The sequence below is a fragment of the Leclercia adecarboxylata genome (assembly GCF_035787115.1).
GTDB lineage: Bacteria > Pseudomonadota > Gammaproteobacteria > Enterobacterales > Enterobacteriaceae > Enterobacter > Enterobacter adecarboxylatus_E.
The window spans coordinates 56,145-113,815 of sequence record NZ_JALKTL010000008.1 but is presented as its reverse complement, the minus strand read 5'-3'; the positions used below and the strand labels follow the sequence as shown (position 1 = coordinate 113,815).

At 57.6% G+C, this 57,671-nt stretch carries 45 protein-coding genes and 1 pseudogene (1 of these 46 only partly in view); 32 read left to right on the top strand and 14 right to left on the bottom strand.

The window, feature by feature from the left end; all coding sequences use genetic code 11:
- From livK to ugpQ, 10 genes are all read left to right on the top strand, one after another.
- Window positions 1-737: the 3' portion of a high-affinity branched-chain amino acid ABC transporter substrate-binding protein LivK gene (gene livK, locus MXM41_RS20530; protein ID WP_325934044.1), read on the top strand. 373 nt of this gene lie to the left of the window's left edge; the window shows 737 of its 1,110 coding nt (coding positions 374-1,110); its start codon lies off the left edge, out of view; the stop codon is at window positions 735-737.
- Between the two features lie 50 nt (window positions 738-787).
- On the top strand, window positions 788-1,714 hold the full coding sequence (livH, locus tag MXM41_RS20525) for a high-affinity branched-chain amino acid ABC transporter permease LivH (RefSeq protein WP_325934043.1): 927 nt from the start codon (window positions 788-790) through the stop codon (window positions 1,712-1,714).
- Entirely contained in the window at window positions 1,711-2,988 is a 1,278-nt protein-coding gene (locus MXM41_RS20520; RefSeq protein WP_325934041.1) for a high-affinity branched-chain amino acid ABC transporter permease LivM, read from the top strand. The genes livH and MXM41_RS20520 overlap by 4 nt, the downstream gene beginning before the upstream one ends.
- Window positions 2,985-3,752, top strand: a complete 768-nt coding sequence (livG, locus tag MXM41_RS20515) for a high-affinity branched-chain amino acid ABC transporter ATP-binding protein LivG (RefSeq protein WP_325934040.1) — start codon at window positions 2,985-2,987, stop codon at window positions 3,750-3,752. The genes MXM41_RS20520 and livG overlap by 4 nt, the downstream gene beginning before the upstream one ends.
- 1 nt (window position 3,753) lies before the next feature.
- Window positions 3,754-4,467 (top strand): high-affinity branched-chain amino acid ABC transporter ATP-binding protein LivF, encoded by a 714-nt coding sequence (gene livF, locus MXM41_RS20510; RefSeq protein ID WP_325934039.1) that lies wholly within the window; start codon window positions 3,754-3,756, stop codon window positions 4,465-4,467.
- 253 nt (window positions 4,468-4,720) lie between these two features.
- Window positions 4,721-6,037, top strand: coding sequence for a sn-glycerol-3-phosphate ABC transporter substrate-binding protein UgpB (ugpB, locus tag MXM41_RS20505; protein WP_325934038.1), 1,317 nt, complete (start codon window positions 4,721-4,723; stop codon window positions 6,035-6,037).
- Window positions 6,038-6,390: 353 nt separating this feature from the next.
- Window positions 6,391-7,278: a sn-glycerol-3-phosphate ABC transporter permease UgpA gene (gene ugpA / locus MXM41_RS20500; protein ID WP_325934037.1), complete on the top strand. Its 888-nt coding sequence runs from the start codon at window positions 6,391-6,393 to the stop codon at window positions 7,276-7,278.
- Window positions 7,275-8,120, top strand: a complete 846-nt coding sequence (gene ugpE / locus MXM41_RS20495) for a sn-glycerol-3-phosphate ABC transporter permease UgpE (protein WP_325934036.1) — start codon at window positions 7,275-7,277, stop codon at window positions 8,118-8,120. Before ugpA ends, ugpE begins: the two co-directional genes overlap by 4 nt.
- A 268-nt stretch (window positions 8,121-8,388) precedes the next feature.
- Complete coding sequence (locus MXM41_RS20490) at window positions 8,389-9,459, top strand: sn-glycerol-3-phosphate import ATP-binding protein UgpC (protein ID WP_325934034.1); 1,071 nt, start codon at window positions 8,389-8,391, stop codon at window positions 9,457-9,459.
- Complete coding sequence (ugpQ, locus tag MXM41_RS20485) at window positions 9,456-10,196, top strand: glycerophosphodiester phosphodiesterase (protein WP_325934032.1); 741 nt, start codon at window positions 9,456-9,458, stop codon at window positions 10,194-10,196. The genes MXM41_RS20490 and ugpQ overlap by 4 nt, the downstream gene beginning before the upstream one ends.
- Here the strand turns inward: ugpQ and MXM41_RS20480 are convergent.
- Window positions 10,193-10,573 carry a DUF2756 family protein gene (locus MXM41_RS20480; RefSeq protein WP_325934031.1) on the bottom strand — a complete coding sequence of 127 codons (381 nt, stop codon included), beginning with the start codon at window positions 10,571-10,573 and terminating at the stop codon, window positions 10,193-10,195. The two genes, ugpQ and MXM41_RS20480, sit on opposite strands and share 4 nt — an antisense overlap.
- A 122-nt stretch (window positions 10,574-10,695) precedes the next feature.
- Here MXM41_RS20480 and ggt point away from each other — a divergent pair, with 122 nt between their 5' ends.
- Window positions 10,696-12,441: a gamma-glutamyltransferase gene (gene ggt, locus MXM41_RS20475; RefSeq protein WP_325934030.1), complete on the top strand. Its 1,746-nt coding sequence runs from the start codon at window positions 10,696-10,698 to the stop codon at window positions 12,439-12,441.
- 122 nt (window positions 12,442-12,563) lie between these two features.
- Here the strand turns inward: ggt and yhhY are convergent, their stop codons facing one another.
- Complete coding sequence (gene yhhY, locus MXM41_RS20470; protein ID WP_325934029.1) at window positions 12,564-13,052, bottom strand: N-acetyltransferase; 489 nt, start codon at window positions 13,050-13,052, stop codon at window positions 12,564-12,566.
- Window positions 13,053-13,350: 298 nt separating this feature from the next.
- Here yhhY and MXM41_RS20465 point away from each other — a divergent pair, with 298 nt between their 5' ends.
- From MXM41_RS20465 to MXM41_RS20440, 6 genes and pseudogenes are all read left to right on the top strand, one after another.
- Complete coding sequence (locus MXM41_RS20465; protein WP_325934028.1) at window positions 13,351-14,388, top strand: oxidoreductase; 1,038 nt, start codon at window positions 13,351-13,353, stop codon at window positions 14,386-14,388.
- Between the two features lie 123 nt (window positions 14,389-14,511).
- Window positions 14,512-15,207 (top strand): pirin family protein, encoded by a 696-nt coding sequence (locus MXM41_RS20460; RefSeq protein ID WP_325934027.1) that lies wholly within the window; start codon window positions 14,512-14,514, stop codon window positions 15,205-15,207.
- A 90-nt stretch (window positions 15,208-15,297) separates the two neighbouring features.
- A complete protein-coding gene (gntR, locus tag MXM41_RS20455; RefSeq protein WP_325934026.1) occupies window positions 15,298-16,293 on the top strand; it encodes a gluconate operon transcriptional repressor GntR in 996 nt (331 codons plus the stop codon).
- A 126-nt stretch (window positions 16,294-16,419) separates the two neighbouring features.
- Window positions 16,420-16,947: a gluconokinase gene (gene gntK, locus MXM41_RS20450; RefSeq protein WP_325934025.1), complete on the top strand. Its 528-nt coding sequence runs from the start codon at window positions 16,420-16,422 to the stop codon at window positions 16,945-16,947.
- 3 nt (window positions 16,948-16,950) lie between these two features.
- On the top strand, window positions 16,951-18,291 hold the full coding sequence (gntU, locus tag MXM41_RS20445; RefSeq protein ID WP_325934024.1) for a gluconate transporter: 1,341 nt from the start codon (window positions 16,951-16,953) through the stop codon (window positions 18,289-18,291).
- A gap of 635 nt (window positions 18,292-18,926) precedes the next feature.
- Window positions 18,927-19,374: pseudogene (locus tag MXM41_RS20440) on the top strand (hypothetical protein).
- A gap of 391 nt (window positions 19,375-19,765) precedes the next feature.
- Here the strand turns inward: MXM41_RS20440 and yhgN are convergent.
- A complete protein-coding gene (gene yhgN / locus MXM41_RS20435) occupies window positions 19,766-20,359 on the bottom strand; it encodes an NAAT family transporter YhgN (RefSeq protein WP_003861574.1) in 594 nt (197 codons plus the stop codon).
- Window positions 20,360-20,536: 177 nt separating this feature from the next.
- Between yhgN and asd the strand changes: the two genes are divergently transcribed.
- The 6 genes from asd (at window position 20,537) to glgP (ending at window position 31,261) form a co-directional block, all read left to right on the top strand.
- Window positions 20,537-21,640, top strand: a complete 1,104-nt coding sequence (gene asd / locus MXM41_RS20430) for an aspartate-semialdehyde dehydrogenase (RefSeq protein ID WP_325934022.1) — start codon at window positions 20,537-20,539, stop codon at window positions 21,638-21,640.
- Window positions 21,641-21,890: 250 nt separating this feature from the next.
- On the top strand, window positions 21,891-24,077 hold the full coding sequence (gene glgB, locus MXM41_RS20425) for a 1,4-alpha-glucan branching enzyme (protein ID WP_325934021.1): 2,187 nt from the start codon (window positions 21,891-21,893) through the stop codon (window positions 24,075-24,077).
- A complete protein-coding gene (gene glgX, locus MXM41_RS20420; protein ID WP_325934020.1) occupies window positions 24,074-26,047 on the top strand; it encodes a glycogen debranching protein GlgX in 1,974 nt (657 codons plus the stop codon). The genes glgB and glgX overlap by 4 nt, the downstream gene beginning before the upstream one ends.
- An 18-nt stretch (window positions 26,048-26,065) precedes the next feature.
- Window positions 26,066-27,361, top strand: coding sequence for a glucose-1-phosphate adenylyltransferase (glgC, locus tag MXM41_RS20415; protein WP_325934019.1), 1,296 nt, complete (start codon window positions 26,066-26,068; stop codon window positions 27,359-27,361).
- Window positions 27,361-28,794 carry a glycogen synthase GlgA gene (gene glgA, locus MXM41_RS20410; RefSeq protein WP_325934017.1) on the top strand — a complete coding sequence of 478 codons (1,434 nt, stop codon included), beginning with the start codon at window positions 27,361-27,363 and terminating at the stop codon, window positions 28,792-28,794. The genes glgC and glgA overlap by 1 nt, the downstream gene beginning before the upstream one ends.
- A gap of 19 nt (window positions 28,795-28,813) precedes the next feature.
- Complete coding sequence (gene glgP, locus MXM41_RS20405; RefSeq protein WP_325934015.1) at window positions 28,814-31,261, top strand: glycogen phosphorylase; 2,448 nt, start codon at window positions 28,814-28,816, stop codon at window positions 31,259-31,261.
- Window positions 31,262-31,412: 151 nt separating this feature from the next.
- Here glgP and glpD read toward each other — a convergent pair whose 3' ends face one another.
- A complete protein-coding gene (gene glpD, locus MXM41_RS20400) occupies window positions 31,413-32,921 on the bottom strand; it encodes a glycerol-3-phosphate dehydrogenase (protein WP_325934014.1) in 1,509 nt (502 codons plus the stop codon).
- 275 nt (window positions 32,922-33,196) lie between these two features.
- Between glpD and glpE the strand changes: the two genes are divergently transcribed.
- The 3 genes from glpE to MXM41_RS20385 are packed head-to-tail and all read left to right on the top strand — an operon-like array spanning window position 33,197 to window position 35,178.
- The gene (glpE, locus tag MXM41_RS20395; protein ID WP_325934013.1) at window positions 33,197-33,526 is read left to right on the top strand and encodes a thiosulfate sulfurtransferase GlpE; all 330 of its coding nucleotides are present in this window, start codon (window positions 33,197-33,199) and stop codon (window positions 33,524-33,526) included.
- A 44-nt stretch (window positions 33,527-33,570) separates the two neighbouring features.
- Complete coding sequence (glpG, locus tag MXM41_RS20390; RefSeq protein ID WP_325934012.1) at window positions 33,571-34,401, top strand: rhomboid family intramembrane serine protease GlpG; 831 nt, start codon at window positions 33,571-33,573, stop codon at window positions 34,399-34,401.
- An 18-nt stretch (window positions 34,402-34,419) separates the two neighbouring features.
- Window positions 34,420-35,178, top strand: coding sequence for a DeoR/GlpR family transcriptional regulator (locus tag MXM41_RS20385; RefSeq protein ID WP_325934010.1), 759 nt, complete (start codon window positions 34,420-34,422; stop codon window positions 35,176-35,178).
- A 151-nt stretch (window positions 35,179-35,329) separates the two neighbouring features.
- Here MXM41_RS20385 and malT read toward each other — a convergent pair whose 3' ends face one another.
- Complete coding sequence (gene malT / locus MXM41_RS20380) at window positions 35,330-38,035, bottom strand: HTH-type transcriptional regulator MalT (RefSeq protein ID WP_325934009.1); 2,706 nt, start codon at window positions 38,033-38,035, stop codon at window positions 35,330-35,332.
- A gap of 584 nt (window positions 38,036-38,619) precedes the next feature.
- Here malT and malP point away from each other — a divergent pair.
- Window positions 38,620-41,013, top strand: a complete 2,394-nt coding sequence (gene malP, locus MXM41_RS20375) for a maltodextrin phosphorylase (RefSeq protein ID WP_325934008.1) — start codon at window positions 38,620-38,622, stop codon at window positions 41,011-41,013.
- Between the two features lie 9 nt (window positions 41,014-41,022).
- Complete coding sequence (gene malQ, locus MXM41_RS20370) at window positions 41,023-43,107, top strand: 4-alpha-glucanotransferase (protein WP_325934007.1); 2,085 nt, start codon at window positions 41,023-41,025, stop codon at window positions 43,105-43,107.
- Between the two features lie 51 nt (window positions 43,108-43,158).
- On the opposite strand, the gene gntT is transcribed toward malQ, so the two are convergent.
- The 3 genes from gntT to gntX all read right to left on the bottom strand — a co-directional run bounded on the left by gntT (window position 43,159) and on the right by gntX (window position 46,113).
- Window positions 43,159-44,475 carry a gluconate transporter gene (gntT, locus tag MXM41_RS20365; protein WP_039031501.1) on the bottom strand — a complete coding sequence of 439 codons (1,317 nt, stop codon included), beginning with the start codon at window positions 44,473-44,475 and terminating at the stop codon, window positions 43,159-43,161.
- A 320-nt stretch (window positions 44,476-44,795) separates the two neighbouring features.
- Window positions 44,796-45,371, bottom strand: a complete 576-nt coding sequence (gene nfuA / locus MXM41_RS20360) for a Fe-S biogenesis protein NfuA (RefSeq protein WP_032614840.1) — start codon at window positions 45,369-45,371, stop codon at window positions 44,796-44,798.
- Between the two features lie 58 nt (window positions 45,372-45,429).
- On the bottom strand, window positions 45,430-46,113 hold the full coding sequence (gene gntX, locus MXM41_RS20355) for a DNA utilization protein GntX (RefSeq protein ID WP_325934003.1): 684 nt from the start codon (window positions 46,111-46,113) through the stop codon (window positions 45,430-45,432).
- A 36-nt stretch (window positions 46,114-46,149) separates the two neighbouring features.
- Here gntX and bioH point away from each other — a divergent pair, with 36 nt between their 5' ends.
- Window positions 46,150-46,923 carry a pimeloyl-ACP methyl ester esterase BioH gene (gene bioH, locus MXM41_RS20350; protein WP_325934002.1) on the top strand — a complete coding sequence of 258 codons (774 nt, stop codon included), beginning with the start codon at window positions 46,150-46,152 and terminating at the stop codon, window positions 46,921-46,923.
- Between the two features lie 111 nt (window positions 46,924-47,034).
- Window positions 47,035-47,304, top strand: coding sequence for a YdgH/BhsA/McbA-like domain containing protein (locus tag MXM41_RS20345; protein ID WP_325934001.1), 270 nt, complete (start codon window positions 47,035-47,037; stop codon window positions 47,302-47,304).
- 26 nt (window positions 47,305-47,330) lie between these two features.
- Here the strand turns inward: MXM41_RS20345 and feoC are convergent, their stop codons facing one another.
- From feoC to greB, 5 genes are all read right to left on the bottom strand, one after another.
- Entirely contained in the window at window positions 47,331-47,567 is a 237-nt protein-coding gene (gene feoC / locus MXM41_RS20340) for a [Fe-S]-dependent transcriptional repressor FeoC (protein WP_325934000.1), read from the bottom strand.
- 8 nt (window positions 47,568-47,575) lie between these two features.
- Window positions 47,576-49,894: a Fe(2+) transporter permease subunit FeoB gene (gene feoB / locus MXM41_RS20335; protein ID WP_325933999.1), complete on the bottom strand. Its 2,319-nt coding sequence runs from the start codon at window positions 49,892-49,894 to the stop codon at window positions 47,576-47,578.
- A gap of 31 nt (window positions 49,895-49,925) precedes the next feature.
- Window positions 49,926-50,153: a ferrous iron transporter A gene (gene feoA / locus MXM41_RS20330; protein WP_250586422.1), complete on the bottom strand. Its 228-nt coding sequence runs from the start codon at window positions 50,151-50,153 to the stop codon at window positions 49,926-49,928.
- Window positions 50,154-50,414: 261 nt separating this feature from the next.
- Window positions 50,415-52,736 (bottom strand): Tex family protein, encoded by a 2,322-nt coding sequence (locus MXM41_RS20325; protein ID WP_325933997.1) that lies wholly within the window; start codon window positions 52,734-52,736, stop codon window positions 50,415-50,417.
- An 87-nt stretch (window positions 52,737-52,823) separates the two neighbouring features.
- Window positions 52,824-53,297 carry a transcription elongation factor GreB gene (gene greB, locus MXM41_RS20320; RefSeq protein ID WP_325933996.1) on the bottom strand — a complete coding sequence of 158 codons (474 nt, stop codon included), beginning with the start codon at window positions 53,295-53,297 and terminating at the stop codon, window positions 52,824-52,826.
- A gap of 227 nt (window positions 53,298-53,524) precedes the next feature.
- On the opposite strand from greB, the gene ompR reads away from it, so the two are divergent.
- The gene (gene ompR, locus MXM41_RS20315) at window positions 53,525-54,244 is read left to right on the top strand and encodes a two-component system response regulator OmpR (RefSeq protein ID WP_001157751.1); all 720 of its coding nucleotides are present in this window, start codon (window positions 53,525-53,527) and stop codon (window positions 54,242-54,244) included.
- Window positions 54,241-55,587, top strand: coding sequence for a two-component system sensor histidine kinase EnvZ (envZ, locus tag MXM41_RS20310; RefSeq protein ID WP_039031511.1), 1,347 nt, complete (start codon window positions 54,241-54,243; stop codon window positions 55,585-55,587). The genes ompR and envZ overlap by 4 nt, the downstream gene beginning before the upstream one ends.
- A 377-nt stretch (window positions 55,588-55,964) precedes the next feature.
- Here the strand turns inward: envZ and pckA are convergent, their stop codons facing one another.
- The gene (gene pckA / locus MXM41_RS20305) at window positions 55,965-57,581 is read right to left on the bottom strand and encodes a phosphoenolpyruvate carboxykinase (ATP) (protein WP_325933995.1); all 1,617 of its coding nucleotides are present in this window, start codon (window positions 57,579-57,581) and stop codon (window positions 55,965-55,967) included.
- Between the last annotated feature and the right edge of the window lie 90 nt (window positions 57,582-57,671).

Sequence of the window (57,671 nt, the reverse complement as noted above, 5' to 3'; positions counted from 1 at the left end):
CTAACCCGGAGCTGACCCAGCGCGGCTATCAGTACATCATGCGTACCGCCGGGCTCGACTCGTCTCAGGGGCCGACCGCGGCGAAGTACATTCTTGAAAGCGTGAAGCCGCAGCGCATTGCCATCATTCATGATAAGCAGCAGTACGGTGAAGGCCTGGCCCGCTCCGTACAGGATGGCCTGAAAAAAGGCGGTGCGAATGTGGTCTTCTTCGACGGCATTACCGCAGGCGAAAAAGACTTCTCGGCACTGCTGGCGCGTCTGCAAAAAGAGAATATCGACTTTGTCTACTACGGTGGTTACTACCCGGAAATGGGGCAGATGCTGCGCCAGGCGCGGGCTATCGGCCTGAAAACCCAGTTTATGGGGCCGGAAGGGGTCGGTAACGCCTCGCTGTCGAACATTGCGGGCGACGCGGGCGAAGGCATGCTGGTGACGATGCCAAAACGCTATGACCAGGATCCGGCAAACGCCGCTATCGTAAATGCGCTGAAAGCGGAGAAAAAAGACGCGAGTGGTCCGTACGTCTGGATCACCTATGCCGCCGTACAGTCTCTGGCCACCGCCATGGATCGTACCGGCAGCAAAGCGCCGCAGGATCTGATTAAAGATTTAAAAGCACACGGGGCTAACACCGTGATTGGGCCGCTGAACTGGGATGAGAAAGGCGATCTGAAGGGATTTGAGTTTGGTGTCTTTAAGTGGCACGCCGACGGTTCATCCTCGGTCGCCAAATAATCATGATCCCACCGCCCGGCAGGACCGGGCGGGTATTGAAAGGTTACCTTATGTCCGAGCAGTTTCTCTATTTTCTGCAGCAGATGTTTAACGGCGTCACGCTGGGAAGCACCTATGCACTGATCGCCATCGGCTACACGATGGTCTACGGCATTATCGGCATGATCAACTTCGCCCACGGCGAGGTATACATGATCGGCAGCTATGTCTCCTTTATGATTATCGCCGCGTTAATGATGATGGGGATCGACAGCAGCTGGCTGCTGGTGGCCGCCGGATTTGTCGGGGCGATTGTCATTGCCAGCGCCTACGGCTGGAGTATCGAACGGGTGGCCTATCGCCCGGTGCGTAGCTCCAAGCGCCTGATCGCGCTGATCTCCGCGATTGGTATGTCCATCTTCCTGCAAAACTACGTCAGCCTCACCGAAGGGTCGCGCGACGTGGCGCTGCCAAGCCTGTTTAACGGCCAGTGGATTGTGGGCGCCAGCGAGAACTTCTCGGCGTCGATTACCACCATGCAGCTGGTTATCTGGATTGTGACCTTTATTGCAATGCTGGCGCTGACGCTGTTTATCCGCTATTCCCGTATGGGCCGCGCCTGCCGCGCCTGCGCGGAAGATCTGAAAATGGCGAGCCTGCTTGGCATCAACACCGACCGCGTAATTGCCCTGACCTTTGTGATTGGTGCGGCGATGGCGGCGGTGGCGGGCGTGCTGCTCGGCCAGTTCTACGGCGTTATCAACCCCTACATCGGCTTTATGGCCGGGATGAAAGCCTTCACCGCGGCGGTTCTGGGCGGTATCGGCAGTATTCCGGGCGCGATGATCGGCGGCCTGATTCTGGGCGTGGCCGAAGCGCTCTCCTCCGCCTACCTGAGCACCGAATATAAAGACGTGGTGTCGTTTGCCCTGCTGATTCTGGTTCTGCTGGTTATGCCTACCGGTATTCTGGGTCGTCCGGAGGTAGAGAAAGTATGAAACCGATGCATTTTGCAATGGCGCTACTCTCTGCGGCGATGTTCTTCATCCTGGCGGCCGTTTTTATGGGCGTTCAGCTGCAGCTGAGCGGCACAAAACTGGTGGTGGATTCCGCGTCTGATATCCGCTGGCAGTGGGTCTTTGTCGGCACCGCGGTGGTCTTCTTCTTCCAGCTGCTGCGCCCGCTGTTCCAGAAGACGCTTAAAAGCGTCTCCGGGCCAAAGTTTGTTCTGCCCGCTATCGACGGCTCGACGGTAAAGCAGAAGCTGTTCCTGGTGGCGCTGCTGGTCGCGGCGGTGGCCTGGCCGTTTATGGTTTCGCGCGGGACGGTGGATATCGCCACCCTGACCATGATTTACGTGATCCTCGGCCTCGGCCTGAACGTGGTGGTGGGGCTGTCTGGTCTGCTGGTGCTGGGTTACGGCGGCTTTTACGCCATCGGCGCTTACACCTTTGCGCTGCTGAACCACTATTACGGTCTCGGCTTCTGGACCTGTCTGCCGCTGGCGGGGCTGGTCTCTGCCGCTGCGGGCTTCCTGCTGGGCTTCCCGGTGCTGCGCCTGCGCGGCGACTACCTGGCGATTGTGACCTTAGGCTTCGGTGAAATCGTCCGTATTCTGCTGCTCAACAATACCGAAGTGACCGGCGGCCCGAACGGCATCAGCCAGATCCCGAAACCGACCTTCTTTGGTCTGGAGTTCAGCCGCTCCGCCCGCGAAGGCGGCTGGGATACCTTCAGCAACTTCTTCGGCGTGAAGTACGATCCGTCCGACCGCGTGATCTGGCTCTACCTTGTGGCATTGCTGCTGGTGGTGATCACCCTGTTCGTGATTAACCGCCTGCTGCGTATGCCGCTGGGGCGCGCTTGGGAAGCGCTGCGTGAAGATGAGATCGCCTGTCGCTCCCTGGGCCTGAACCCGACCCGTATCAAGCTGACTGCCTTCACCATCAGCGCCGCGTTTGCCGGTTTTGCCGGGACGCTGTTTGCCGCGCGCCAGGGCTTCGTCAGCCCGGAATCCTTCACCTTTGCGGAATCCGCGTTTGTGCTGGCGATTGTGGTGCTCGGCGGGATGGGCTCGCAGTTCGCCGTTATTCTGGCGGCCGTCCTGCTGGTGGTTTCCCGTGAGCTGATGCGCGACTTTAATGAATACAGCATGCTGATGCTGGGTGGTTTGATGGTGCTGATGATGATCTGGCGTCCGCAGGGCCTGCTGCCGATGACCCGTCCACAGCTGAAGCTGAAGAACGGGCAAGCGAAAGGAGAGCAGGCATGAGTCAGCCATTATTATCCGTTAACGGCCTGATGATGCGTTTTGGCGGCCTGCTGGCGGTCAACAATGTGTCTCTGGATCTGCATCAGAAAGAGATTGTTTCGCTGATCGGCCCGAACGGTGCCGGTAAAACCACGGTCTTTAACTGCCTGACCGGCTTCTACAAGCCAACGGGCGGCACCATCATGCTGCGCGACAAGCACCTGGAAGGGCTGCCGGGCCAGCAGATAGCCCGTATGGGCGTGGTGCGTACCTTCCAGCACGTGCGCTTGTTCCGAGAGATGACGGTGATTGAGAACCTGCTGGTGGCGCAACATCAGCAGCTGAAAAGCGGGCTTTTTTCCGGCCTGCTGAAAACCCCGGCATTTCGCCGTGCCCAGGAGGAGGCGCTGGACCGCGCCGCCACCTGGCTTGACCGTATCGGCCTGTTACAGCATGCCAACCGCCAGGCCAGCAACCTGGCCTACGGTGATCAGCGTCGTCTGGAGATTATCCGCTGCATGGTGACCCAGCCGGAGATCCTGATGCTCGACGAACCGGCGGCAGGGCTGAACCCGAAAGAGACCAAAGAGCTGGACGAGCTGATTGTCGAGCTGCGCAACCACCACGACACCACCATCCTGCTGATTGAGCATGATATGAAGCTGGTGATGGGCATTTCAGACCGTATTTACGTGGTGAACCAGGGCACGCCGCTGGCGAACGGGACGCCGGAAGAGATCCGTAACAACCCGGACGTGATCCGCGCTTACCTTGGTGAGGCATAAGATGGAAAAAGCGATGTTATCTTTTGACAAGGTGAATGCCCACTACGGCAAGATCCAGGCGCTGCACGACGTCAGCCTGCACATTAATCAGGGGGAGATTGTGACCCTGATTGGCGCCAACGGCGCGGGGAAAACCACCCTGCTCGGCACCCTGTGCGGCGACCCGCGCGCCTCCAGCGGGCGTATTGTCTTTGATGGTAAAGATATTACCGACTGGCAGACGGCCAAAATCATGCGCGAAGCGGTGGCGATTGTCCCGGAAGGGCGTCGCGTCTTCTCGCGCATGACGGTGGAAGAGAACCTGGCGATGGGCGGCTTCTTTGCCGAGCGCGAGCAGTTCCAGACCCGCATTAAGCGCGTCTATGACCTGTTCCCGCGTCTGTTCGAGCGCCGTATTCAGCGTGCGGGCACCATGTCCGGTGGGGAGCAGCAGATGCTGGCGATTGGTCGCGCGCTGATGAGCCAGCCGCGCCTGCTGCTGCTCGACGAGCCGTCACTCGGACTGGCACCGATTATCATCCAGCAGATCTTCGACACCATCGAACAGCTGCGCAGCGAGGGGATGACCATCTTCCTCGTGGAGCAGAACGCTAACCAGGCGCTGAAGCTCGCGGATCGCGGCTACGTGCTGGAGAACGGTCGCGTGGTGCTGGAAGATACCGGCGCGCGGCTTCTGGCGAACGAAGCGGTGCGGAGCGCGTACCTCGGAGGTTAAGCCGGTTGTATTGCCCGGTGGCGCTACGCTTGCCGGGCCTACAACAGCGTGCCATACGTAGGCCGGGTAAGGCGCAGCCGCCACCCGGCTTTTTTTGCCGCACACCCCCTTCATATTTCCATCATCCCCCTGACGTCCTGTTGTCATATCTCTGTAAACAAATGGTTATTTTTCTGTAATTCGCGCATGTCATGTTACCTCGCGAGCACAAAACGCGTGATATCGCGCATCCGGCACAATAAGAGAGATGACAATGACATCGTTACGACACACAGCTTTGGGTCTGGCAATGGGTCTGGCGTTTGCGACTAACGCAATGGCCGTCACCACTATTCCGTTCTGGCATTCCATGGAAGGGGAGTTAGGTAAAGAAGTTGACTCCCTGGCGCAACGTTTCAACGACAGCCACCCGGATTACAAAATTGTGCCGGTGTACAAAGGTAACTACGAGCAGAGCCTGAGCGCGGGCATCGCCGCTTTCCGTACCGGCAACGCCCCGGCGTTGCTGCAGGTGTATGAAGTGGGTACCGCCACCATGATGGCCTCCAAAGCCATCAAGCCGGTCTATGAAGTGTTTAAAGACGCGGGCATTAACTTCGACGAGTCGCAGTTCGTGCCGACCGTCTCTGGCTATTACACCGACGCCAAATCTGGCCATCTGCTCTCTCAGCCGTTTAACAGCTCCACGCCGGTGCTGTACTACAACAAAGACGCCTTCAAAAAAGCCGGTTTAGATCCGGAGCAGCCGCCAAAAACCTGGCAGGATCTGGCCGAGTACACCGCCAAACTGAAAGCAGCCGGCATGAAGTGCGGCTACGCCAGCGGCTGGCAGGGCTGGATCCAGATCGAGAACTTCAGCGCCTGGCACGGCCAGCCGGTAGCGACCGAAAACAACGGTTTCGACGGCACCAGCGCGGTACTGGAGTTCAACAAACCGGAGCAGGTGAAGCACATCGCCCTGCTGCAGGAGTTGAACAAGAAGGGCGATTTCAGCTACTTCGGGCGTAAAGACGAATCCACCGAGAAGTTCTACAGCGGCGACTGCGCCATCACCACCGCCTCTTCCGGCTCGCTGGCGGATATCCGTCACTACGCCAAATTTAACTACGGCGTGGGCATGATGCCGTATGACGCCGACTCGAAAGGCGCGCCGCAGAATGCCATCATCGGCGGGGCGAGCCTGTGGGTGATGCAGGGCAAAGATAAAGACACCTACAAAGGCGTGGCCGAATTCCTCGACTTCCTGGCGAAGCCGGAAAACGCCGCCGAGTGGCATCAGAAGACCGGCTACCTGCCGATCACCACAGCCGCTTACGACCTGACCCGCGAGCAGGGCTTCTACGACAAGAACCCAGGCGCGGATATCGCCACCCGTCAGATGCTGAACAAACCGCCATTGCCGTACACCAAAGGCCTGCGTCTGGGCAACATGCCGCAGATCCGTACCGTCGTGGATGAAGAGCTGGAAAGCGTATGGACTGGCAAGAAAACGCCACAGCAGGCGCTGGATGCGGCCGTAGAGCGCGGTAACCAGCTGCTGCGCCGCTTTGAGCAGTCGACCAAATCGTAATTAAAACCTGACCCCTCACCCTAACCCTCTCCCCATAGGGGAGAGGGGACTGCACGGAGCCGTCTTTTCTCCCTTGCGCATAGGGGAAAGAGGACTGCACGGAGCCGTCTTTTCTCCCTCGCGCATAGGGGAAAGAGGACAGCACGGAGCCGTCTTTTCTCCCTCGCGCATAGGGGAGAGAGGACAGCACGGAGCCGTCTTTTCTCCCTCGCGCATAGGGGAAAGAGGACTGCACGGAGCCGTCTTTTCTCCCTCGCGCATAGGGGAAAGAGGACTGCACGGAGCCGTCTTTTCTCCCTCGCCCCTTTGGGGAGAGGGCCGGGGTGAGGGGTGAAAACTTACAGAGCTAACCTATGTCCTCATCCCGTCCGGTGTTCCGCTCCCGTTGGCTGCCGTACCTGTTGGTCGCGCCGCAACTGGTCATCACCGTTATCTTCTTTATCTGGCCTGCGGGCGAAGCGCTGTGGTACTCGGTACAAAGCGTCGATCCGTTCGGGCTCTCCAGCCAGTTTGTCGGCATGGATAATTTCGCTGCCCTGTGGCACGACAGCTACTACATTGACGCCTTCTGGACGACAATCAAGTTCAGCACCCTGGTGACCGTGAGCGGCCTTCTCGTCTCGCTGTTCTTCGCCGCGCTGGTGGATTATGTGGTGCGCGGCAGCCGTCTCTATCAGACCCTGATGCTGTTGCCCTATGCCGTGGCGCCTGCCGTCGCCGCCGTCCTGTGGATCTTCCTCTTTAACCCCGGGCGCGGGCTGATCACCCATTTCCTGGCGGAAGTCGGCTATGACTGGAATCACGCCCAGCACAGCGGCCAGGCGATGTTTCTGGTGGTATTTGCCTCGGTGTGGAAACAGATCAGCTACAACTTCCTGTTCTTCTTTGCCGCGCTGCAGTCCATACCGCGTTCGCTGGTGGAAGCCGCCGCCATTGATGGCGCAGGACCGATCCGCCGCTTCTGTCGGCTTTCGCTGCCGCTGATCGCCCCGGTGAGTTTCTTCCTGCTGGTGGTCAACCTGGTGTATGCATTCTTCGACACCTTCCCGGTGATCGACGCCGCCACCGCCGGCGGCCCCGTGCAGGCCACCACCACGCTTATCTATAAAATCTACCGGGAAGGTTTTGCCGGTCTGGATCTCTCGGCCTCTGCCGCGCAGTCGGTGGTGCTGATGTTCCTCGTCATCATCCTCACGGTGGTGCAGTTCCGCTATGTTGAAAGTAAGGTGCGCTACCAATGATTGAGAACCGTCGCGGGCTGACGATTTTCAGCCACACCATGCTGATTCTGGGGATTATCGTTATCCTGTTCCCGCTGTACGTGGCCTTTGTCGCCGCCACGCTGGACAGAAACGCCATATTCGAAACCCCGATGACGCTTGTTCCGGGTTCACATCTCTTAGAAAACATGGCGACTATCTGGACCCAGGGCGTGGGGGTCAACAGCGCCCCGTTCTGGCTGATGATGCTGAACAGCTTCATCATGGCGTTCGGCATCACGGTGGGCAAAATCACGGTGTCGATGCTGTCGGCCTTCGCCATCGTCTGGTTCCGCTTTCCGCTGCGTAACCTGTTCTTCTGGATGATCTTTATCACCTTGATGCTGCCAGTGGAGGTGCGAATCTTCCCGACGGTGGAGGTGATCGCTAATCTCGGCATGCTGGACAGCTACGCGGGCTTAACCCTGCCGCTGATGGCCTCGGCCACCGCCACCTTCCTGTTCCGCCAGTTCTTTATGACCCTGCCGGACGAGCTGATTGAGGCTGCGCGTATCGACGGCGCCTCGCCAATGCGCTTTTTCCGCGACATCGTGCTGCCGCTGTCGAGAACCAACCTCGCGGCGCTGTTTGTGATCACCTTTATCTACGGCTGGAACCAGTACCTGTGGCCGCTGCTGATTATCCAGGACGTCAATCTCGGCACCGCCGTGGCAGGCATTAAAGGCATGATCGCCACCGGCGAAGGGACCACCCTCTGGAACCAGGTGATGGCGGCGATGCTGCTTACCCTTATCCCACCCGTAGTCATTGTTTTAGCCATGCAGCGTGCATTTGTCCGCGGCCTGGTCGATAGCGAGAAGTAGGTTGTATCCCTTGATTATTCGTGACGTCGACGCTGAGCCGAAATCGCGTAATCAAGGCGGAGGATGGTGGACATAGTGGGCCTATGTCCAAATCCGACAACGCAGAGTACGCGATTTCGGCACGCGTCCCAAAGGGCTGGGGCTATTTTTGCCCAGTGCCGCGTTACTCGCGTCTAATTTGGGCCCACCAAACTTCGTCGCTCGCGCCTTGCCCTGGGCAAAAATAGCCGCCAGCGACGTTCATGAATAATCAAGGGATGCAACCTCTATGGCAGGTTTAAAATTACAGGCAGTGACCAAAAGCTGGGACGGTAAAACCCAGGTTATTCAGCCCCTCACGCTCGACGTGGCGGACGGTGAGTTTATCGTGATGGTCGGCCCGTCGGGCTGCGGCAAATCGACCCTGCTGCGGATGGTGGCGGGACTGGAGCGCGTCACCTCGGGGGATATCTGGATCGACCGTCGGCGCGTTACCGAGATGGAGCCCAAAGACAGGGGCATCGCGATGGTGTTCCAGAACTACGCGCTCTATCCGCACATGAGCGTGGAAGAGAACATGGCCTGGGGGCTGAAAATCCGCGGCATGGGCAAAAGCCATATCGCCGAGCGCGTGCAGGAAGCGGCGCGCATTCTGGAGCTGGACGGCCTGCTGAAGCGCCGCCCTCGTGAGCTCTCCGGTGGCCAGCGCCAGCGCGTGGCGATGGGGCGCGCCATCGTGCGCGATCCGGCGGTCTTCTTGTTCGACGAACCGCTCTCGAATCTCGACGCCAAGCTGCGGGTGCAGATGCGCCTTGAGCTGCAGCAGCTCCATCGTCGTCTGAAAACCACCTCCCTGTACGTCACCCACGATCAGGTTGAGGCCATGACCCTCGCCCAGCGGGTCATGGTCATGAACAAGGGCATTGCCGAGCAGATCGGCACCCCCGTAGAGGTGTATGAAAAGCCTGCCAGCCGCTTCGTGGCCAGCTTTATCGGCAGCCCGGCGATGAACCTGCTGGAGGGGCGTATCAGCGCCGCAGGCACCCATTTCGAAATGGAAAGCGGCATGGCGCTGCCGATCAACTGGTTCTATCGCGGCTATGCCGGGCGTAAGATGACCCTGGGTATCCGCCCGGAACATATTGCGCTAAGCTCGCAGGCGGAAGGCGGGGTACCGCTGGTAATGGACACCCTCGAGATGCTGGGGGCCGACAACCTGGCGCACGGCCGCTGGGGCGAGCAGAAGCTGGTGGTGCGCATGTCCCATCAGGAGCGCCCAAAAGCGGGCAGCACGCTGTGGCTGCATCTGCCGGAAAATCATTTGCACTTATTTGATGGTGAAACAGGACAACGCGTATGAGTAACTGGCCTTATCCCCGCATCGTCGCTCACCGGGGCGGCGGTAAACTGGCACCGGAAAACACCCTGGCGGCCATCGACACGGGGGCGCGCTACGGTCACACGATGATTGAGTTCGACGCCAAGCTGTCGAAAGATGGGGAGATCTTCCTTCTTCATGACGATAACCTTGAGCGCACCAGCAACGGCTGGGGCGTGGCGGGTGACCTGCCGTGGCGCGAGCTGCTGAAGGTGGACGCCGGAAGCTGGTTCAGCGGTGAGTTTAAAGGCGAGCCGCTGCCGCTGCTGACGGAAGTGGCAGATCGTTGTCGTCAACACGGGATGATGGCCAATATCGAGATTAAACCGACCACCGGCACGGGGCCCTTAACCGGCAAGGTGATTGCGCTGGCGGCGCGGGAGCTGTGGGCCGGGATGACGCCGCCGCTGCTGTCGTCGTTTGAGATTGACGCGCTGGAAGCTGCCCAGGCGGCAGCGCCTGAACTGCCGCGCGGGCTATTGCTGGACGCATGGCGTGAGGACTGGCACGAGCTGACCACCCGGCTGGAATGCGTGTCAATTCATCTGAACCACCGGCTGTTGAACGCGCCCCGGGTAGAAGCACTGAAGAGTGCCGGGCTGCATATCCTGGTTTATACCGTCAATCAGCCCCAGCGTGCAGCTGAACTGCTGCGCTGGGGAGTAGATTGTATCTGTACCGATGCGATTGCGCTGATAGGTCCGGATTTTCAGCCCTAAGGGTTATTCAGCAGATCGCCATTCTGCCGCTGCGGCAGCATATGTTGCTGCTGCACGCCGCCCGAGGTATCTCCGCCGCTCAGCATGCCGCCACTGGTATTAGGCAGGATCTGCTGTCCCCCTGGCTGGCTCTGCTGGACCCGCAAGGTGTTGTTATTTAACTGTGTTTGCAGGTGCTGCTGCTGAACGCGGGTTTGCGTCTGCAGCTGCTGGTTAAGCATCCCCGTCTGCTGCTGTTGCTGCATCATCATCTGATTTTGCATCCGCTGCTGGCTGGGGTTCTGGTAGCCCGGCTGGTTGGGGTTGTTCAGGGTGTTGATAGGCTGCGCGAATACGGCAAACGGCAGTAACGCCGCAACAAGAATGAGTCGTTTCATGGTCATTCCCTCCTTCTGAGGCCTCTTTTAAGTGTACCTCGGATCCCCCATTACGATGATTTTTTAAGAGTTATGAACCAGGATTAAGCGGGAGCATGAGTCCCTGTACCTGGAGAATAACAATGATGAAACCAACGTTTTTACGCTGGGTAGCGATTGCTGCCCTGACGGCAGGCGGCACGTTTTGCGTGGCAGCGAATCCGCCTGCGGCACCACCGGTATCCTATGGTGTGGAAGAGGACGTTTTCCATCCCGTACGGGCGCAGAAGGGGATGGTCTCCTCGGTGGATGCCCTCGCCACCCGGGTAGGGGTGGATATTCTCAAACAGGGCGGTAATGCGGTGGATGCGGCGGTGGCGGTGGGCTATGCGCTGGCGGTGACCCACCCGCAGGCGGGTAATCTCGGCGGCGGCGGTTTTATGATGCTGCGCACTAAAGAGGGGGTGACCACGGCGATCGATTTCCGCGAAATGGCGCCTGACCAGGCCACGCGCGACATGTTCCTTGATGAGCAGGGTAATGCTGACAGTAAAAAATCGCTTACCTCCCATCTGGCAACCGGTACGCCGGGCACCGTGGCGGGCTTCTCGCTGGCGCTGGATAAGTACGGCACCTTGCCGCTTAACAAGGTGGTACAGCCGGCAATCAAGCTGGCGCGTGACGGCTTTGAGGTCAACGACGCGCTGGCCGACGATCTGAAAACCTATGGCAGCGAAGTGATCCCCAATCATGAGAACAGCAAAGCGATCTTCTGGAAGGATGGCGAGCCGCTGAAGAAGGGTGACAAACTGGTGCAGACTAACCTCGCCAAAAGCCTGGAGATGATTGCGGAGAACGGCCCGGATGCCTTCTATAAAGGGACGATTGCCGACCAGATTGCCGAAGAGATGCGTAAAAACGGCGGGCTGATCACCAAAGCGGATCTGGCCGCGTATAAAGCGGTGGAGCGCACGCCAATTAGCGGCGACTATCGCGGGTATCAGGTCTACTCCATGCCGCCACCGTCATCCGGCGGGATCCACATCGTGCAGATCCTCAACATTCTCGAAAACTTCGATATGCACAAGTTTGGCTTCGGCAGCGCGGATACGTTGCAGGTGATGGCCGAGGCAGAAAAATATGCTTATGCCGACCGTTCGGAATATCTGGGCGACCCGGACTTCGTCAAGGTGCCGTGGCAGGCCCTGACCAATAAAGCCTATGCCAAATCCCTTGCCGATCGGATCGATATCAACAAGGCCAAACCCTCGAGCGAGATCCGCCCGGGCAAGCTGGCGCCGTATGAGAGTAACCAGACCACCCACTTCTCGGTGGTGGATAAAGACGGTAACGCGGTGGCGGTGACCTATACGCTTAATACCACCTTTGGCACCGGGATCGTGGCGGGCAACAGCGGCATTCTGCTGAACAACGAGATGGATGACTTTTCCGCTAAACCGGGCGTGCCGAACGTCTACGGGCTGGTGGGCGGGGATGCCAACGCCGTGGGGCCGAAGAAGCGTCCGCTGTCGTCGATGTCACCGACCATTGTGGTAAAAGACGGCAAAACCTGGCTGGTGACCGGCAGTCCTGGCGGCAGCCGGATTATCACCACCGTATTGCAGATGGTGGTGAACAGCATCGATTTTGGGATGAACGTGGCAGAAGCCACCAACGCGCCGCGCTTCCATCATCAGTGGCTGCCGGATGAGCTGCGCGTGGAGAAAGGCTTTAGCCCTGACACGCTGAAACTGCTGGAGCAGCGCGGGCAAAAAGTGGCGGTGAAAGAGGCGATGGGCAGCACCCAGAGCATTATGGTCGGGCCGGATGGCGCGCTGTATGGGGCATCCGATCCTCGCTCGCCGGGGGATTTAACGGCGGGATATTGAGCAGGTCCCTCACCCTAACCCTCTCCCCACAGGGGAGAGGGAACAGTCGGGTGCGGGCTTTGAGACTGGGTTCAATCTGCTTTTCACCCTCTCCTATGGGGAGAGGGTCGGGGTGAGGGGAACTACTTCACTCGCGCCATATAGAGCGCATCGACAAATTCGCCGTTACGCAGGGCGAACTTCTTCCCGGTGCCTTCCACCACAAAGCCGTATTTGCGGTACAGGGCAATGGCAGGCGCGTTGTCGATAAATACCGTCAGCTCAATGCGTTCGATGCGCAGCCAGTTGTCGCACAGGTTGATCATCTCCCGCATCAATGCGCTACCCGCGCCGCGGCCCTGCACTTCGGCTGAAACGCTGATACCAAAGGTCGCCACGTGGCTGCGCCGGGGGTTTTCCATTACCTCCAGCGCCAGGTGTCCGATAACCTGTCCGTCCAGGCAGGCCACCAGATGACGTCTGCCTGGCTTTCTCATCACCCGTTCCTGCCACATCTCCATCGAAGGATGAGGAAGTTGTAGAGTATCGTGATACACCCCTGGATGGGCATTGAGCAGGCGTAAAGCTTCGGCATCGGCGGCTTCAACGTGGCGTATCACTATCTCACTCATTCCTTCTTCCTCAGTTAGTTAGTTTCCCTTTCAACATCCATGAGTTTGAAATGTGCGTCAACAAGCATTTTTTGCAAAAAAGTATTGGACAAGTGCGAATGAGAATGATTATTATTGTCCTGCATTCAGGAAGTCCGCGACGGAAACCTGAAAGCACGACATTGCTCACATTGCTTCCAGTATTATTTTAGCCAGCTTTTAGCTGGCTTTTTTTTGTCCGCTCTTCAGGACTGAAGCTGGGGTGAGGGGAAAACTTGCGCTATGGTAAGTCTCAGCAATCTCAAAAAAGGACTGACTGATGACACTACACTGCGCATTTATTGGATTTGGCAAAAGTACCACCCGCTATCACCTGCCGTATGTTCTCACCCGTAAAGCCAGCTGGCACGTGGCGCATATCTTCCGCCGCCACCCGAAACCGGAAGAGCAGTCCCCGCAGTATTCTCATATTCATTTCACCAGCGATCTCGACGAGGTGCTGAACGATCCCGAGGTCAAACTGGTGATTGTCTGTACCCATGCCGACAGCCATTTTGAATACGCGAAACGCGCGCTGGAAGCCGGTAAAAACGTGCTGGTGGAAAAGCCGTTTACGCCGACGATGGCCGAGGCGAAAGAACTCTTCGAGCTGGCCCGCAGCAAAGGGCTGACCGTATCGCCGTACCAGAACCGTCGCTTTGATACCTGCTTCCTCACCGCAAAACAGGCCATCGAGAGCGGCAAGCTGGGCGAGATCGTCGAAATCGAAAGCCACTTCGATTACTACCGTCCGGTGGCGGAGACCAAACCCGGCCTGCCGCAGGATGGCTCGTTCTATGGCCTTGGCGTGCACACGATGGACCAGATCATCTCCCTGTTTGGCCGTCCGGACCACGCGGCCTATGACATCCGCAGCCTGCGTAACAAGGCCAACCCGGACGATACCTTCGAAGCGCAGCTGTTCTATGGCGATCTGAAGGCGATCGTTAAAACCAGCCATCTGGTGAAAATCGACTACCCGAAATTCATCGTTCACGGCACCAGAGGCTCGTTTATCAAATACGGTATCGACCAGCAGGAGACCAGCCTGAAGGCCAACATCATGCCGGGCGAGCCGGGGTTTGCAGCGGACGATTCCGTGGGCGTGCTGGAGTACGTCAACGACGCGGGTGTGACGGTGAAAGAGGAGATCAAACCGGGCACCGGCGACTATGGCCAGGTCTACGATGCGCTGTATGCCACCCTGACGGAGGGCGCGCCAAATTACGTCAAGGAAATTGAAGTGATGACCAATCTTGAACTCCTTGAACGGGCTTTTGAACAGGCTTCGCCTGCGACAATAACCCTTGCCAGATAAGCCTGAATGACTCCTCTGTGCTTGTTCAGATATTTTGAACAGAGGAGTCAATTTTCACCCTCTATGATCCCAGGTCGATTGCGTCCACACTTACTCCATCGAAACGAACTGAGGGTAAAAACAATGATTTTCTTACGCAAAGCAAACGACCGTGGACACGCAAATCATGGCTGGCTGGACTCATGGCACAGCTTCTCGTTCGCCGATTATTATGACCCGAATTTTATGGGCTTCTCGGCACTGCGCGTGATTAACGATGACGTGATTGACGCAGGTCAGGGCTTCGGTACCCACCCGCACAAAGACATGGAAATCCTGACCTATGTGCTGGAAGGGGCGGTGGAGCACCAGGACAGCATGGGGAACAAAGAGCAGGTTCCGGCGGGTGAGTTTCAGATTATGAGCGCGGGTACCGGGGTACGTCACTCCGAATACAACCCAAGCAAAACCGACCGTCTGCGCCTGTACCAGATCTGGATCATTCCGGAAGCGAAAGGCATCACCCCACGCTACGAGCAACGCCGCTTTGACGCGCAGCAGGGTAAACAGCTGGTGCTTTCACCGGATGCGCGTGACGGCTCGCTGAAAGTGCATCAGGATATGGAGCTTTATCGCTGGGCGCTGGCGAAAGATGAGCAGTCTGTGCACCAGATTGCCGCCAATCGCAAAGTGTGGATCCAGGTGGTGAAGGGCGACGTGACCATCAACGGCACCAAAGCCACCACCAGCGATGGTCTGGCCATCTGGGATGAGCAGGCGATCTCTGTCCAGGCCGACAGCGCCGCTGAAATTCTGCTGTTCGATCTGCCGCCGGTCTAAATAATTACGCAACCTTCCCTTTAAACGGGGAAGGTTGCGCTTTGTCCGTGATAAACTGAGAAAATCTCTCACTCAAGATTTCTCAGGACGATGAAAAAGAAACGCCCCGTACTTCAGGATGTAGCCGATCGCGTCGGTGTGACTAAAATGACGGTCAGCCGTTTTTTACGTAACCCGGAGCAGGTCTCCGTCGCGTTACGTGGCAAGATTGCCGCTGCTCTCGATGAACTGGGTTATATTCCTAACCGCGCCCCGGATATTCTCTCCAACGCCACCAGCCGCGCGGTGGGTGTCCTGCTTCCCTCCTTAACCAACCAGGTTTTCGCCGAAGTGCTTCGCGGCATTGAAAGCGTCACCGATGCGTTTGGCTATCAGACCATGCTCGCCCACTACGGTTATAAACCGGAGCTGGAAGAGGAGCGTCTGGAGTCGATGCTCTCCTGGAACATTGACGGCCTGATCCTCACTGAACGCACCCACACCCCCCGCACCCTGAAGATGATCGAAGTGGCGGGTATTCCGGTGGTCGAACTGATGGATAGCCGCTCCCCCTGTCTCGATATCGCCGTCGGGTTCGATAACTTTGAAGCCGCGCGGCAGATGACGGCGGCGATCATCGCCCGCGGTCATCGTCATGTCGCCTATCTTGGCGCACGTCTGGATGAACGTACTATCATCAAACAAAAGGGATACGAGCAGGCGATGCTCGACGCGAGCTTAACGCCCTACAGCGTGATGGTTGAGCAGTCCTCTTCCTACACCTCGGGCATTGAATTAATGCGTCAGGCCCGCCGTGAGTATCCGCAGCTTGATGGCATCTTCTGTACCAACGATGACCTTGCGGTCGGCGCCGCCTTTGAATGCCAGCGTCTGGGGCTTTCAATCCCGCAGGATATGGCGATTGCCGGTTTCCACGGCCACGATATCGGTCAGGTCATGGAGCCGCGTCTGGCGAGCGTCCTGACGCCGCGAGAGCGCATGGGCCGGATCGGTGCGGAACGCCTGCTGGCGCGCATTCGTGGTGAAGTGGTGACGCCTAAAATGTTAGATTTAGGTTTCACGTTGTCACCGGGTGGTTCAATCTAGCGTGACAAATTTGAGCTAGTTCACACTTATTCACTTCGCGCACGTTTGGATATTGCTTCTCTTTAGCCCCGGCAGGACAATGTTACCGATAACTGTTACCCGTAACAATTGACTGAGGGACATACTTTGAGCACGACCAACCCCGATCACCACGTTTATGTCCTGATGGGCGTTTCCGGTAGCGGTAAATCTGCCGTTGCCAGCGAAGTGGCGCATCAAATCCATGCCGCATTTCTGGATGGCGATTTTCTGCATCCGCGCAGCAACATCAACAAGATGGCCTCCGGCGAACCGCTGAACGACGACGATCGCAAACCCTGGCTGCAGGCGCTGAACGATGCGGCGTTTGCCATGCAGCGCACCAACAAAGTGTCGCTGATCGTCTGCTCCGCGCTGAAAAAAACCTACCGCGACCAGCTGCGCGAAGGGAATGCAAACCTTTCCTTCATCTACCTGAAGGGCGATTTTGACGTGATTGAAACCCGTCTGAAGGCGCGTAAAGGGCACTTCTTCAAGACCCAGATGCTGGTGACGCAGTTTGAAACGTTGCAGGAGCCGGGCGCTGACGAAAGCGACGTGCTGGTGGTCGATATAGACCAACCGCTGGAAGGTGTGGTGGCAAGCACCATCGAGGTCATTAATAAAAGGCAGTAAGTTTTGAGTACTTTAACGCTTGTTTTGACAGCAGTAGGCTCCGTATTGCTGCTGCTGTTTTTAGTCATGAAAGCGCGTATGCATGCTTTTGTGGCGTTGATGGTGGTGTCTATTGGCGCAGGTCTCTTCTCCGGTATGCCGCTCGATAAAATTGCGGCAACCATGGAAAAAGGGATGGGAGGCACGCTGGGTTTCCTGGCGATTGTGGTCGCGCTGGGCGCGATGTTTGGCAAGATCCTGCATGAGACGGGCGCGGTCGATCAGATCGCCGTCAAAATGCTGAAATCCTTCGGCCACAGCCGGGCGCACTACGCGATTGGTCTGGCTGGTCTGATTTGCGCCCTGCCGTTGTTCTTTGAGGTGGCGGTGGTGCTGTTGATTAGCGTGGCGTTTTCCATGGCGCGCCACACCGGCACCAACCTCGTGAAGCTGGTGATCCCGCTGTTTGCAGGCGTAGCCGCCGCCGCGGCGTTCCTGCTGCCGGGACCGGCGCCGATGCTGCTGGCTTCCCAGATGCACGCCGACTTTGGCTGGATGATCTTAATTGGCCTGTGCGCGGCTATTCCGGGGATGATTATCGCCGGTCCGCTGTGGGGCAATTTCATCAGCCGCTACGTTGAGCTGCACATTCCCGACGACATCACCGAGCCGCATCTGGGCGAGGGCAAAATGCCGTCCTTCGGCTTTAGCCTGGCGCTGATCCTGCTGCCGCTGGTGCTGGTCGGGCTGAAAACCATCGCCGCGCGCTTTGTGCCGATGGGCTCGAGTGCTTACGAGTGGTTTGAGTTTATTGGCCATCCGTTCACCGCGATCCTGGTGGCCTGTCTGGTGGCGATTTACGGCCTGGCGATGCGTCAGGGAATGCCGAAAGACAGGGTGATGGAGATCTGCGGTGCAGCGCTGCAACCGGCGGGTATTATTCTGCTGGTGATTGGTGCGGGCGGCGTGTTCAAGCAGGTGCTGGTGGATTCCGGCGTGGGTCCGGCGCTGGGTAGCGCCCTGACCGGGATGGGCCTGCCGATCGCGCTGACCTGTTTCGTGCTGGCCGCGGCGGTGCGTATCATTCAGGGGTCCGCGACCGTGGCCTGCTTAACCGCCGTCGGTCTGGTGATGCCGGTTATCGAGCAGCTGAACTACTCCGGCGCGCAGATGGCGGCGCTGTCTATCTGTATCGCAGGCGGGTCTATCGTGGTGTCCCACGTCAACGATGCGGGGTTCTGGTTGTTTGGTAAGTTTACCGGGGCGACCGAAGCGCAGACGCTGAAGACCTGGACGCTGATGGAGACGATCCTCGGGACGACGGGTGCGATTGTGGGGATGATAGCGTTTACGCTACTGAGCTGAGGCTGTTTTCTTCACAAATTAATGCAATCCCCTCGCCCCTCTGGGGAGAGGGTTAGGGTGAGGGGAACATGCGGCTCTGTTGGTGGTTCCGTTCACTTTACGTTTAATGCTTCTCTGTATGCCACGTCACCCGTGAACGTGTCAGGGGGGCTCGCCGCCGCCCCCCTGACCACCCCGGCTCCCGGCAAAGAAAATCGCCGCTTCGCGGATTGTTCGCCCCCTCCCGGCGCATCCCTGCGCCTCGCCCCGGCCTCCAGTCAACGCTTCGGCGATTTTCAGCCGGACCAGGGAGCCGCTGCGGGTGTTGTGCTTACCTGGATATTTTCGCCGCTGAAGATTTAATTTTTGGTTATGCGAGCAGCCTTCCAGAGCCTCGCTTGATACACAAAAGGCAACGCGGTATCTTCTCGCCACGCCTGCAAAATCAGGCGTCAGGGTTGGTCCCCTGTTATTCTCATCCGTGATAAAGCTCGTTTTTATCGCGCAGCCCGTTACACCTCAATGGTGGGCTGGACGGTGGCGCCGCAAGGTGCGCCGGTAGCTGATGAGGCCGGTAGGACCAACTCCGTTCAGTCCATCACCAGTAAGGTTGGTCCCTTCTGTGGTGGTCAAATTAACTCATCAGAGGCTGTCTTATGACTACTACCCTTAGCTTTTCTCACTCTTTATTCACCGCACCCTTCGATCACAACACGGATTTCACCGATCTGGCAGACAACTGTGCACGCTTTGTTGATGCACTGGTTGAATGCGACGAGCCGGCCAAAAAAAATGGCGCTGTGCGGGCGACTTTCTGCCTGTCTTAATCTGCTTCAGCCAACTTTGCTTGAACCTGTTCCCGAGCATTTAAAGGCGAGCCTGACGGTGGATGACTTACCGCTGGAACAGCCCGTATTTGAACCGGAAGCGGATCAAATAGGGCGCTATTGCCAGCTATTAACACAACTGCTGTTAAGCCAATCGCTGTCAAAAAGTGATGAAAGAGTGGCAGGAGATTTACTCCAGGAACTGGTGGGATTTTATAGCGATACGCTAAAAGCACCGCGCTGGCTGCGCACCGGGGAAGGCGTTATACCACTGTAAAAACAAACGGCAACGCCACACTTAAAGCGATGGCATATTAAAGAAAAAATAAGACGTTACAGCGACACCCAGGTCCGGCTGAAAATCGCTGAGTCGTTTCCCGCAGGCCGGGGCGAGGCGCATGGACGCGCCGAGAGGGCATAGCCTGCATGGATGCAGGCTGGTGCCCGACCCGATAGCCGGAGGGAAAAAGACGAAGGCACCGCGAAGCGGCGATTTTCTTGCCGGTAGCCCGGGTAGCCAGGGTGGTGGCGATTGAGCCACCCTGGCACGTTCACCGGTTCTGTTGTGACAGAGAAGCAAGGAACGTGAGGTGAACGGAATTACCACTTCTGCCGCATGTTCCCCTCACCCTAACCCTCTCCCCAAAGGGGCGAGGGGACTGTCCGTGTTACCCCTTCATCCACGCCCGAATCCCATCCAAAAACATCTGCGTCGCCATCATCACCAGAATCAATCCCATCAGCCGCTCCAGCGCATTCACCCCTTTCTCCCCCAGCAGGCGTAAAAACAGCGACGACTGCAGCAAAATGATAAAGGTCCCGCCCCAGGCGATCAGCAGCGCAATCACCAGATGGCTCATCTGATTCGGATACTGATGCGACAGCAGCATCAGCGTCGCCAGGATTGTCGGCCCGGCGACCAGAGGAATAGCCAGCGGCACAATAAACGGCTCCTCACCCGCCGGCAGGCCGCTGCTGCTCCCCTCGGCGCTGGGAAATATCATCTTGATAGCGATTAAAAACAGAATAATGCCGCCGGAAATGGAGACCGTTTCAGCGCGTAAGTTCAGGAACGCGAGAATTTTCTCGCCCGCAAACAGAAAGATAAACATAACCAACAGGGCGATGAGCAGCTCGCGAATCATGATGGCCCGACGGCGCTTCGGCTCGGTGTGTTTCAGCACCGACATGAAAATAGGCAGGTTTCCGAGTGGATCCATAATCAGGATCAATAAAACAGCTGCGGAAATGATTTCGCTCATCGTAGGTTATCCCTGATACTTGTATGGTTTCTCCGATGATAAGCTCTTTTTCTGATAGCCGGGCAATCATCGATTAATTTCGCTTGCGACTTTGGCAGCATTTTGTAATGTGAAGCATATCCCAGTTCAATACTGGCTTGCATAAACAGCACACACCCTCTGCAGGAAAAAAATGCTATGAAAAACGTTGGTTTTATCGGCTGGCGCGGTATGGTCGGCTCTGTACTCATGCAACGCATGGTTGAAGAGCGCGATTTCGACGCTATCCGTCCGGTCTTCTTCTCCACTTCCCAGCTCGGCCAGGCTGCACCGTCCTTTGGGAATACCACAGGCACGTTGCAGGATGCTTACGATCTGGAAGCGTTGAAGGCACTGGACATTATCGTTACCTGTCAGGGCGGCGATTATACCAACGAAATTTATCCTAAGCTTCGTGAAAGCGGCTGGCAGGGCTACTGGATTGACGCGGCCTCTTCACTGCGCATGAAAGACGATGCCATCATTATTCTTGACCCGGTTAACCAGGATGTCATCACCGACGGCCTGAATAACGGCGTGAAAACCTTCGTCGGCGGCAACTGCACCGTCAGCCTGATGCTGATGTCGCTGGGCGGCCTGTTTGCTCAGGATCTGGTGGAGTGGGTCTCTGTGGCCACTTACCAGGCGGCCTCCGGCGGCGGCGCGCGTCATATGCGCGAGCTGTTGACCCAGATGGGCCAGCTGCACGCAAGCGTTGCGCATGAACTGGCTAATCCAGCGTCCGCGATTCTCGATATCGAGCGCAAAGTCACTCAGCTGACCCGCAGCGGCGAGCTGCCGGTGGATAACTTCGGCGTACCGCTGGCCGGTGGCCTGATCCCCTGGATCGACAAGCAGCTGGACAACGGCCAGACCCGCGAAGAGTGGAAAGGTCAGGCCGAGACCAACAAAATCCTGCGCACCGCTTCCGCGATCCCGGTTGACGGCCTGTGCGTACGCATCGGCGCGCTGCGCTGCCACAGCCAGGCATTCACCATTAAACTGAAAAAAGATGTGTCTATTCCAACGGTGGAAGAACTGCTCGCGTCGCACAATCAGTGGGCGAAAGTGGTGCCAAACGACCGCGACATCACCATGCGTGAGCTGACGCCTGCCGCAGTGACCGGCACATTATCTACCCCGGTTGGGCGCCTGCGTAAACTCAATATGGGGCCGGAATACCTGTCCGCCTTTACCGTCGGTGACCAGCTTCTGTGGGGTGCCGCCGAACCGCTGCGCAGAATGCTGCGCCAGCTGGCGTAATAAATACTTAATACTAAGGGGTGATTTATCACCCCTTTTTTTGCGTAATACATGGAGTAAACGCCAAATGGTCCATAATTTTTCGGGAGTCATATAAAGCGTTGGCTATGCTTTATGCGGGATGCCACATATTCCGCCTGGAGGTTGAACGGAACAGAGAGGATGCACAGTGTGCTGTTCCGTTCAGGTCACATCAAAGCCGTACCCGGCGCGCGAAAGGGGCGGCAACTAAAAAAACAGGATGAATACCATGTCCGTTCGTATTGATAGAGACGTGATTAATGCGCTTATTGCGGGTCATTTTGCCGATCCGTTTTCGGTACTTGGCATGCACCGCACTGAAGCCGGACTGGAAGTCCGGGCACTGTTACCTGACGCAACGGAAGTGTGGGTGATTGAACCTAAAACCGGCCGCAAGGTCGGGAAACTCGAATGTATCGATTCACGCGGCTTTTTCGCTGGCGTGATGGCCCGCCGTAAAAACTTCTTCCGCTATCAGCTCGCTGTGATCTGGCACGGGCAACAGAATCTGATCGACGATCCTTATCGTTTTGGTCCGCTGTTGCAGGAGATGGATGCCTGGCTGCTGTCTGAAGGTACGCACCTGCGACCTTATGAAACGCTTGGCGCCCATGCTGACACGATGGATGGCGTCACCGGCACCCGCTTTACCGTCTGGGCACCGAATGCCCGCCGCGTCTCCGTGGTGGGGCAGTTCAACTACTGGGATGGCCGTCGCCATCCGATGCGGCTGCGGCGTGAAACCGGTATCTGGGAGCTGTTTATCCCCGGCGCCCAGAACGGTCAGCTCTATAAATATGAGATGATCGATGCGCACGGCGAGCTGCGCATCAAGGCCGACCCTTATGCCTTCGAGGCACAGATGCGCCCGGAAACGGCGTCTCTGATTTGCGGCCTGCCAGAGAAAGTTGACCAGAGCGAAGAGCGCATCCGGGCGAACCAGTTCGATATGCCGATCTCCATTTATGAAGTCCATCTTGGCTCCTGGCGTCGTCATACCGATAACAACTTCTGGCTCAGCTACCGGGAGCTTGCCGACCAGCTGATCCCATACGTGAAGTGGATGGGCTTTACCCACCTGGAGCTATTGCCGGTCAACGAACATCCGTTTGACGGCAGCTGGGGTTACCAGCCCACCGGGATGTATGCCCCGACCCGCCGTTTCGGCACCCGCGATGACTTCCGCTACTTCATCAACGCGGCCCACGCCGCCGGGCTGAACGTGATCCTCGACTGGGTACCGGGCCACTTCCCGTCCGATGATTTTGGCCTGGCGAAATTCGACGGCACCAGCCTGTATGAGCACAGTGACCCGCGGGAAGGTTATCACCAGGACTGGAATACCCTGATCTACAACTATGGCCGTCGGGAAGTGACGAACTACCTGGTGGGCAATGCCCTCTACTGGATCGAGCGTTTCGGCATTGATGCCCTGCGCGTGGATGCCGTAGCGTCGATGATCTATCGCGACTACAGCCGCAAAGAGGGCGAGTGGATCCCGAACGAATTCGGGGGGCGTGAGAACCTCGAAGCGATTGAGTTTCTGCGCAGCACCAACCGCATTCTCGGCGAACAGGCGCCGGGTGCGGTGACGATGGCCGAAGAGTCGACGGATTTTCCGGGCGTCTCCCGTCCACCTTCAATGGGCGGCCTTGGCTTCTGGTACAAGTGGAACCTGGGCTGGATGCACGACACCCTGGATTACATGAAGCTGGATCCGGTGCACCGTCAGTATCACCATGACAAACTGACCTTCGGCATGCTCTATAACAGCACCGAAAACTTTGTCCTGCCGCTTTCTCACGATGAAGTGGTTCACGGCAAAAAATCGATTCTCGACCGCATGCCGGGCGACGCCTGGCAGAAATTTGCCAACCTGCGCGCCTACTACGGCTGGATGTTTGCCTTCCCGGGCAAAAAGCTGCTGTTTATGGGCAACGAGTTCGCCCAGGGCCGCGAGTGGAACCACGATTCGAGCCTCGACTGGCACCTGCTGGAAGGGGGCGACAACTGGCACCACGGCGTTCAGCGCCTGGTCCGCGACCTCAACCATACCTACCGCCACCACAAGGCTCTGCACGAGCTCGACTTTGATGATTACGGCTTTGAGTGGCTGGTGGTGGATGACCATGAGCGTTCGGTGCTGGTCTTTGTCCGCCGTGACAAAGCGGGCAATGAAATTATCGTCGCCAGTAACTTCACGCCGGTGACGCGCCATCATTACCGTTTCGGTATCAATCAGCCGGGCAAATGGCGCGAGGTGCTGAACACCGACTCTATGCATTATCACGGCAGCAATGCGGGTAACGGTGGGCTGGTGCAGAGCGATGAGCAGGAGAGCCATGGCCGTTCACAATCCCTGAGCATTACGCTACCGCCGTTAGCCACTATCTGGCTGGTCCGGGAGGGGGAATGACGCAACTCACTGCAGGTAAACCCGCACCGCTCGGCGCGTGCTATGACGGGAAGGGTGTGAATTTCACTCTCTTTTCCGCCCACGCGGATCGGGTTGAACTCTGTGTGTTTGACGGCAAAGGCATTGAACATCGCTACGATCTGGTGGCGCGCAGCGGCGATATCTGGCACGGCTATCTGGAACATGCCCGCCCCGGCATGCGCTATGGCTTTCGGGTTTATGGGCCCTGGGATCCGGCGAAGGGTCTGCGCTTTAACCCGGCGAAGCTGCTGCTCGACCCGTACGCGTATCAGGTTGACGGCACGCTGAACGACGATGTCCTGCTGCATTGCGGTAAAGATTCCCCGGATCACCGTGACAGCGCGCCCGTGGCGCCCAAAAGCGTGGTGATAAACGATCATTACGACTGGGAAGAGGACGCCGCGCCCAACACGCCGTGGGGTGATACGGTCATCTATGAAGCGCACGTCAAAGGGCTGACCTGGCTGCACCCGGATATCCCGGAAGCGATCCGCGGCACCTACAAAGCGCTCAGCCATCCGGCGATGATTACCTATTTTAAGCAGCTTGGTATCACCGCCCTGGAATTATTGCCGGTGGCCCATTTCGCCAGCGAGCCGCGCCTGCAACGCCTCGGTCTGACCAACTACTGGGGCTATAACCCGATGGCAATGTTTGCCCTCGATCCGCGCTACGCCTCACATCCTGAGCAGGCGAGAGATGAGTTTCGTGATGCGGTGAAGGCGCTACACGAAGCGGGTATTGAGGTCATTCTGGATATCGTCCTCAACCACAGCGCCGAGCTGGATCTTGAGGGGCCGACGTTCTCCCTGCGCGGAATTGATAACCCTAGCTATTATTGGTTAAGAGAGGACGGCGATTATCACAACTGGACCGGTTGCGGTAACACCCTCAATCTCAGCCATCCGGCGGTAACAGACTATGCGCATGCGTGCCTGAAATACTGGGTTGAAACCTTCCATATCGACGGTTTTCGTTTTGACCTGGCGTCGGTGATGGGACGCACGCCGGAATACAGCCAGCAGGCGCCGCTGTTTGAGGCCATAAAAAACTGTCCGCTGCTCTCCCGGGTGAAGCTGATTGCTGAACCCTGGGATGTCGGCCCGGGCGGTTACCAGGTGGGAAACTTCCCGCCGCTGTTTGCGGAGTGGAACGATCACTATCGTGACGCCGCGCGCCGCTTCTGGCTGGCGCGCGATCTCTCTTTGGGGACGTTTGCCGGGCGTTTCGCCGCCTCCAGCGATGTGTTTAAGCGCAACGGACGTTTGCCTTCCGCGTCGATCAACCTGTTGACGGCGCACGACGGTTTTACCCTGCGTGACTGCGTTTGTTTCAATCAGAAACACAATGAAGCAAACGGCGAAGAAAACCGTGACGGCACCTTCAATAACCACAGTTTTAATCATGGTGTTGAAGGGTTAAGTGGCAATCTGGATGTGATTGAGCGGCGCCGCGCGAGCGTACATGCGCTGCTGACAACGCTTTTACTGTCACAGGGAACGCCGATGCTGCTGGCGGGCGATGAACATGGCCACAGTCAGCACGGCAACAACAATGCTTATTGCCAGGATAACGCGTTAACCTGGCTCGACTGGCAGCAGGCCAACGAGGGATTAATGGCCTTTACTGCCGCGCTGGTTCATCTGCGTAAGCAGATCCCGGCGCTCACCCAGGATCGGTGGTGGGAAGAGGGCGACGGCAACGTTCGCTGGTTAAATAAAAAGGCGCAACCATTAGGAGCGCACGAGTGGCAGAGCGGCGTGCCGCGCCTGCAAATCCTGCTTTCGGATTGCTGGCTCATCACCCTCAACGCCACAGATGAGGTCGCAGAAATTATTTTACCTGAAGGGGAGTGGCGGGCTATCCCCCCATTTGCCGGAGAGGATAATCCGGTCGTTATGACTGTCTGGCATGGGCCTGCGCACGGTGTATGTGTATTCCAGAGATGATAATAAAAGGAGTTGATCATGGTTAGGTTAGATAAGAACGACCCTCTAATGTTGGCGCGTCAGTTGCCATTGAAATCTGTTGCCCTGATTCTTGCTGGCGGCCGCGGTACCCGATTAAAAGATTTAACGATCAAGCGCGCCAAACCCGCCGTCCACTTTGGCGGTAAATTCCGTATTATCGATTTTGCTCTGTCAAATTGTATTAACTCAGGCATTCGCCGTATTGGCGTGATCACCCAGTATCAGTCACACACCCTGGTGCAGCATATTCAGCGCGGCTGGTCGTTCTTCAGTGAGGAGATGAACGAGTTTGTCGACCTGTTGCCTGCACAGCAGCGCGTACACGGCGAAAACTGGTACCGCGGCACCGCCGATGCGGTCACGCAGAACCTCGATATTATCCGTCGCTATGACGCTGAGTATGTGGTGATCCTCGCCGGGGATCACATCTACAAGCAGGACTACTCGCGCATGCTGATCGACCACGTCGAAAAAGGAGCGCGTTGCACCGTGGCCTGTATGCCGGTGCCCGTTGCCGAGGCGACGGCGTTTGGCGTGATGGCGGTGGATGAAAACGACAAGGTGATCGATTTCGTGGAAAAACCGGCGAACCCACCTTCGATGCCGGGAGATGACACTAAGGCACTTGCCAGCATGGGGATCTATGTCTTTGATGCAGATTACCTTTATCAGCTGCTGGAAGAGGACGACAAGGACGAAAAATCCAGCCACGACTTCGGCAAAGATATCATCCCGAAAATCACCAAATCTGGCATGGCCTATGCACATCCCTTCCCGTTGTCCTGCGTGCAGTCCGATCCGAATTCAGAACCGTACTGGCGCGATGTGGGAACCCTGGAAGCCTACTGGAAGGCCAACCTCGATCTGGCCTCAGTGACGCCGGAGCTGGATATGTACGACCATAACTGGCCGATCCGCACCCACATGGAGTCCCTGCCGCCGGCAAAATTTGTTCAGGACCGCTCGGGCAGCCACGGCATGACGCTGAATTCGCTGGTCTCCGGCGGGTGCATTATCTCCGGCTCGGTAGTGGTGCAGTCGGTATTGTTCCCGCGCGTGCGGGTGAACTCCTTCTGCAACATTGATTCATCAGTATTGCTTCCGGACGTCTGGGTCGGCCGCTCGTGCCGCCTGCGTCGTTGCGTTATCGACCGTGCCTGCGTTATTCCGGAAGGCATGGTAATTGGAGAAAATGCGGAAGAGGACGCGCGCCGTTTCTACCGCTCAGAAGAAGGCATCGTGCTGGTTACGCGTGAAATGCTGCGTAAACTGCAGATCAAACAGGAGCGATGATGCAGGTTTTACACGTTTGTTCTGAGATGTTCCCGTTGCTGAAAACCGGCGGGTTGGCGGATGTGATAGGGGCGTTACCGGCAGCGCAAATTGCCGGTGGGGTCGATACTCGCGTGCTGTTACCCGCTTTTCCAGATATTCGTCGCGGCGTGCCTGACGCGCAGATTGTCAGCCGCCGCGAGACCTTTGCCGGGCGCATCACATTACTCTTTGGTCATTACAACGGCGTGGGCATCTACCTGATTGACGCGCCGCATCTCTATGATCGCCCAGGGAGCCCGTATCACGACACTAACCTGTTTGCCTATACCGATAACGTGCTGCGTTTCGCGCTGCTTGGCTGGGTAGGAGCGGAGATGGCCTGCGGACTGGATCCGTTCTGGCGTCCGGACGTGGTACATGCCCACGACTGGCACGCCGGATTAGCCCCGGCGTATCTGGCGGCGCGTGGTCATCCGGCGAAATCGGTCTTTACCGTACACAACCTGGCGTATCAGGGAATGTATTTAGCCAAACATATGGATGACATCGATTTGCCATGGTCATTCTTTAATATTCACGGGCTGGAATTCAATGGGCAGATCTCCTTCCTGAAGGCCGGGCTTTACTACGCCGATCACATCACCGCCGTCAGCCCAACGTACGCGCGGGAGATCACCGAAGCGCAGTTCGGCTACGGAATGGAGGGCCTGCTGAGCCAGCGCCATCGCGAAGGCCGCCTGTCAGGCATTCTGAACGGCGTGGATGAAAAAATCTGGAGTCCGGAGACCGATCTGCTGCTGGGCGCGCGCTATAACCGCGACTCGGTGGAGGATAAGGCCGAGAACAAACGTCAGCTGCAGGTCGCCATGGGGCTGAAGGTCAACGACAAGGTGCCGCTGTTTGCGGTGGTCAGCCGTCTGACCAGCCAGAAAGGGCTGGATCTGGTGCTCGAAGCGCTACCGGGCCTGCTGGAGCAGGGCGGACAACTGGCGCTGCTGGGGGCCGGCGATCCGGTCCTGCAGGAGGGCTTCCTCGCCGCCGCTGCCGAACATCCGGGGCAGGTGGGGGTGCAGATTGGCTATCACGAAGCGTTTTCCCACCGCATCATGGGGGGCGCTGACGTTATCCTGGTGCCGAGTCGTTTTGAGCCCTGCGGCTTAACCCAGCTGTATGGCCTGAAGTACGGCACACTGCCTCTGGTGCGTCGTACCGGCGGGCTGGCGGATACCGTATCCGACACCTCGCTGGAGAACCTGGCAGACGGAATAGCCAGTGGTTTTGTCTTTGAGGACAGTAATGCCTGGTCGCTATTACGTGCGATTCGTCGTGCCTTCGTGTTGTGGTCACGTCCTTCTTTATGGCGTTTTGTTCAGCGCCAGGCGATGGCCATGGATTTTAGCTGGCAAGTTGCGGCGCAGTCCTACCGCGATCTTTATCAACGCTTGATGTAACAACGCTGGAATCAGAGATATGAATGCACCCTTTTCCTATGCGTCTCCCACCGTAAGCATTGAGGCGTTAAAGCACTCCATTGCTTACAAGCTGATGTTCACCATCGGCAAAGATCCGGTCATCGCCAACAAACACGAATGGCTCAACGCCACGCTGTTTGCGGTGCGTGACCGGCTGGTTGAACGCTGGCTGCGCTCCAACCGCGCCCAGCTCTCACAGGAGACTCGCCAGGTTTATTATCTGTCAATGGAGTTTTTGATTGGCCGCACTCTTTCCAACGCGCTGTTGTCGCTGGGTATCTATGACGACGTTAAAACCGCGCTGGAAGAGATGGGGTTAGATTTAGAAGAGCTGATTGATGAAGAGAACGACCCCGGCTTAGGCAACGGCGGTCTGGGCCGTCTGGCAGCCTGCTTCCTCGATTCGCTGGCGACCCTCGCCCTGCCGGGACGCGGCTACGGCATCCGCTACGATTACGGCATGTTTAAACAGAATATTGTCGATGGCCGCCAGAAAGAGTCGCCGGATTACTGGCTGGAGTATGGCAACCCGTGGGAGTTCAAGCGCCATAACACCCGCTACAAAGTCCGCTTTGGTGGGCGTATTCAGCAGGAAGGTAAAAAGAGCCGCTGGGTCGAAACCGAAGAGATCCTGGCCGTGGCATACGATCAGATCGTTCCCGGCTACGATACCGACGCCACCAACACGCTGCGCCTGTGGAACGCCCAGGCCAGTAGCGAGATCAACCTCGGTAAGTTCAACCAGGGTGACTACTTCGCGGCGGTAGAAGACAAAAACCACTCCGAGAACGTCTCCCGTGTGCTCTATCCGGATGACTCCACCTACTCGGGGCGTGAGCTGCGTCTGCGTCAGGAGTACTTCCTGGTCTCCGCGACTATCCAGGATATCCTCAGCCGTCACTACCAGCTGCACAAAACCTACGCCAATTTGTCGGAAAAAACCGCGATTCACCTCAACGACACCCACCCGGTGCTGTCGATCCCGGAACTGATGCGCCTGCTGATTGATGAGCACAAGTTCAGCTGGGACGAGGCCTTCGAGGTCACCTGCCAGGTGTTCTCGTACACCAACCATACGTTGATGAGCGAAGCGCTGGAAACCTGGCCGGTGGATATGCTGGGCAAAATCCTGCCGCGCCATCTGCAGATCATCTTTGAGATTAACGACTTCTTCCTGAAAACCCTGCAGGAGCAGTATCCGCACGATACCGGTCTGCTGAGCCGTACCTCCATTATTGATGAATCCAATGGCCGCCGCGTGCGTATGGCGTGGCTGGCGGTGGTCATCAGCCACAAGGTCAACGGCGTGTCTGAGCTGCACTCCAACCTGATGGTGCAGTCGCTGTTTGCTGACTTTGCGAAAATCTTCCCGATGCGTTTCTGCAACGTCACCAACGGGGTGACGCCGCGCCGCTGGCTGGCGCTGGCCAACCAGCCGCTCTCCGAAGTGCTCGACGAGAACATTGGCCGCAACTGGCGCACCGATTTAAGCCAGCTGAGCGAGCTTGAACAGCATGCTGACTTCCCGACGGTGAATAAAGCAGTCCGTGACGCCAAGCTGTTGAACAAAAAACGGCTGGCGGTGTGGATGGCGCTGCATCTCAACGTGGTAGCCAACCCGAAAGCGCTGTTCGACGTGCAGATCAAACGTATTCACGAGTATAAGCGTCAGCTGATGAACGTGCTGCACGTGATCACCCGCTATAACCGCATCAAGGCCGAGCCGGATGCTGACTGGGTACCGCGCGTTAACATCTTTGCCGGGAAAGCGGCATCGGCCTACTACATGGCGAAGCACATTATTCATCTGATCAACGATGTGGCGAAAGTGATCAACAACGATCCGCAGATTGGTGACAAGCTGAAGGTCGTCTTTATCCCGAACTACAGCGTAAGTCTGGCGCAGCTGATCATTCCGGCCGCCGATCTCTCTGAGCAGATCTCTACCGCGGGTACCGAAGCGTCCGGCACCAGTAACATGAAATTTGCCCTCAACGGCGCGCTGACCATCGGCACGCTGGATGGCGCAAATGTCGAGATGCTGGAGCACGTGGGTGAAGAGAACATCTTTATCTTCGGCAACACCACGGAAGAGGTGGAGGCGCTGCGCGCTAAGGGCTACTCGCCGCGTGATTATTACGAGAAGGATGAAGAGCTGCGCCAGGTGCTGACCCAGATCGCCACCGGGGTCTTCAACCCGGACGAGCCTGGCCGCTATCGCGATCTGGTGGATTCGCTGATCAACTTCGGTGACCACTACCAGGTGCTGGCAGACTACCGCAGCTATGTGGATTGTCAGGACCGGGTCGATGAGCTGTATCGTAAACCGGAAGAGTGGACCACCAAAGCGATGCACAACATCGCCAACATGGGCTACTTCTCGTCGGATCGCACCATCCAGGAGTATGCCGAGACCATCTGGCACATTAAGCCGGTGCGGTTATAAAAGCAAAAAGGCAACGACAGTTGCCTTTTTTTAGTGTTTGCTCCCTCTCCCTGTGGGAGAGGGCCGGGGTGAGGGCATCAGGCCGCACCAGAAAAAAAAAAAAACGCCGGGTGGCGGGCTTCGCCTTACCCGGCCTACCTGTCGGCTTTTCTCACGATGCTAACGACAGCTCATGCTTTCCCGTACGCTCCGCCAGCCACTGCGCCACGCGCGACTGCTGTTCCGCGTTCAGCCACATCCCCTCTTTGGTGCGACGCCAGAGCGCATCATCCGCGCGGCGTACCCACTCGTGGTCGACTAAATAACGCAGTTCCGCCTCGTAGAACTCATGGCCAAAATCTTCGCCCAGGCCAGTGAGATCCTTCGCCTCATTCAGGATTAGCTCGCTGTTGCTGCCGTAGGTACGGGCAAAGTGGCGGGCCAGAGATTCGCTGATGAACGGATAGCGACGGCGCAGTTTCGCCGCGTAGTCATCGCGGTTGCCGCCGATATCGCCGCCAGGCAGTACCGCGCCCTTGGTCCATGCCGGGCCGATCCCCTGATAATACGGGGCCAGTTTTTCCATCGCGTGCTCCGCCAGCTTACGGTAGGTGGTGAGCTTACCGCCAAACACCGACAGCAGCGGCGCTTTACCCTGGTCATCATGAATATCGAGGGTGTAATCGCGGGTGATCGCCTGCGGTGAATCAGACTCGTCATCGCACAGCGGACGCACGCCGGAATAGCTCCAGACCACATCTTCGCGCGCCAGCGTTTTCTTGAAGTGCGCGTTATAAACCTTCAGCAGATAGCTGATTTCGCTCTCGTCGATCCCCACCTGCTTCGGATCGCCTTTGTACTCCACGTCGGTGGTACCGATGATGGAAAACTCATCCATCCACGGGATCACAAACACGATACGTTTATCTTCGTTTTGCAGAATATAAGCCTGCTTCTGGGTATGCACCCGCGGCACCACGATATGGCTGCCTTTGATCAGGCGGATGCCATACGGCGACGGCAGCTGCATTCCGTGGTCAAAGAAGTGTTTCACCCACGGCCCGGTGGCGTTGACCAGCCCGCGTGCCTGCCAGCTGAAGCGCTCGCCGGTATCGATATCTTCTGCTTCAACGATCCACAGCCCATTTTCCCGGCGCGCCGAGACCGCGCGGGTGCGGGTTTTGACCTCGCCGCCTTTGCGTTCAACCATTTGCGCATTGGCGAGCACCAGGCGGGCATCGTCCACCCAGCAGTCGGAATATTCGAATCCGCGCACGATTTCAGGCTGCAAAACGGAGTCTGCGCCAAAACGCACACCCGCAGAGGCTGGCAGGCTGGTGCGTTTTCCCAGGTGATCGTACATAAAAAGACCAATGCGGATCATCCATGCCGGGCGCAGATGCGGACGGTGCGGCAGTCGAAAACGCATCGGCGTGGCAATATGTGGGGCCATTTTCAGCAGTACTTCACGTTCCGCCAGCGCTTCGCTCACCAGGCGGAACTCGTAGTGTTCCAGGTAACGCAGGCCACCGTGGATCAGTTTGGAGCTGGCGGAGGAGGTGGCGCAGGCGAGATCCTGGGCTTCCAGCATCAGGACAGATAATCCGCGCCCGGCAGCATCAGCCGCAATGCCCGCACCGTTGATACCGCCACCTATTACAATCAGATCTTTGGTTTCCATTGTATCCTCACGCGCTTTCGTTAAAGCTCATAAATGTTCGATATCGCTCATATTAGCAAAGGAAACGGATTTTAGTAACATCAAAAAAACATTTTTGAGTGATAGAGCTAACATAATGGCGTTTACCCGCCGCCACGACGTACACTACGCGTTATATTTTTCCCCTCACCCTAACCCTCTCCCCAGAGGGGCGAGGGGATGGTTTGCTCCCTCTCCTTGAGGGAGAGGGCCGGGGTGAGGGGGAGATGAATTCGCACTCGATGAAAGAGAACACCATGGAACAATTTGAATGTATTAACGTAGAAGAAGCCCATCAGAAGATGCATCAGGGCACGGCGGTACTGGTGGATATTCGCGATCCGCAAAGTTTTGCCCTGGGCCACACGCCGGGCGCCTTTCACCTGACCAATGCCTCACTCGGCGAGTTTATGCGTGACCACGATTTTGACACCCCGGTGATGGTGATGTGCTATCACGGCAACAGCAGCAAGGGGGCGGCGCAGTATCTGCTGCAGCAGGGTTATGACGCGGTCTACAGCGTGGACGGCGGCTTTGATGCCTGGCACCGTCATTTCCCGGCAGAAGTCGAGCACGCGGACATTTAAGGTATATACTGTTCCCTTTTGTGTGGAATAAGCGACTGCCGCCGATGCTACTGATTACCTCTTTTAACAACCCGCGCGTCGCCCAGGCGTTTGTCGATTACATGGCGACGCAGGGTGTCATCCTGACCATTCAACAACATACGCAAACCGACGTCTGGCTGGCGGATGAGAGCCAGGCTGCCCGGGTTGAGGCGGAACTGGCCCGTTTTCTGGAAAACCCCGGCGATGCGCGCTATCTGGCGGCGAGCTGGCAATCCGGCCATACCGGTAGCGGCCTGCGCTATCAGCGCTTTCCTTTCCTTGCCACCCTGCGCGAGCGCGCGGGCCCGTTCACCCTGGTGTTAATGGCGGCCTGTATTCTGGTCTTCATTATGATGAGCGTGGTGGGCGATCAGCAGATGATGCTGCTACTGGCCTGGCCCTATGATGCCTCGCTGGAGTTCGAATTCTGGCGCTACTTCACCCACGCGCTGATGCACTTCTCGTTCCTGCATATTCTCTTTAACCTGCTGTGGTGGTGGTATCTCGGCGGGGCGGTGGAGAAACGGCTCGGCAGCGGCAAGCTCATTGTGCTCACCCTTATCAGCGCGCTGCTCAGCGGCTTTATCCAGCACAGGTTCGGCGGCCCGTGGTTTGGCGGACTTTCTGGCGTGGTTTACGCGCTGATGGGCTATGTCTGGCTGCGCGGCGAGCGCGATCCAGAGAGCGGTATCTACCTGCAGCGCGGGTTGATGACCTTTGCCTTAATCTGGATTATTGCCGGATGGTTTGATCTGTTTGGAATGGCGATTGCTAACGGCGCACACGTGGCCGGTCTGGCGGTCGGGCTGGCGATGGCGTTTGCCGATACGCTACATGCGCGAAAACGAACATAATTCTGGCAGGGAACTCCGATGAAACAAACACAACGTCATGACGCCATTATTGACCTGGTAAAAAAACAGGGATACGTCAGCACCGAAGAGCTGGTGGAGCAGTTTGCCGTCAGCCCGCAGACCATCCGCCGCGACCTTAACGACCTGGCCGATCAGAACCGCATCCTCCGCCACCACGGTGGTGCGGCGCTACCGTCCAGTTCGGTCAACACCTCCTGGCACGATCGTAAGGCGACGCAGACCTCCGAGAAAGAGCGTATCGCCCATAAAGTCGCCAGCCAGATCCCTAACGGCGCGACGCTGTTTATCGACATCGGCACCACGCCGGAAGCGGTAGCCCATGCCCTGCTCGGCCATGAAAACCTGCGTATCGTCACCAACAACCTTAACGTGGCCACCACGCTGATGCAGAAAGAGGACTTTCGTATCATCCTGGCGGGCGGCGAATTGCGCAGCCGCGACGGCGGCATTATTGGCGAGGCGACCCTCGACTTTATCTCTCAGTTCCGCCTCGACTTTGGCATTCTCGGCATCAGCGGCATCGACACGGACGGCTCGCTGCTGGAGTTTGACTACCACGAAGTGCGCACCAAACGGGCGATCATAGAAAACTCGCGCCACGTCATGCTGGTGGTGGATCACTCCAAGTTTGGCCGTAACGCGATGGTGAATATGGGCAGCATCAGCATGGTGGATGCGGTTTATACCGATGTGATGCCGCCGGAAGGGGTGTTGAAAGTGATTCGGGATAACAAGTTACAGTTAGAGCTGTGCTGAGATGATTTTCTCCCTCTCCCCTTGGGAGAGGGCCGGGGTGAGGGCATCAGGCCAAGGTAAAAGCAAAACGGCAACCCAGTTGCCGTTTTTAGTGTTTGCACCCTCTCCCTGTGGGAGAGGGTCGGGGTGAGGGCATCAAACCGCAGAGGACCTAAACCCCATACCCCATCATCTTCAACAGCTGCTGCGCATGCAGCACCGCGTCCTGACGATGGGCCACCCCCAGCTTCTGATACAGATTACGAATGTGCGTTTTGATGGTGGTGGCCGCCACGGCCAGCTCACCGGCAATCTGCTCGTTGCTGTAGCCCGAATAAATCAGCCCCAGCACCTGCCATTCACGCTGGGTCAGCGGGCTGGTGCGGATCAGCTCCGGCACTTCCGGGTGAGTCAGCAGACGCTCCACGAAGGTTTCGTCAAAGTGGGCGAACTTGTGGCGATGATGCTGGTTAATCTCCCGCAGGATGCGCTGGGCGCGATGTTGATCCAGCTCCGGCAGGGTGTTCAGCTGAATCAGCTGGCGCAGCTGCTGCGCCATGGTCTCGCCTTCAATCACAAAGTGGCTGATAAAGCCGGTGCGGTTAGCCAGTTGCAGCGCTTCCAGCAGCACGCGCTGGGCGTCATTCTTACGCCCGGCCTGCCAGTAAAGCTGGTTTTGCAGCAGCAGGTTACGGTTAAGATCGCTCATCAGACGCAGGCTGCGGGCGTTCTCGTTCAGCTCTTCCAGCACCATCTCCGCCGGTTCGAACTCGCCTAACAGGATCTGCGCCCGGGCAATGTTGCGCCACTGGCTCTGCAGGAAGTGGTTATTGGCGAACGCCGGCTTCGGCGTCTGGCGCAGCCAGTTGGCCGCCGACTTCTTGTCGCCGGTCATCTGCCAGTAGATCACCCGCACCTTATCGGCGTTGGATACCCAGTCGCTGTGATACTGGCCGTTGCCGAGCAGGTTTTCCAGACGGTTGAGGTGATTACGGGCGTTATCCAGATCGCCGCGCGCCAGCGAGCACTGCACCAGCAGGCCCAGACACTGTAGCTGCTGCTGCGGCTGGTAGGTGGAGAGCACATCCACCCCCAGACGGGCGGTGCTTTCGGCTTCGTCCAGACGTGCCCATGCCCACAGCAGCTGGGCGCGAATGCGCAGCAGGAACTCGTGCATCGGCAGTTGTTCCAGATGCTGATCGCGGATCAGATTGAACGCTTTTTCCTGCGTCTCCCAGGCGGCCTGCAGGAAGCCCTGGGCAAATAAAATTTCGCTCTGCTGGATCATGCTCCACAGTGCGTAGTGCCAGACGTCGTGGCGACGGGCCATCTGTTCCGTCTGCTGCATCAGCGACAGGGAGCGGGTGAGATCGCCCTTACAGTGCAGCACCTCGCCATGGACGGAGGTGGCAACGATACGGCTGTAGAAGTTTGCCAGAGGAAGCTCTTCGAGGGCGACCATCGCCAGGCGCTCGGCCTCTTCCTGATCGCCATCATTAATAGCCACCTGTGCACGCAGGGCGTTAAATTCGCCGTGCAGGGCGGCGTCCATCTCGCCTTTCATCTCCTGCTCGGCGCGGGCCAGCAGGGTGTTCACTTCGCTGTAGCGATGCTGGCTTTGCATCAGCCAGGCCTGAAGCAGCACCAGACGCGGGTTTTCCAGCAGGCTTTCCCACGGCAGGGCGCGCAGCGACTCTTCCAGCAGGGCCAGCTCGCTGTGGTTGAACAGGCTCCAGGCGTGGTTGAGCAGGATATCGCGCAGCATACGGGCATCGCCCGCCGCCAGCGCGTGGTGAATGGCCTCGCTCGGGAATCCCTGCGCCATCCAGCTCTCGGCAGCGGCGCGGTGGATTTCCGGCAGTTCGGTCGCCAGCTCCCACTGACAACGCTGGCGCAGGAAGCTGCCAAACAGCGGGTGGTAGCTGAACCATTCGCCGGAGTCGTCCATGCGTTGCAGGAATAATCCCTGACGTTCAATCTCTTCCAGACGCATCTGGCCGTTGTCTTCGCCCGTCACGCGCACAATCAGCGCATCGTTCATCGAGCGCAGCAGCGAGCTTTTCAACAGGAACTGCCGGGTGGATGAATCGACGCTGTCGAGCACTTCATCCACCAGGTAGTCGGAGAGGTGGCTGGCATTGATCCCCGACAGACGACGAGCGGATTGCTGCGTCGAGCTGTTGTTATTGCGCGCGGAGAGGGCAATCAGCTGCAGGGCGGTAGCCCAGCCTGCCACGTCGTCGCACAGGCGGCTGCTCTCTGCCACCTCGATAGGGGATTTCAGGCGGCAGTCAAAGAACTGTTTCGCTTCCTGATGGGTAAAGGAGAGTTGCTGGCTGCCCACTTCCAGCAGCTGATCGCGCACGCGCAGGTTGGCAATGCCCAGCTGCGGCAGGTTGCGCGACAGGATCACCAGGGTCAGGTTTTCCGGCTGATGGCGCAGGAAAAAGCGCATCGACTCGTGGATCACCGGATTGGTAATCAGATGATAATCGTCAATGACCAGGTAGAGCGGGCGATGCCATTCGGCCAGCTCGATAAACAGCTGGGAAAACAGCGAAGAGAGGCTGGCGTACTGCCGTTTCTGGACCATGCTTTCGCTGGTCACACAGTGCCCGTTGGTCGCCTGTTGAATGGCGGCGATCAGGTAACTGGCGAAACGCTCCTGCTGGTTATCGCCCTCATCAAGGGAGTACCAGCCCAGATCGGTTTTGCCGGATGCCCACTGCGAAATAAGCGTTGTTTTGCCGTACCCGGCAGGACTCGTTACCAGCGCCAGTCGGAAATTGTTCGCGCCGGAAAGTTTCGCCAGCAAGCGTTCGCGGACCACAGTATGGTCAAGACGAACCGGGCGACTTAATTTGGACGGAATCAACATAGTTTTCACTTCACTGTGTGGAAATCGAGATTTTTGATTTTTTTTGCGCTTCGTAATTAATCCTTATAAAGTCGGTCAGAAACTTCTTTATTGCAAGTTATGTCGGGGTTTTATGTCCCTTAATTTGCACTTGGTCACAAAAATATATGCTGGGGTGCGGGAACTTTTCCGATGAGCCTCTAAAGCGCATGGATACTGGTTTGGCGCGTATCCGGAAGGTTAAGCATAAAAAGGAATATAGAATCGTAAAGGCAGTGAAAAGTTAATAAAGTCTCGGGAAGGTTAACTATGTAAAATAACCTTCTGAGAGACAGTAAAATCCGACAGATATTATTTCAGGTAAGTAATTATTACTGCGCTCATATATTTCGGCTAAAAACCTGTTTCATTTTTTGACACTCTTCCCGGCAATCTCCTCTTCAATGCTCCACACTCAGGCTGCAGAAAGTGGCCACGATCACACTTTATCGCTCATCCCCGCTACTCCTCCCCGCCTAATCCCCCGCAGGAGGAGGAAGAGCAATAAGGAGCCAGGCACACTAGCACCAACGTGTTAATTTCTTTCTACAGGATGCAGATTCCCTATGTCACAGCCGACTTTCAACAAAGCTCAATTCCAGGCTGCCCTGACGCGTCAGTGGCAGCGTTTTGGTTTACATGCCGCTGAAGAGATGACCTCCCGCCAGTGGTGGCAGGCCGTCAGCGGAGCGCTCGCAGAACTGCTGAGCGCCCAACCCGCAGTGAAACCGGTGGAAGGTCAGCGCCACGTCAACTACATCTCCATGGAGTTTCTGATTGGCCGTCTGACCGGTAACAATCTGTTGAACCTCGGCTGGTATCAGGACGTGAGCGATGTGCTGAACGCGCACAACATTAACCTGACCGACCTGCTGGAGGAGGAGATCGATCCGGCGCTCGGCAACGGCGGTCTGGGTCGTCTGGCAGCCTGCTTCCTCGACTCCATGGCGACGGTGGGCCAGTCGGCCACCGGCTATGGTCTGAACTATCAGTACGGTCTGTTCCGTCAGTCCTTCGCCGATGGCCAGCAGATGGAAGCCCCGGATGACTGGCATCGCGGCAGTTACCCGTGGTTCCGCCACAACGAAGCGCTGGATGTGCAGGTAGGCATTGGCGGTAAAGTGACGAAAGCGGGCCAGTGGGAGCCGGGCTTCACCATCACCGGCCAGGCCTGGGATCTGCCGGTGCTGGGCTACCGTAACGGGGTGGCGCAGCCGCTGCGCCTGTGGCAGGCGACCCACGCCCATCCGTTTAACCTGACCAAATTCAACGACGGCGATTTCCTGCGTGCTGAGCAGCAGGGCATCGACGCCGACAAGCTGACCAAAGTTCTCTACCCGAACGACAACCATCTGGCGGGCAAAAAGCTGCGCCTGATGCAGCAGTACTTCCAGTGCGCCTGCTCCGTGGCCGATATCCTGCGTCGCCATCACCTGGCGGGCCGCAAACTGGCGGAGCTGGCGGATTATGAAGTGATCCAGCTGAACGACACCCACCCGACCATCGCCATTCCGGAGCTGCTGCGCGTGCTGATCGACGAGCACCAGCTGAGCTGGGACGATGCCTGGGCCATCACCAGCAAAACCTTCGCCTACACCAACCACACCCTGATGCCAGAGGCGCTGGAGTGCTGGGACGAGAAGCTGATTAAAACCCTGCTGCCGCGCCATATGCAGCTGATCAACGAGATCAACAACCGCTTCAAAAAGCGGGTCGATAAAACCTGGCCGGGCGATAAAGCCGTATGGGCGAAGCTGGCGGTGGTGTTCGACAAGCAGGTTCGCATGGCCAACCTGTGCGTGGTCAGCGGCTTTGCGGTGAACGGCGTGGCCGCGCTGCACTCCGACCTGGTGGTGAAAGATCTGTTCCCGGAATATCACCAGCTGTGGCCGAACAAGTTCCATAACGTCACCAACGGCATTACGCCGCGTCGCTGGATCAAACAGTGCAACCCAAAACTGGCCGCGCTGCTGGACTCCTCGCTGGACAAAGAGTGGGCCAACGATCTCGACCAGCTGATCAACCTGGAAAAATATGCCGACGACGCGGCATTCCGCGAGACCTACCGCACCATCAAGCGGGACAACAAAGTGCGGCTGGCGGCGTTCGTCAAAACCCGCACCGGCATTGAGATTAACCCGAACGCGATTTTTGATATCCAGATCAAACGTCTGCACGAGTACAAACGTCAGCACCTGAACCTGCTGCACATTCTGGCGCTTTACAAAGAGATCCGCGAGAACCCGCAGGCCGACCGCGTGCCGCGCGTGTTCCTGTTTGGCGCGAAAGCGGCACCGGGCTATTACCTGGCGAAAAACATTATCTTCGCCATCAACAAAGTGGCCGACGCGGTGAACAACGATCCGAAAGTGGGCGACAAGCTGAAGGTGGTCTTCCTGCCGGATTACTGCGTCTCTGCGGCTGAGCTGCTGATCCCGGCGGCGGATGTCTCTGAGCAGATCTCCACTGCCGGTAAAGAGGCCTCCGGTACCGGCAACATGAAGCTGGCGCTGAATGGCGCGCTGACGGTAGGTACCCTGGACGGGGCGAACGTTGAGATCGCCGAGCAGGTGGGCGACGAGAACATCTTTATCTTCGGCCATACTGTGGAAGAGGTGAAGGCCATCAAAGCCAAAGGTTACGACCCGGTGAAATGGCGTAAGAAAGACAAACTGCTGGATGCGGTGCTGAAAGAGCTGGAAAGCGGCAAATACAGCAACGGTGACAAGCATGCGTTTGACCAGATGCTGCACAGCATCGGCAAAGAGGGCGGCGACCCTTACCTGCTGATGGCGGACTTTGCCGGCTATGTTGAGGCGCAGAAACAGGTTGATGTCCTGTACCGTGACCAGGAAGCCTGGACCCGGGCATGCATTCTGAATACCGCGCGCTGCGGCATGTTCAGCTCTGACCGTTCAATCCGCGACTACCAGAGCCGTATCTGGCAGGCAAAACGCTAAGGAAGCGCGATGGAAAGTAAACGTCTCGATAATGCCGCGCTGGCGGCGGGGATCAGCCCCAGCTATATCAATGCTCATGGTAAACCGCAGTCTATTGGTGCTGAAACCAAGAGGCGTTTGCTGGATGCCATGCATAAAGCCAAACCCGTCGCGAAAGCGGCGGTCACCGCCGTCCCGAACGTAATGGTCTATACCGCCGGTAAAAAGATGCCGCTGATGATCGAAGGCAGCGGGGACTTTAGCTGGCTGCTGACCACCGAAGAGGGGCATCAGCACAAGGGCCACGCCACGGGCGGCAAAAATCTCAACCTTCCGGCAAAACTGCCGGAGGGCTACCACACGCTGACGCTCACCCAGAACAGCAAGCGCTGGCACTGCCGGCTGATTGTGGCGCCAAAACGCTGTTACGAGCCGCAGGCGCTTAGAGAGGGCAAAAAGCTGTGGGGCGCCTGCGTGCAGCTCTACACGCTGCGCTCTGACCATAACTGGGGGATCGGCGATTTCGGCGATCTGAAAAAGATGCTGGCGGATGTCGGTAAACGCGGCGGCGCGTTTATCGGCCTCAACCCGATCCATGCGCTCTATCCGGCCAACCCGGAGAGCGCCAGCCCGTACAGCCCGTCGTCCCGTCGCTGGCTGAACGTGATCTATATCGACGTGAATGCCGTTGAGGATTTCCGTAACAACGACGAGGCGCAGGCGTGGTGGGGGATGGAGACTACCCGTGAGGCGCTGCAACGCGCCCGCGATGCCCAGTGGGTTGACTACGCCACCGTCACCGCGCTGAAAATGGCCGCCCTGCGCATGGCGTGGAAAGGCTTTGCCCAGCGTGATGACGACCAGATGGCAGCATTCCGTGATTTTGTTGCCCGGGAGGGTGAAAGCCTCTACTGGCAGGCGGCATTCGACGCGCTACACGCATATCAGGTGAAAGAGGATGAAATGCGCTGGGGCTGGCCGGTCTGGCCTGAGCAGTATCAGTCTGTCGATTCCCCCGCGGTGAAGGCGTTTTGCGACGAGCACGCCGATGAGGTCGATTTTTATCTCTGGCTGCAGTGGCTGGCTTACAGCCAGTTTGCGGCCTGCTGGCAGGAGAGCCAGGGTTACGACATGCCGATTGGCCTCTACCGTGACCTGGCGGTAGGCGTGGCCGAGGGCGGGGCAGAGACCTGGTGCGACCGCGAGCTTTACTGCCTGAAAGCCTCTGTGGGCGCACCACCGGATATTCTTGGCCCGCTGGGTCAGAACTGGGGCCTGCCGCCGATGGATCCGCACGTGATTGCGGCTCGCGCCTATGAGCCGTTTATCGAGCTGCTGCGCGCCAACATGCAGAACTGCGGCGCCCTGCGTATCGACCACGTGATGTCAGTGCTGCGTCTGTGGTGGATCCCTTACGGCGAAACCGCCGACCACGGGGCCTACGTGCATTATCCGGTGGACGATCTGCTCTCTATCCTTGCGCTGGAGAGCAAACGCCATAACTGCATGGTGATCGGCGAAGATCTCGGCACCGTGCCGGTTGAAATTGTCAGCAAGCTGCGTGACAGCGGCGTTTACTCCTACAAGGTGCTCTATTTTGAAAACGACCTTGAAAAGAACTTCCGCGCGCCGGAGGCGTACCCTGAACAATCAATGGCAGTCGCGACGACGCATGACCTTCCTACGCTTCGGGGTTGGTGGGACAGCGGCGACCTTACCCTGGGCAAGACGCTGGGTCTCTACCCCGACGAAGTGATGCTGCGCGGGCTGTATCAGGATCGTGAGCTGTCGAAGCAGGGGCTGCTGGATGCGCTGCACGCGCACGGTTGCCTGCCAAAACGCACCGGGCATAAGGCATCGTTGATGTCGATGACCGCCACGCTGAACCGCGGTTTGCAGCGCTACATCGCCGACAGCAACAGCGCCCTGTTAGGACTGCAGCCGGAAGACTGGCTGGATATGCCGGAGCCGGTCAACATCCCGGGTACCAGCTATCAGTACAAGAACTGGCGGCGTAAGCTCTCCACCTCGCTTGAGAAGATGTTTGCCGATGACGGGGTGAACAGGCTGATTAAGGATCTGGATAAGCGGCGAAAAGCGGCTGCGAAGAAGTGACAAAAAACCCGCCGAAAGGCGGGTTTTTGTTGTATGACCGGCAATGTCACATCAGACAACCATACCCAGCAGCAGACACCCAATCAGGCCGCAGACGGAGATGATGGTTTCCAGCATGGACCAGGACTTGATGGTCTCACCGATGGTCAGGTTGAAGTACTCCTTGAACAGCCAGAAGCCCGGATCGTTGACGTGAGAGAAAATCACGCTACCGGAACCCACCGCGATAACCATCAGCTCAGGGCTGACGCCGGTGGTCGCAATCAGTGGCGCAACGATACCGCCCGCTGTGATGGCTGCCACGGTGGCAGAACCCAGCGCGATACGCAGGACCGCCGCGATAGACCACGCCATCAGGATCGGGGAGATGTTGGTTTCATGCATCATAGAGGCGATGTACTTGTCCACGCCGCTATCAACCAGAACCTGTTTAAAGGCACCGCCACCACCGATGATCAGCAGCATCATCGCGATGATTTTGATCGAAGAGCTCAGGGTATCGTTAATCTGATCCATGGAGCGGCCACGGTTCAGACCGAAGGTGAACAGCGCAATCAGGACTGCAATCAGGGTTGCCATGACCGGGTCGCCGAGGAACTCAGCAACGCCGAGCACCGGGTGGCCTTTTGGCAGGATCATTTCGCAGACCGCACGCATCGCCATCAGCACGACCGGGACCAGAGAAGTCCAGACGCTGACCGCAAAGCTTGGCATCTCTGCTTCAGTAAAGGTTTTGGCGCTGTACAGACCTTCCGGGATAGGCTTGTCGATGCCTTTCAGGCAGCGGGCAAATACCGGGCCGGCCAGAATCACGGTCGGGATGGCAAGGATAGTACCGAACAGCAGGGTTTTACCCATATCCGCATGGAAGATGGTAGCGATGGCGGTAGGACCCGGGTGCGGCGGCAGGAAGCCGTGGGTCACGGACAGCGCAGCGGCCATCGGCACACCGACGTACAGCAGCGGGATACTGGCAGAGGCCGCGATGGTGAACACCAGCGGCAGCATCAGCACGAAGCCCACTTCGTAGAACAGGGCAAAACCAACGGTAAAGCCGGTTAATACCACCGCCCACTGAATATTGTTTTTGCCGAATTTGGCAATCAATGTGGTCGCGATGCGCTGGGCGCCGCCGCAGTCAGCCAGCATTTTACCGAGCATGGCGCCGAAGCCCATGATCAGCGCCAGGCTACCGAGCGTACCGCCCACCCCGGCTTTAATGGAGCTGATAACTTTTACCAGCGGCATACCCTGCATCAGGCCGACAGCAAGTGCCACCAGAACAAGGGCGATAAAACCGTTCATTTTGAAACGGATCATCAGGAGCAGTAACAGGATTACACCGATAGCGACGATGACTAATGGCATGATTATCTGGCCTTAAGAATTGTTATGGGTAACGTCATTTTTTAACGACATATTAATGTTGCCCCAACCGGGAACAGCGCACTTATGGCACACAGACTGGCTGCCTTCTAAAACTTTAGTTTAGTCGGTCAGCGTAAAGCTGTTTTAGTGCCCGCAGGAATGATACGGGTAACATGTGTGGCTTGAGAATGACCCAGGTGGTCAAAATGTGAATTCTGAGACGCAGGTCATGTTATGAGATGGTAACAGCGAGGGGATATCAGCTTTGCAGGAAATGAAGGCCCGGTAAACATAGCGCTACCGGGCAGGCAGACGGGCAATCAGTAGTAAGAGTGTTCGCCGCGCTGGTGTTCGGTGAGATCGCGTACGCCTTTCAGCTCAGGGAACTCGTTCAGCAACTGCTTCTCGATCCCCTCTTTCAGCGTGACGTCGACCATTGAACAGCCGTTACAGCCGCCACCAAACTGCAGAATGGCCAGACCATCTTCGGTGATCTCCATCAGGGAGACGCGACCACCGTGGCCAGCCAGCTGCGGGTTGATCTGTGACTGCAGCAGGTACTCAACGCGTTCCATCAGCGGGGCGTCATCGGTCACTTTACGCATTTTGGCGTTTGGCGCTTTCAGCGTTAACTGCGAGCCCAGCTGGTCGGTCACAAAATCAATTTCCGCATCTTCCAGATACGGGGCGCTCAGCTCATCGACATAGGCAGTGAGCTGCTCAAATTTCAGGGCGGTGTCAGTTGCTTCCACAGCATCCGGTGGGCAATAAGAGACGCCGCATTCTGCATTCGGGGTGCCTGGGTTGATCACGAAAACGCGGATCTGGGTCCCTTCTTCCTGATTTGCCAGCAGTTTGGCAAAGTGCGCTTGTGCAGCATCGGAAATACGGATCATAGCATTGGCCTAATAGTTGACTAAATTACCTGGGTATAATACGCCCAACCAGAGGGCGCTACAAGGTTCGACACAGACACCATACCTGAACCGACGCCGCGCCGCTTCGCAAAAGCAGGCGGGAGAGCTCCGCGACGGTAGCGCCTGTTGTCACGACATCATCCACCAGAGCGATATGGCGTCCCGCCACCGGTAATTCAAGCACAAAAGCGTGCTGCAGGTTGCGTTTACGCAATCTCGCGCTGAGCCGATGCTGGGCCGGGGTGGCGCGTATGCGGCGAAGGGCGTCGGGAACATAGCGGCAGTTCAGCCAGCGGGCCAGCGGGCGACAAAGCAGGTCGCTCTGGTTAAACCCGCGTCGCCAGTGGCGGCGGGACCATAACGGCACGCAAACCATTATGTCGACGCGCGGTAATCTCCGGCTGCGCCTGGCACGCAGCAGCGCCAGCAGTAACAGCCTCGCCAATGGCTGAGCCAGCTGGCTGCGGCGGGAAAATTTTAGCTGATGTACGAGCGAGCTTACCGGTGGCGTATAGCCGCATACCGCCACCAGCGCCTGCCAGGGCGGGGGATTACGCAGGCAGCGTCCACAAGGCAGGTGAGGGTGGAGGGCCGGCAATCCGCACTGCGGACAACAGCACGCCCGCGGCGCAATCCCCTTTTCGCACACGGAACAGATTCCCCAATGACCGAGCGTCAGCGGCATCCGGCATAGCCAGCACAAGCCGGGCACTGTTAGCATAGACAACCTCCTTGTGAAAAAAGAGAACAGTAATCGATGAACAAGCTTTGGTGGGAGACCATCGGGACAGGAAATTGTCATCTTGTGCTGCTGCACGGATGGGGTCTGAACGCCGAAGTATGGCGTTGCGTTAGCGAGGAACTGGCCTCGCAGTTTACGCTGCACCTGGTGGACCTGCCGGGGTTTGGCCGCAGCCGCGATTTTGGCGCGATGCCGCTTGAGGCGATGGCGGAGCAGGTACTGGCCCAGGCACCGGAGCAGGCGATCTGGCTGGGCTGGAGTTTGGGCGGGCTGGTGGCGAGCCAGATTGCCCTGACGCATCCCGGGCGGGTGCAGGCGCTGGTGACCGTCGCCTCTTCCCCCTGTTTCAGCGCCCGGCACGACTGGCCGGGAATCAAACCCGAGGTGCTGGCCGGTTTCCAGCAGCAACTGAGCGACGATTTTCAGCGCACGGTGGAGCGTTTCCTCGCCCTGCAAACCATGGGTACGGAGACCGCGCGTCAGGATGCCCGCACGCTGAAAACCACGGTACTTTCCCTGCCGATGCCCGAGGTAGAAGTGCTGAATGGCGGGCTGGAGATCCTCAAAACCACCGATCTGCGCGCGCCGCTGGCGTCTCTATCGCTGCCGCACCTGCGACTTTACGGTGCGCTGGATGGGCTGGTACCGCGTAAGGTAGTACCGCTGCTGGACGCGCTGTGGCCGCAAAGCGAGTCGCAGACGGTCGCTAAAGCCGCCCATGCGCCGTTTATTTCGCATCCAGAGGCATTTTGTCTCGCCGTAACAACGCTGCGGCAACGCGTCCTGTGATTGTTTTACGTTCATCGTGGAAAAAGTCGCCAGCCGCTACGATACTCTTTATGTCGTTGTGGCGGTGATGCCCGCGATAAACACAATTACCAATCGATGGAGAGTATGGATATGAAACTTGTCACAGGAATTGTCGCTTCACTGGTTATTGGGTCGCTGTCCTTTGGTGCTTTTGCGGCAAAAGAGCTGCAACGCGATGAAGCTAAAAAGATGAATCTGACAAAGGTCGGGGATGTTTCGACCTCTGACACCACTGCGCCGATGGACGCCAAAAAAGAGCTTTCTCAGAAAGCAGATGAGATGGGCGGCACCTACTATGTGATCACCAGCGGCACGAAAAATGAAAAAGATATTCGTGCCACGGCGGAAGTCTTCAAATAATTCGTCGTGAGTATCTGGCGCTTCGTTTAGCGAAGCGCCCACCACTCCCTGAGGCAGGCTTTTCCTTCGGGGCAGCTTTTACAGCTGCCGGTTAAGCAGCCGTCGGCATCTTCCTGGATCCGCTCCGCTTTACCCATCGCCTCAAGGCGTTGCAGCATGGCCTCGATCATCGCCTGCGGGGTATGCAGGAGCTGGCTGAGCTGGGTAGCCTCCATTCTTCCCTGCAACGCCAGTAAATCACGTATCTCAATTAACGATGCCATGCCGCCTCCTAATGACAGTCGCTTACCGGGCTTTCGCAGCAGGCCGCTGCGGTTCTGTCTTTTGCCAACAGATTGACGTCCACCCGGCTGCGGGCCCGACGTAACAGTCCGATCACCACCAGGTTAAACAGCACCACTGCCAGGATGCATACCAGGCTGTACTGCGGATGCTGGCTGAAATTGACCGCCTGGTAGTAAACCGTCGCCAGCGAATAAGCGATGTTCAGCCCCCACAGCACCGAGAAGCCCATCCAGCCGCGGCTGGATTCGCGGGAGATGGCCCCCATAACCGAGATGCACGGAATGTAGAGCAGAACGAAGATCAGGTAACTGTATGCCGCTGAGGCGCTGCCAAACTTCTCGCTCATTACCCCCATTGCGCCGGTCGCCATCTCGCCGTCGCCTTTGCTGGCTTCAATCGGGTTCGCCAGCACGCTCAGGCTGAAGGTCTCTTTCAGGCTCTGCCAGGTTTCATCCACCGCGCTGAACAGTTCGTCGCCCAGGTGGAACGCCGCCGGGTTAAACTCCGCTTCCTGAATGTTTTCGGCGGTGTAGAGGGTGTTAAGCGTCCCCACCACCACCTCTTTTGCCATTGCGCCGGTGAACAGCCCGACGGTGGCCTGCCAGTTATCCTCGTGTACGCCAATGGGTTTGAACAGTGGGGTGATCACGCGGCTGACCGAGGCCAGCGCGGAGTCGTTAATGTTGTCTACCGCCTTGCCGCTCAGCGAGAAGCTGTTCAGCGCGCTGAGGAAAATACTGACCACCACAATCACTTTACCCGCGCGCAGGACAAAGCCTTTCAGACGCTGCCAGGTCTGGATCAGCAGGCTTTTCAGGTGCGGTACGTGGTAGACCGGCAGTTCCATCACGAACGGCGTGGCTTCACCACGCATGATGGTGTACTTGAGCATCAGGCCGGTAAGTATCGCCATCACGATGCCCAGCACGTAGAGCGAGAAAACCGCCAGCGCGCCCTCCTGACCAAAGAAGGCAGCGGCAAACACGGCAAAAATTGCCAGACGTGCGCCGCAGGACATAAACGGCGCCATCATAATGGTCATCAGGCGTTCACGCGGCGCATCCAGCGTGCGCGCCCCCATTACCGACGGCACGTTACAGCCGAAGCCAACAATCAGCGGCACAAAGGATTTGCCCGGCAGACCGAGCGCCTGCATCAGGCGATCCATCACGAAGGCCGCGCGGGCCATATAGCCGGAGTCCTCCAGGAAGGAGAGGAACAGATACATCATGCCAATCTGCGGCACCAGCGGCAGCACGGTGTTGATCCCGCCGCCCAGCCCCTGGGCGAGGAAAATGGTCAGCCATTCCGGCAGGTGCAGCATGTATCCCAGCCACTGAATGCCGTGGATAAAGATCGCCACGGAGCCGATATCAAACAGCGGTTGCAGCGCGCCGCCAATGTTAATGGCCAGCAGGAACATCACGTACATCACCAGCAGAAAGACCGGCACGCCGAGAAAACGGTTAAGGATTATCCTGTCCATCGCCCGGGTAAAGCGGCTCGGCTCGGCGGTAAGAGTGTTGCTGACCACGTCGCAAATGGCATTGATGCTCTGATAGCGGGCATCCGCAATGTGCAGGGCCGGGTCGTCCAGTTCGTCATTCAGGCGTGCAAGAGACGCATCAAGCTGTCGGGCGGCATCACCGGCAAAGGCACGGCTGTAGATATCGCCTTCCAGCATCTGCAGGCCGAGCCAGTGGCGCTGTCTGAACGGCATGTTGTGCGGCATTGCCTTCGCGAGGATCCCGGCTTCACGCAGTAATGGCTGGGCGTAGTGCACCAGTTCTACCCCGGCGTTACGGTCGTGGCGATCGATGGCGAGTTTCAGGGCATCGATCCCGCGGGCACGAGTAGAAACCAGCGGCACCACCGGGCAGCCCAGGCGGGCGGAGAGGGCGTCGACGTCGATGCGGATCTGCTGTTTTTCCGCAATATCGAGCATGTTCAACGCCACCACGCAGGGGATACCCAGCTCCAGCAGCTGCAGCGTCAGATAGAGGTTTCGCTCCAGGTTTGAGGCATCCACCACGTTGATCAGCAGATCGGCGTCGCCGCTCAGAATATAGTGACAGGCGATCTGCTCATCCAGCGAAGTCTGGGAGGAGATGGTGGTTAACGAATACGTGCCGGGCAGATCGACGAGGGTGACCTGATTGTCGGTCGTCGTAAACTGACCCTCTTTACGCTCGACCGTGACGCCTGCCCAGTTACCCACCCGCTGGCGGGCACCGGTCAGCTGATTAAATAAGGTGGTCTTGCCGGAATTGGGATTACCAATTAAGCCAATGGTTAATTTTTTCATTTATTTCACACTCGCTACGAGAGCTGGCGTTTTATTGAGACAGGGCTTCAACTTCTATTAATGCGAGATCTTTCTTACGCAGAACCAGATTCACACGTCGGGTTTCGATATGGACCGGATCGCCCAGCGGAGCCACGCGCACAACGTTGAACGAGGAGCCGGGAAGCATCCCTAAAGAGAGCAGTTTCTGGCGATAGGCCGGGCTGATTTCGCGGGTGAAGCCGGTGATCTTCCACGCGCTGTCTGGAGTGAATTGCATAGTGCCTACTTAACGAGAGGTTAAATAATCAACAGGCACAATGGTAATGAGAATGGTTTCTATCATCAATATTAAATATGTGACGGAATGTGCATGGGCGTATTAATTTGCAGCCCGATTGACCTTGCTCAATATTTACGGCGCAAGCGGGTAGCTTATTTGTTAATAAAGTGCTGATGAAGGGTTTTATATTTGCTGCTTATTTAAATAAAAAAATAACAAAGAATAAACCCTCTCCCCAGAGAGGAGAGGGCACAATAATTAACGCTTCTTACCCATTGCCGCCGCCAGCGCATCCATCATCGCGCTATTACCGGATGGCTGCGCTTCGCGTCCGCGCGGTTTGGCGGCCGGACGCTGCTGGCGTGCGTCGCTGTTACCGCCGCCACGACGGGCGTTGGTCTCGCCTGGCTGCTCGTCCAGACGCATGGTCAGGGCGATACGCTTGCGCTGCAGATCCACCTCCAGCACTTTCACCTTCACGATGTCGCCGGCTTTCACCACGGTATGCGGATCTTCAACGAACTTGTCGGCAAGCGAAGAGATATGCACCAGACCATCCTGATGGACGCCGATATCAACAAAGGCACCAAAGTTAGTGACGTTGGTGACGGCGCCCTCCAGCACCATGCCCGGCAGCAGGTCGTTCATCGTCTCGACGCCTTCGGCAAACTGCGCGGTTTTGAACTCCGGACGCGGGTCGCGGCCAGGTTTCTCCAGCTCTTTAATGATGTCGGAGACGGTTGGCACGCCGAATTTCTCATCGGTGAAATCAACCGCTTTCAGGTGGCGCAGCGCGCTGCTGTCACCCATCAGGTTTTTCAGCGCCTGTTGGGTGGCAGCCAGAATACGCTCCACCACCGGGTAGGCTTCGGGGTGCACGGTGGAAGCGTCCAGCGGGTTGTCGCCGTGGTTAATACGCAGGAAGCCCGCGCACTGCTCAAAGGCTTTTGGCCCCAGACGGCTCACCTTCAGCAGCTGCTGACGGTTCTGGAACTGGCCGTTCTCGTCACGCCAGGCGACGATATTCTGCGCCATCATCCGGGTTAAGCCCGCCACGCGGGTCAGCAGGGGAACAGAGGCGGTATTGAGATCCACGCCAACGGCGTTTACGCAGTCTTCCACCACCGCGTCCAGCTTACGCGCCAGCTGCGTCTGGCTGACGTCGTGCTGGTACTGGCCCACGCCGATGGATTTCGGATCGATCTTCACCAGCTCGGCGAGCGGATCCTGCAGGCGGCGGGCAATAGAGACCGCACCGCGCAGGGAGACGTCCAGATCCGGGAACTCCTGTGCCGCCAGCTCGGACGCCGAGTACACCGATGCCCCCGCTTCGCTGACAATCACCTTCTGGGCGGTCACTTTCGGGAACTGCTTTTGCAGATCGAGGAAGAAACGCTCGGTTTCACGGGAGGCAGTACCGTTACCGATCGCCACCAGCTCAACGTTGTGCTTCTCGCAGAGCGCCGCCACGGCTACTGCCGCTTTAGCCGCCTGGCCGGTGTGCGGATAAATGGTGTCGGTGGCCACCAGCTTGCCGGTGCCATCAACCACCGCCACCTTCACGCCGGTACGCAAACCCGGATCGAGGCCCATGGTAGCGCGCAGGCCGGCAGGGGCAGCCATCAGCAGGTCGTGCAGGTTACGGGCAAAGACGTTAATTGCCTCGTCTTCGGCGCGTTCGCGCACGGTGCCCATCAGTTCGGTTTCGAGGTGCATCAGCACCTTGATACGCCAGGTCCAGCTCACCACGCCTTTACGCCAGCTGTCCGCCGGGGCGTTATTCAGGCGCAGGTCGAGATGGTTAATGATGATCTGTTCGCCGTGGCTCTCTTTCGGCGGCTCGTCGAACTGCGGATCGGCGTTCAGGGAGAGTTGCAGAATACCCTCGTTGCGACCGCGGAACATCGCCAGCGCACGGTGAGAAGGCACGGTCGAAATCGGTTCATGGTGGTCGAAGTAGTCGCGGAATTTCGCCCCTTCTTCCTCTTTGCCGCTGACCACGGTGGAGACGATATGAGCGTTCTTCCACAGATAGTCACGCACTTTTGCGAGCAGGGCCGCGTCTTCGGCAAAGCGTTCCATCAGGATATAGCGTGCCCCATCCAGGGCAGCTTTGGTATCCGCCACGCCCTTATCGGCATCGATAAATTTCGCGGCTTCGGTTTCCGGGTCGTGGGACGGCGTCGTCCACAGCAGGTCCGCCAGTGGCTCCAGGCCTGCTTCAATGGCGATCTGTCCGCGGGTGCGGCGCTTTGGTTTATACGGAAGGTAGAGATCTTCCAGCTCGGTTTTGCTCAGGGTGCCGTTAATGGCTTTTTCCAGATCGCTGGTCAGTTTGCCCTGTTCGCCAATGGATTTGAGAATAGCCTGACGCCTGTCTTCCAGCTCACGAAGATAGCCGAGGCGGGTCTCCAGGTTACGCAGCTGGGTGTCGTCCAGACCGCCGGTGACTTCCTTACGATAACGTGCGATAAACGGCACGGTGTTCCCTTCATCAAGCAGGCGAACGGCAGCTTCTACCTGTTCAGCCCTTGCCTGAAGTTCACCCGCAATAATGCGGCAGAGCGAATCTTTCATCATGGCTATTTCATCTTGTGGGTCGAAAAATCAGGGGATAGTTATACGGACTGGCACGGCAAAATGCCAGCCGTGGAGGGTGGTCTCGGACTATTTTACGTACTCGATTTCATTTACATACCAGCTGGCTTCACCCGCCGGCGTATGGACGGTAGCCAGATCGCCCACCTCTTTTTTAAGCAGTGCCCGGGCCATCGGGGAGTCGATGGAGATGTAATCCTTACGACCAAAAATTTCATCGTAACCGACAATACGAAAACGCTTGAGATCGCCGTCGTCGTTTTCGATCTCTACCCAGGCGCCGAAGAAGACTTTGCCCTCCTGCTGGGGGGAGTAATCGACGATTTTCAGATTCTCAAGGCATTTGGTCAGATAACGCACCCGGCGGTCGATTTCGCGCAGCCGTTTCTTGTTGTACTGGTAGTCGGCATTCTCGCTGCGGTCGCCCAGGCTTGCCGCCCAGGTCACTTTTTTTGTTACTTCCGGGCGCTCTTCCCGCCACAGCGTCTCCAGCTCTTTCTTCAGATTTTCATACCCTTCGCGGGTGATCAGGGGCGTTTTCATACTCATGCCTTACAACAATGTTGGCTTACCTTGCGCACATTACGTATCACTTAGCTTAACAGACAAGATTAATAATAAGTTATGTGATGGAATGTACAGTTAAGCTGCTGTTAAATATGCTTTGTAACAATTTCGACTAGAATTTATACCAGAATTAGCTGGTCGTGGACGCGCACTTTTTTAGAATACGCTGTTCAAGATTATCCGAACCTTTGGGAGTACTGACAATGCAAGAGAATTATAAGATTCTGGTGGTGGATGACGACATGCGCCTGCGCGCGCTGCTCGAGCGTTATCTGACCGAGCAGGGCTTCCAGGTTCGTAGCGTGGCTAACGCCGAACAGATGGATCGCCTGCTCACTCGCGAATCCTTCCACCTGATGGTGCTGGATCTGATGCTGCCTGGCGAAGATGGTCTCTCTATCTGCCGTCGTCTGCGCAGCCAGAGCAACCCGATGCCGATCATTATGGTGACGGCGAAAGGGGAAGAGGTTGACCGTATCGTGGGCCTGGAAATTGGCGCCGACGACTACATTCCTAAGCCCTTTAACCCGCGTGAACTGCTGGCGCGTATTCGTGCCGTCCTGCGTCGTCAGGCCAACGAACTGCCTGGCGCCCCTTCGCAGGAAGAGGCGGTGATCGCCTTCGGTAAGTTCAAGCTGAACCTGGGTACCCGCGAGATGTTCCGTGAAGATGAGCCGATGCCGCTGACCAGCGGTGAGTTCGCGGTGCTGAAAGCGCTGGTCAGCCACCCGCGTGAGCCGCTCTCCCGAGATAAGCTGATGAACCTGGCGCGTGGCCGTGAATACTCCGCGATGGAGCGTTCTATCGACGTACAGATCTCCCGCCTGCGTCGCATGGTGGAAGAGGATCCGGCGCATCCGCGCTATATCCAGACCGTCTGGGGTCTGGGCTACGTGTTTGTCCCGGACGGTTCTAAAGCATGAGGCGAATGCGTTTCTCGCCGCGTAGCTCGTTTGCCCGCACCCTGTTACTGATCGTCACCCTGCTGTTTGTCAGCCTGGTGACGACTTACCTGGTCGTGCTGAACTTTGCGATCCTGCCGAGTCTGCAGCAGTTTAATAAGGTCCTGGCCTACGAAGTGCGTATGCTGATGACCGATAAACTGCAGCTGGAAGATGGCACGCAGCTGGTGGTCCCCCCGGCGTTTCGCCGTGAGATCTACCGCGAGCTGGGGATATCGCTCTATTCTAACGAAGCGGCGGAAGACGCAGGCCTGCGCTGGGCACAGCACTATGAATTCCTCAGCCAGCAGATGGCGCAGCAGCTGGGTGGCCCAACGGAAGTGCGCGTTGAGGTCAACAAAAGCTCGCCGGTGGTCTGGCTGAAAACCTGGCTGTCACCCAATATCTGGGTGCGCGTGCCGCTGACCGAAATCCATCAGGGCGACTTCTCGCCGCTGTTCCGCTATACCCTGGCGATCATGCTGCTGGCGATAGGCGGCGCGTGGCTGTTTATCCGCATCCAGAACCGACCCCTGGTCGACCTGGAGCATGCGGCGCTTCAGGTCGGTAAAGGCATTATTCCTCCTCCGCTGCGCGAATATGGCGCCTCGGAAGTGCGGTCGGTGACCCGCGCCTTCAACCATATGGCGGCAGGGGTAAAGCAGCTGGCGGATGACCGTACCCTGCTGATGGCCGGGGTCAGCCATGACCTGCGTACCCCGCTGACGCGTATCCGTCTGGCCACCGAAATGATGGGTGAGGAAGACGGCTACCTGGCGGAGTCCATCAACAAGGACATCGAGGAGTGCAACGCCATCATCGAGCAGTTCATCGACTACCTGCGCACCGGGCAGGAGATGCCGATGGAGATCGCGGAGCTTAACGCGGTGCTGGGTGAAGTGGTGGCGGCCGAGAGCGGCTATGAGCGCGAGATCGAAACCGACCTGCAGCCGGGCGATATCACCGTGCGTATGCACCCGCTCTCTATCAAGCGTGCGGTGGCGAATATGGTGGTGAACGCCGCCCGCTACGGCAATGGCTGGATCAAGGTCAGCAGCGGCTCTGAACTCAATCGAGCCTGGTTCCAGGTGGAAGATGACGGCCCGGGGATCAAACCGGAACAGCGTAAACACCTGTTCCAGCCGTTTGTGCGTGGCGACAGCGCGCGCAGCACCAGCGGCACCGGTTTAGGTCTGGCGATTGTGCAGCGTATTGTGGATAACCATAACGGTCTGCTGGAAATTGGTACCAGCGAGCGGGGTGGGTTGAGTATCCGCGCGTGGCTGCCGGTGCCGTTCCCGCGCAGGCAGGTGAAAGAGAGTTAAAAAATGGGGTGCGGCCTGATGCCCTCACCCCGGCCCTCTCCCACGGAGAGAGGGTGCAAACACTAAAAAAGGCAACTGTCGTTGCCTTTTTGCTTTTACCTTGTGCGGCCTGATGCCCTCACCCCGGCCCTCTCCCACAGGGAGAGGGAGCAACCACTAAAAAAGGCAACTTTCGTTGCCTTTTTGCTTTTACCTTGTGCGGCCTGATGCCCTCACCCCGGCCCTCTCCCACAGGGAGAGGCAGCAACCACTAAAAAAGGCAACTTTCGTTGCCTTTTTGCTTTTACCTTGTGCGGTCTGATGCCCTCACCCCGGCCCTCTCCCACAGGGAGAGGGAGCAACCACTAAAAAAGGCAACTTTCGTTGCCTTTTTACTTTTACCTTGGGCCCGCACTTACCAATGCCGTACCCGCTGGCGTATCGGTGTACTTCTCAAAGTTTTCCACAAACAGTTTCGCCAGGGTGGTGGCTTTTTCCTGCCACTGCTCCGGCGAAGCGTAGGTGTTGCGTGGATCGAGGATATGGCTGTCCACGCCCGGCAGCGCGGTTGGGATCGCCAGGTCGAACATCGGCAGAGTGAAGGTTTCCGCATCATCCAGCGAACCATTCAGAATGGCGTCGATAATAGCGCGGGTATCTTTGATGGAGATACGTTTACCGGTGCCGTTCCAGCCGGTGTTCACCAGATAAGCCTGGGCACCTGCGGCCTGCATGCGTTTCACCAGCACTTCGGCGTACTGCGTCGGGTGCAGCGACAGGAAGGCGGCGCCGAAGCAGGCGGAGAAGGTTGGGGTCGGCTCAGTCACGCCGCGCTCGGTCCCGGCCAGCTTGGCGGTAAAACCGGAGAGGAAATGATACTGGGTCTGGCTGGCGGTCAGGCGTGAAACTGGCGGCAGCACGCCAAACGCGTCGGCGGTGAGGAAGATCACCTTGGTAGCATGGCCCGCTTTTGATACCGGCTTAACGATGTTGTCGATATGGTAGATCGGGTAGCTGACGCGGGTATTTTCGGTTTTGGACGCATCGTCAAAATCGACCGTGCCATCGGCACGTACCGTCACGTTCTCCAGCAGCGCATCGCGACGGATCGCCTGGAAGATATCCGGCTCCGCTTCTGCCGACAGACGAATGGTCTTGGCGTAGCAGCCGCCTTCGAAGTTAAACACGCCGTCGTCATCCCAGCCGTGTTCATCGTCGCCAATCAGGCGGCGTTTCGGGTCGGTGGAGAGGGTAGTTTTACCGGTACCTGAGAGACCGAAGAAGACCGCCACGTCGCCCTTCTCGCCAACGTTCGCCGAGCAGTGCATGGAGGCAATGCCCTGTAACGGCAGCAGGTAGTTCATGACGGAAAACATCCCTTTCTTCATTTCGCCGCCATACCAGGTGCCGCCGATCAGCTGGATACGCTCCGTCAGGTTAAAGGCGACAAAGTTTTCCGAGTTCAGCCCCTGTTCTTTCCACTGTGGGTTGGTGCACTTCGCACCGTTCATCACTATAAAGTCAGGCTCGAAGTTTTGTAGCTCTTCCTCGGTTGGGCGAATGAACATGTTCTTCACGAAATGCGCCTGCCAGGCCACCTCAGTGATGAAACGCACGGAAAGACGGGTGTCGGCATTGGCGCCGCAGTAAGCGTCGATGATGAAAAGACGCTTGCCGGACAGTTGTTGAGTGACGAGGCTTTTCAGATGCTGCCAGGTTTCCGGGGAGATCGCTTTGTTGTCGTTCTTCCCTTTGCCGTTATCGGCCCACCACAGGGTGTCGCGGGTGGTGTCGTCACGGACAATGTATTTATCTTTCGGCGAACGGCCGGTGAAGATACCGGTGTCGACAGCGATAGCGCCGGTCGTCGTCACGATACCGCGCTCGTATCCTTCCAGCGCGGGATTGAGCTCTTCCTGATAAAGCGTATCGTAATCAGGGTTATAGACGATATCGTCAGCGTCGTTGATTCCATAAGCCTTGAGATCTTGCGGGGTTAAACCATTAACACGCATATCACTGCTCCTTAGCCAATTTATACTGCCTGAAATTGTAGGGTTTTTCTTCGAATGTTAACCGCGACCGGGCTCATAGATTTGCGTATC

What these genes read in the sequence shown, in the direction of transcription:
- livH (WP_325934043.1), top strand. Translation starts at nt 788, where the DNA reads ATGTCCGAGCAGTTTCTCTATTTTCTGCAGCAGATGTTTAACGGCGTC.
- MXM41_RS20520 (WP_325934041.1), top strand. Translation starts at nt 1,711, where the DNA reads ATGAAACCGATGCATTTTGCAATGGCGCTACTCTCTGCGGCGATGTTC.
- livG (WP_325934040.1), top strand. Translation starts at nt 2,985, where the DNA reads ATGAGTCAGCCATTATTATCCGTTAACGGCCTGATGATGCGTTTTGGC.
- livF (WP_325934039.1), top strand. Translation starts at nt 3,754, where the DNA reads ATGGAAAAAGCGATGTTATCTTTTGACAAGGTGAATGCCCACTACGGC.
- ugpB (WP_325934038.1), top strand. Translation starts at nt 4,721, where the DNA reads ATGACATCGTTACGACACACAGCTTTGGGTCTGGCAATGGGTCTGGCG.
- ugpA (WP_325934037.1), top strand. Translation starts at nt 6,391, where the DNA reads ATGTCCTCATCCCGTCCGGTGTTCCGCTCCCGTTGGCTGCCGTACCTG.
- ugpE (WP_325934036.1), top strand. Translation starts at nt 7,275, where the DNA reads ATGATTGAGAACCGTCGCGGGCTGACGATTTTCAGCCACACCATGCTG.
- MXM41_RS20490 (WP_325934034.1), top strand. Translation starts at nt 8,389, where the DNA reads ATGGCAGGTTTAAAATTACAGGCAGTGACCAAAAGCTGGGACGGTAAA.
- ugpQ (WP_325934032.1), top strand. Translation starts at nt 9,456, where the DNA reads ATGAGTAACTGGCCTTATCCCCGCATCGTCGCTCACCGGGGCGGCGGT.
- MXM41_RS20480 (WP_325934031.1), bottom strand. Translation starts at nt 10,573, where the DNA reads ATGAAACGACTCATTCTTGTTGCGGCGTTACTGCCGTTTGCCGTATTC.
- ggt (WP_325934030.1), top strand. Translation starts at nt 10,696, where the DNA reads ATGATGAAACCAACGTTTTTACGCTGGGTAGCGATTGCTGCCCTGACG.
- yhhY (WP_325934029.1), bottom strand. Translation starts at nt 13,052, where the DNA reads ATGAGTGAGATAGTGATACGCCACGTTGAAGCCGCCGATGCCGAAGCT.
- MXM41_RS20465 (WP_325934028.1), top strand. Translation starts at nt 13,351, where the DNA reads ATGACACTACACTGCGCATTTATTGGATTTGGCAAAAGTACCACCCGC.
- MXM41_RS20460 (WP_325934027.1), top strand. Translation starts at nt 14,512, where the DNA reads ATGATTTTCTTACGCAAAGCAAACGACCGTGGACACGCAAATCATGGC.
- gntR (WP_325934026.1), top strand. Translation starts at nt 15,298, where the DNA reads ATGAAAAAGAAACGCCCCGTACTTCAGGATGTAGCCGATCGCGTCGGT.
- yhgN (WP_003861574.1), bottom strand. Translation starts at nt 20,359, where the DNA reads ATGAGCGAAATCATTTCCGCAGCTGTTTTATTGATCCTGATTATGGAT.
- asd (WP_325934022.1), top strand. Translation starts at nt 20,537, where the DNA reads ATGAAAAACGTTGGTTTTATCGGCTGGCGCGGTATGGTCGGCTCTGTA.
- glgB (WP_325934021.1), top strand. Translation starts at nt 21,891, where the DNA reads ATGTCCGTTCGTATTGATAGAGACGTGATTAATGCGCTTATTGCGGGT.
- glgX (WP_325934020.1), top strand. Translation starts at nt 24,074, where the DNA reads ATGACGCAACTCACTGCAGGTAAACCCGCACCGCTCGGCGCGTGCTAT.
- glgC (WP_325934019.1), top strand. Translation starts at nt 26,066, where the DNA reads ATGGTTAGGTTAGATAAGAACGACCCTCTAATGTTGGCGCGTCAGTTG.
- glgA (WP_325934017.1), top strand. Translation starts at nt 27,361, where the DNA reads ATGCAGGTTTTACACGTTTGTTCTGAGATGTTCCCGTTGCTGAAAACC.
- glgP (WP_325934015.1), top strand. Translation starts at nt 28,814, where the DNA reads ATGAATGCACCCTTTTCCTATGCGTCTCCCACCGTAAGCATTGAGGCG.
- glpD (WP_325934014.1), bottom strand. Translation starts at nt 32,921, where the DNA reads ATGGAAACCAAAGATCTGATTGTAATAGGTGGCGGTATCAACGGTGCG.
- glpE (WP_325934013.1), top strand. Translation starts at nt 33,197, where the DNA reads ATGGAACAATTTGAATGTATTAACGTAGAAGAAGCCCATCAGAAGATG.
- glpG (WP_325934012.1), top strand. Translation starts at nt 33,571, where the DNA reads ATGCTACTGATTACCTCTTTTAACAACCCGCGCGTCGCCCAGGCGTTT.
- MXM41_RS20385 (WP_325934010.1), top strand. Translation starts at nt 34,420, where the DNA reads ATGAAACAAACACAACGTCATGACGCCATTATTGACCTGGTAAAAAAA.
- malT (WP_325934009.1), bottom strand. Translation starts at nt 38,035, where the DNA reads ATGTTGATTCCGTCCAAATTAAGTCGCCCGGTTCGTCTTGACCATACT.
- malP (WP_325934008.1), top strand. Translation starts at nt 38,620, where the DNA reads ATGTCACAGCCGACTTTCAACAAAGCTCAATTCCAGGCTGCCCTGACG.
- malQ (WP_325934007.1), top strand. Translation starts at nt 41,023, where the DNA reads ATGGAAAGTAAACGTCTCGATAATGCCGCGCTGGCGGCGGGGATCAGC.
- gntT (WP_039031501.1), bottom strand. Translation starts at nt 44,475, where the DNA reads ATGCCATTAGTCATCGTCGCTATCGGTGTAATCCTGTTACTGCTCCTG.
- nfuA (WP_032614840.1), bottom strand. Translation starts at nt 45,371, where the DNA reads ATGATCCGTATTTCCGATGCTGCACAAGCGCACTTTGCCAAACTGCTG.
- gntX (WP_325934003.1), bottom strand. Translation starts at nt 46,113, where the DNA reads ATGCTAACAGTGCCCGGCTTGTGCTGGCTATGCCGGATGCCGCTGACG.
- bioH (WP_325934002.1), top strand. Translation starts at nt 46,150, where the DNA reads ATGAACAAGCTTTGGTGGGAGACCATCGGGACAGGAAATTGTCATCTT.
- MXM41_RS20345 (WP_325934001.1), top strand. Translation starts at nt 47,035, where the DNA reads ATGAAACTTGTCACAGGAATTGTCGCTTCACTGGTTATTGGGTCGCTG.
- feoC (WP_325934000.1), bottom strand. Translation starts at nt 47,567, where the DNA reads ATGGCATCGTTAATTGAGATACGTGATTTACTGGCGTTGCAGGGAAGA.
- feoB (WP_325933999.1), bottom strand. Translation starts at nt 49,894, where the DNA reads ATGAAAAAATTAACCATTGGCTTAATTGGTAATCCCAATTCCGGCAAG.
- feoA (WP_250586422.1), bottom strand. Translation starts at nt 50,153, where the DNA reads ATGCAATTCACTCCAGACAGCGCGTGGAAGATCACCGGCTTCACCCGC.
- MXM41_RS20325 (WP_325933997.1), bottom strand. Translation starts at nt 52,736, where the DNA reads ATGATGAAAGATTCGCTCTGCCGCATTATTGCGGGTGAACTTCAGGCA.
- greB (WP_325933996.1), bottom strand. Translation starts at nt 53,297, where the DNA reads ATGAAAACGCCCCTGATCACCCGCGAAGGGTATGAAAATCTGAAGAAA.
- ompR (WP_001157751.1), top strand. Translation starts at nt 53,525, where the DNA reads ATGCAAGAGAATTATAAGATTCTGGTGGTGGATGACGACATGCGCCTG.
- envZ (WP_039031511.1), top strand. Translation starts at nt 54,241, where the DNA reads ATGAGGCGAATGCGTTTCTCGCCGCGTAGCTCGTTTGCCCGCACCCTG.
- pckA (WP_325933995.1), bottom strand. Translation starts at nt 57,581, where the DNA reads ATGCGTGTTAATGGTTTAACCCCGCAAGATCTCAAGGCTTATGGAATC.